This is a genomic window from Marinococcus halophilus (assembly GCF_002265875.1).
In the GTDB taxonomy this organism is placed as follows: domain Bacteria; phylum Bacillota; class Bacilli; order Bacillales; family Marinococcaceae; genus Marinococcus; species Marinococcus halophilus.
In genome coordinates this window covers 57,346-110,733 of sequence record NZ_NPFA01000007.1, presented here as the reverse complement: position 1 = coordinate 110,733, position 53,388 = coordinate 57,346, and the positions used below count along the sequence as shown (strand labels likewise).

Sequence of the window (53,388 nt, the reverse complement as noted above, 5' to 3'; positions counted from 1 at the left end):
CCTGCCTTCGTCTGTCATAAACAGCTGCACCGCCCGCTGGTCTTGGGTGCCCGCGGCGCGGCGCACGAACTGCTTTTTCTCGAGCTGGGAAGCCATCCGGGCCACATTCGTTTTGTCCTTCTGCAGCTTCCGGGCGATGTCGTTCTGCGTACGCCCGTCCTCCTCCCAGAGGAGCATCATAATGAGATTCTGCTCGGGGGTGAGGTTAAACACCCGCAGCTCTTCTTTTATAAAGCTGGTTAATTTCAAATCGGTCTGGTGAATCATAATACTGATAAAATCTTCGGTATGCATATGAACTTCCTCCGTTGCGCTGATGGATTGAATCGTGTTTACTTATTTTTCAGCAATAGCTTCTATTTCTTCGTGACGCTGCGCCATGTATACCGTCCACTTTACGGGTGAACGCCGGCCGGAAACCTGCATGTTTTTGAATAAATCGGTAAAGGCCTTCTGCCGGATTTACTTGCGAAGCGGAAGCACTGTAGAAGCTTTCACTTCCCGAAGAACAATGCTTGTCTGCAGCTGGGCCACTCCGAGCTGGTTTAACTCCCGGATAAACGCCTCCAGCTCCTTACGGTCACGGTGGATGGTTTTGAGCATATAATCAAACGCCCCGGTCATGCAGTAGCACTCCATGACCTCCGGCATCGCCGATAAGTGGCGCTCGAGCTCGTTTATCTGCTGCGTCTGGTGAATGCTTGTGCTCATGAATATCGTGCACAGCAGGTCGTACCCCAGCTTTTCCTGGTTTAGGATCGCCGTATAGGAATCAATGTAGCCGTCCTGCTCAAGCCGTTTCACCCGTGCATGAGTAGCGGGGGCGGAAAGGCTTACCCGCTGGGACAGCTCCAGGTTGCTGAGCCTTGTTTCCGTCTGCAGTAAATCGAGAATATGTACATCCACTTCATCAAGCATGCATTTTCCTCCCGAAGAATATTCGTTTTCAGCATTTTTCTAACCACACAAACAAAAACAAATTCTGTTTTCCCATAAATAAATTAATATCATTTTGAATATATTCATTTATAGAGAATAATATTTCTTCCATTCATTTTACATGATACATTTATTCCATACAACACTACAGGGAGGAATAACGCATGAAATACGCCGGATTGCTGCTGCTTGCGAGCCTCTGCTGGGGAAGCAATTTTATCGTCGGCGAAGGCCTTACCGCTTACGCGTCACCTGTGACGCTCACCATTTTGCGCTACGGGATTGCCGCATTATGCCTCCTGCCTGTCCTCCTGGTTACAGAAAAACGCCTGCTGCCCCGCAAAAAAGCGCTTCTGCCGCTGTTTCTGATGGGTATCACAGGCGTTGCCCTGTTTAACATTCTGCAGTTCACTGCACTTGCTTCGTCGAGCGCCACCAACATAAGCATTATCTCGACGATGAATACACTGTCGATTGCCCTGTTTTCAGCGATACTGCTACACGAACGGCTGCGCGGCGCGCAAATTGCCGCCATGCTTATTTCCACTGCCGGCGTATTGCTTGTCGTGACAGAAGGACGCCTTGAAAGCTTTTCTTTTGCCTCCGGCGATGCATGGATGCTTTTGGCGGTGCTCGTCTTCGGGCTTTACTCCATCTGCAGCCGCTGGGCGACCACCTTCGTTTCGCCAATGATGTCCGTCTGCTACTCCGGGCTGTTCGGTGTTCTGCTGCTGCTTCCCATTAATGGCTTTCAGGTGCCCATCCACCGGGTGGATGCCGTGTTTATCAGCTCGATGCTGTTTCTAAGCATCATCGCTACGATTGTCTGCATGGTGCTGTGGGGGATCGGCGTACAGCATTTGGGAGCGACAACGTCCGGGCTGTTTTTAAACTTTAACCCGCTGTTTACCGCCCTGCTTGCCTTTGTGCTTTTTGGGGAGCATCTGACCTGGCCGCAGGCAGCCGGCAGTGCAATTGTCATCGGCGGATGTGCGGCGTTTTCCCTCTTCACGAAAAAGCGCGGGAGGCTGCGATCAGCTCCCGCGCTTCAAAAGCGTACGGCTTAAGGTGTGGTGGTAATTAAGAATCGCTAGGCAGCGTCCGCACAAGATGCTCGAGCGCGTCATGCATCGGCGTGGCCGGACGGCCAAGCAGCTTCTCAAAATCATCGCTTTCGACATCGAGCGAACCGCTGCGGATGCCCTGCTGAATGCTTACGAGCATCGGTACAACCGTTTCCGGCATACCGGCTTCCTTCATAATTTCCGCATATTCATCGTCGTCCACGTGCTGCACCGGAATCTCTTTTCCAAGCACGTTTTCAAGCACGCCAACGAGTTCATCCTGGGTATGCGGCCGTCCGGAAAGCTCATATACCGACTGCTGTTCCCCTTCTCCGGCGAGAGCGGCCGCCGCCGCTTCCGCGTAGTCGAGCTGCAGCGCCCATCCTACCCGACCGTTTCCGGCAGCCGTAACCCACGGCGCATCGTTCATGGCTCCCTGAATGCCTGGCACTTCGTTTTCAAGGTACCAGTTGTTTCGCAAAAACGCGTATGGAATGCCGGTTTCAATAATTGCATTTTCAGTGGCTCGATGCGGTGGAGCCAAAAACATCGTGCTGCTTTCCGCATGGCCAATGCTTGTATAGGCAATAAAGGAGACGCCGGCCCGGGCGGCTGCCTCCACCGCGTTTGTGTGCTGGCGGATTCTTGTGTCGTTGTCCCCGTCGGTTGAAATAATGAGCAGGCGGTCCACACCGGCAAACGCTTCGTCCAGGCTTTCCGGGTCGTCAAAATCGCCGCGGCGCACGTCCACGCCCGCTTCCTTCAAATTGTTTGCCTTGTCCGGGTTCCGGACGCTGACGGCCAGCTGGTCGGCCGGCATCTTCCGCAGCAGCGCCTGCATGACTTTGGAGCCTAATTTGCCTGTTGCTCCGGTTACTAGTGCTTTCATATGTCATTCCTCCATTTCTACTGTTAATTATAACCAAAACAGTTACATTCGGTACACTGAAACGCTTGGACCGCGGCTACCCAAGCGTCAACACAGCGAGCGCTGTGAGAAACAACGTATAGCTGCTGTAAATGGAAATTTTCCGCACCCGGCGGTTAGGAATGAAATTGACCACCGTCAGTACACCGGCGAAGCCCAGCACCATAAGCATGATAAGCATTGTTTTCCTCCTTCGGTCGCTGTAATCGCAGCCGTTTTTCTTCTATTTAAATAAGGCGCCTGTACCGGAGCGATATGTAATCTTCATCCTCCGTATTGGCATATCCGGTACGCTCTCCTTCGTACGTAAAGCCTTTTGCATCATAAAACGGAATCGCGAGTTGGTTGCCTTTCTGGACCGACACCCATTGTTCCTCGGCCCCGAGGAGCTTCTGCTGCCGGGTTACGGCTTCAAGCAGCATGGTGCCGATCCCTTCATTGCGGCGGTCCGGATCCAGATATAACACATACAGTTCGGATTCCTTTTCCCCTGTCATACCACCACCCGCAGCACCAATCACCATTTCGTTCTCCACCGCCGAAAAATAGCCGCCCCAGTCGAGGCTTGTATGCTTCACTTCATCGAACACTCTGGAAACATTATAAAACTCCCGGCACACCCGCTCGAGATAATCATCATTGCAGAGCCCCCGGTACGTGGCCCACGTAGCTTTCGTACACACAGAAATGATGCCGGAAACGTGCGAAGGCCCGGCCTGTTCGATATGTATCATCTTTTTTCCTCCGGCGTAACAATTATAATTATAAACAAAATTAATTTCTTACTTTACCTCTTTCATATTATAAGTGTTTTAACTGCTTTTTAATATCAACCATCATTGGAATGTAGAAATAAAAAAATCCCCTCCAGCTTTGGAGAGGATTTTTGCCTGATCCTATTATTAGTCGACTACTGTTACTTCAACGTCCTGACGGCCGAAGGAATAAGCTTCGGATTTGGTTGGCACATGGACATCCATGCGGTCGCCATTAATTGCACCGCCTGTGTCAGCTGCTGTATACGTACCCATGCCTTCGATTTTCACTGTGGAACCGAGTGGGATTACGTCCGGGTCAACAGCGACTACGTTCGCATTAGGATCTTCGTTTAAGTTTTTGCCAGTGGCAGTAATACCGCTGCAGCCTGCACAATCAGCTGTATACGCCGTAGCTTCCATCGTCATGGTTTCGCCTTCACTGCTGCTGTCGGAGGACTCAGAGGTCGATTCGCCTGCTACTTCCTCGCTGGAATCACTGGAAGAATCAGAAGATCCGCCAAGTGCTGCCTGTGTTTCCGGGCCAGCTACGCCGAAGTAGTCGCCCGCAGAAGAAGAGATACCGTTGTCTGCCTGAAAGTCTTTAACCGCGCTTTCCGTTCTTGGTCCGAACGTAGAGCCTGTGTTTCCGTTAAAGTAGCCTTTTTCTTTTAACTTGTCCTGCAGTTCTGCAACAGAGGAATTAACGTCTCCTCTTTCCATTTGGCCGTGGTCGCTGATGGAGGCATCCGCTGCCTGTGGTGCTCCAAGGATCACGCCTGCTGTAACTGCTGTACCGAATAATGTTTTTTTCATCATATTGATTCAACCTCCGAGGTAAAGATATTTTTCGTCTTAAAGACGATGCCAGTGAACAATGGACTGTTTGCCTATATGATTACTTACCTTTACGTCAATACTGCATGGATAGGTTGATTGTTTAATGTAGTTGATTGCCGAAATACTTATGTGCTTTCTCTTAAACACAACGCTACCGATTATGACGCTGGGGCTTGAAAATATCAATAGCATTAATTTAGATGTAATCTCCTCTTAATAAACTTTCTTTTTATGTAAAAAAAGCAGGCCCAATGGCCTGCTTTAAAACTTCATAAGCATATATTTGACGCCTTATACACCAAAATTTGTCACAAAATATTACAATCAGATTACCGCCTTCGAAATGAAGGTGGGTATTTCCTCTTGAAATAAATCATTTAACGCGGTAATACGAGGGCATTCAACGTATTTAAACACGGAAATGAAATTTTACATTATGATTGTAATATTTCTATTGAATATCGATTTGTTTTTTCTTGATGGAGCGTTTTTCTTCTTTCGGCAGCTGCAGCTTCAGTACCCCGTTATCAAAAGAAGCCTGTATTTCGTCGTCTTTGACGTTGTCGAGAGTCACCCGCCGCTGGAATTCTCCGTAGCTTCGCTCCCTGTGGACATAATCATCATGGCTGACATCCTGCTTTTCCTCTCGTTTGGCGCTGATGGACAGCACCGGTGCTTCGTATTCCACCCGGATGTCTTCCTTGTGAAAGCCCGGAAGCTCCGCTTCCACCACGTACTCTTTGTCCTCATCCCGGACATCGAGTTTAAACTTATTCATGTCCTGAAAAGGTTCAAAGAAACGGTCGTTCAGCAAATCTCCAAATCCAAAACCACGAGAAAGATCCGGGAAAAACCCACGATTACGGCGATTAGGTGTTAAATCTGCCATCATGCATTCCTCCTTGTCCGAAAGTAATGGTATTTTCATTATTAATTATATACGCTTATTACACATTTGAAACTATCTTTTGCTCAAAAATTTCATAAAAAAACCTCCCGGATCCGGGAGGAAATATCGTTACTTCTTCAGCTTTTTCGGCAGCTTGCCTTTTGCTTTTTTCTTCAGGCGCTTTTTCTTTTTAGCCAGTTTTTTCGGCGTACTTTTTTTGTTTAAAATGTAACGCGGTTTTTTAGACTTTTTCTTCTTGTCTTTCTTCTTGCCTTTCTCATCACCTGGGATCAGGCCTTTTTTAATTTTTCTGGTGATCAGTGGAAGAGACCCGCCGATCAGGCTGCCCGTGGCTATCCAGCCGTACCCTTTGTTATCCTTACTGTTATTTTCTTGCTTCCTATTCTTGTTTTCCTCTGCCATGTCATCATCTCCTTTGATGGTTCAATCACCGATAGACGCCTGTATACTGATGTAAGACCTCTGCTTAATAATTATTTACTTATACATATATCTTTTCCGAACTATTAATATTTCAAACAAAAATTCATTAATAATAGTTTTACATTTCTATTTCATACATAAATATGGATAATTATCTTTAATTATTAAAAGCAAAGGTGGCAATAGTTCAACTGTTTTCCAAAGGCGCATTTGCTAAAATAGGCATTAATAGAAATTTAAAGGAGGTGTATTTCTATATGGAATTGTTGAACCAACATCCGGAAAAAGCCCGTGTTTCACGGCCGAAGTTCTGTGTTTGGCTCGACGCTGCGGGGATTATACTATTTTTTGCGGGGGCAGTCTTTTTTGCTTTTATGTATAGTACATTTCCAGAAGAAGTGCCTGTACATTTCAGCATGAACGGAGAAGTAAATGCGTATGGAAACAAAGCGGCTATATGGCTTTTGCTGGCTCTCACTTCTGTATTATGGATTTTCATGTCCTTATTGGAACGAGTGCCACATATACATAACTACCCCAGGAAAATTCATGAAGGCAATGTCCGTGCCCAATACCGCAACAGCATTCTTCTGCTGAATACGGTAAAAAATTATATGCTGGTGATGTTTGCCGGTTTAAATGCAGCGTTTGTCACAAGTATTAACGGCTCTGGGCCGCCCCACTTGTTAATAATAAGTCTGCTGGCTGGAATATTTGTCGTAATGCTGCCGTTTTTGATACGGGCCTTTCGTTTATCATAGCAGGCCGGGCGCTACAAATACGGCCGAAACAGATAGTAGCCGCCGAGTCCGACAATCATACAAACCGTGATCGTAGTAAATGTATAAACTACTTCTCCTGCTTCAAATGCTCCGCCCCTCCAGCTGGCAACAGCCGCACTTACAAGAGAAACTGCCCCCGTAATAAGTATGTACCCAATGGTTAACAACGCATGCATTTTCCAGCTCTTTGGCTCAAGCACTGCATACAAAGCAAAGGAGACAAGCGCCAGCGGGAGGCATAACAATAGCAGAATTGTGATTCCTTCTGTAAATGCAGTCATGAATTTTCATCCTCATTTGTGTTTTGTATTATAGAAAGGAGCTGCTGTATGATAACGGCAATCCTCATTTGTATTATTCTCCTGCTTGCTTTTGTCATCGACAAAGGAATACGGTACAAAACGCAGGTCCCTTATCGAAGAAATAACTACCGAAGGCAGGAAGAGAAGTTTTTGCGGGCAAAAATCTACGCCACAATTTTTGCGCTTTTTCTTCTTATTCTTTTCATCGGAACCGAAAAAACGCCGTGGGTTTTCCCGGTACTGGGGTTCCACTTTGCCCTTCAGGCCCTGCTTGACGCTGTCGAAGAAAAACGTAATATCCCTCAGGAACGAAAGCACTGGCATTCTTTTTTGATCAGCGTTGTTTCTGCACTAATCGGCATAGTGGCTTTGACGCACCTGATGCTTTTTTGAATACCATTTATATTTAAAATAGAAGTTCCAGCGCAAAATAAGAAACGATAAAAAACAAAGTAATAATCGTTGATACTATATATTCTTTCGCCTCGTAGGCAAAATACCATTCGAGCCATGCTTGAGCAGCTCCAAATAGCATCAATACAGAAAGCATAAACAGCGGGATATAGCCTTGCGAATATGTATCTACTGTAAAAGTTGGAATCATTATCAGAACTAAAGCGACAATAAGAATGCCAAATGACCAGTATTGCCCCCGGGTTTCTTTAATCGTCACCGCTCCCTTTGGTACAATCCATATTTCTAGAGGGAAGCGAAGCAGTATGCTGGCAAGCACTGCAATAGAAAAATATTCTGGCAATTTATCACCTTTCTTCGAATTAATTAAGTACCTCCGCAAGCACGAAGCTTATTGTACCCATAAGCAGCAGCGCCGCCAGTATTCTAAACCATACCGCTTCAGCTTTGTTTATGCTTTCTTTTGCCCCGCAGTTATAATTCCATATAAGAAATAGATTAACTGTTAATAGTAAAGGAAAAGACATAGCGGTGTTTCCCAGATAACTCTGTCCCGTGAAAGCCATAATGTTTACAATAAAAATCCAAATAAAAATCAGCCCGTTCAACAGAAATATCAGCATCGTACGTATTCGATTGCGGACCGCTTCCATGTTCTCCTCTCCCTTAAACTCCTAAAATATTACAAATGCAGTGTAGCAGAAATTTTCTATTATGTCCTCCGCTCCTGCATAAAAAAACCCGCCGGCAGTTTCCTGCCGAACGGGTTGATCGATTTGTTTCGTTATACCTTTTGGTAGGCAACGCGGGAAGCGGCTTCCGCAACTTCCTTCAGGCCGGCTTCGATGATTTCCTCTGCCTGGTCCGGATTGGCGTTATGGCCTTCGATTACCACTTCATCTACAATATCCATGCCGTACAGACCGCCAAAAATGTTCTGCATGTACGTAAGCGCCATGTCCATGCCAGCCATTTCCGGAGCGGAATATACCCCGCCGCGGGCGTTCAGAAAGATCACTTTTTTCTCCGGCATGAGCGGCACAAGCGCACCCTCCGGGCTGTATTTAAACGTGTAGCCGGCTTCAGCGATATAGTCAATAAAGGTCTGCAGCTTAGCCGGAATCGTCAGGTTCCACAGCGGGAAGGCAAACACGACCAGATCAGCAGCGCTGAACGCATCCTTTGCTTTCTGCTTGGCGGCAAGCACCCGGCGGTCCATCTCGGTTGGCTCGCCGTCTGTCGCAAGGCGGCCTAAGGCGTCAAAGAAGTCCTGGCCGAAGTACGGTGTATCCTCTTCAAATACGTCGTAGGTCTGGACGTTTAATGCGCCTGCGTCCTGGACGTTTTCCAGAAACGTTTCGTACATTTTCGTGGAAATGCCATCCGGGCGGTTATTTGCTTTTACTAGTAATACGTTCACAGCTATCCCTCTTTTTCTTAAATGTTTAATTTTTCTCTGCCCCTATTATTTTAGCCGCTCCGCCCGTGAAAACAAGTACGCACTTAAAAGTGGTATAGTTCCCTTGAGGGTACCAATGGCGGCTTTCGGCGGGCAGAAGCAGAACAGTTCGTTTTTCAAATAAAACGTGGTAGTATGTACATACTGAATTGCATGCAAGCAAATGACTACATACCTGCTTTATAAAATCATACTAAGGAGTGGCATTAATGAAAAAAGAAGTCGAATTCTGTCAGTTTCAGGAGGCGCTCGGCATCCTTGTCGGCAAATGGAAGCCTGTCATCCTTGTTCATCTGTTAAATGACGGCACGCAGCGCTTCAGCGTATTAAAACGAAAAATGCCGGGTATCACCCAGCGTATGCTCACCAAGCAGCTGCGCGAGCTTGAAGATGAGGATATCATTCAGCGCGTCATTTATCCGGAGATTCCGCCGAAGGTGGAGTATTCCATTACTGAATATGGCCGGAGCCTGGAGCCGATACTCGAAGCGATGCACGAGTGGGGAAGCTCCCACGTTGCACGAAAGCAGGCAGAGGAGCCCGAGGCACAGGAAGAAAAGCTGTCCTAAAAATTAAGCACCCATCTCCCGTTAATCCGGGAAATGGGTGCTTTTCTTCTGTCTTCATTAATTGGCGTTTAAGCCGCCAGTCGCGCTGTATACATGACCGGTTACGTAGCTTGCCTGGTCGGAGGCAAGAAATACGTAGACTCCGGAAAGCTCGACCGGCTGGCCGGCACGCCCAAGCGGTGTCTCCGGCGTTTCTTCCCCGAATTTCGGGATGTTTTCGCCCGGCTGACCACCGGAAATCTGCAGCGGAGACCAGAATGGCCCCGGTGCTACCGAATTTACCCGGATACCCTGGGAGGCTACCTGCTTGGCAAGTGCCTTCGTAAATCCGATGATAGTGCTTTTGGTTGCGGCATAGTCCAGAAGCATCGGCGATGGATCATAGCCTTCAACGGACGTCGTTGTTATGATCGATCCGCCCTCCGGCATATGCGGCAGTGCTTCCTGGGTCATCCAGTACATGGAAAACACGTTCGTTTCAAACGTGGAAACAATCTGTTCGGTCGTAAGGTCAGCAATATCCTTAACGGCCTGCTGTTTACCGGCGACAAGTGCCAGAATGTCCAGACCGCCGAGCTCGTCCACGGCCGACTGCACGAGTTCACGGGAGAACGTTTCGCTTCTCAGATCTCCCGGCAGAAGCACTGCTTTACGCCCGGCCTGTTCAATCATTTCTTTTACGTCCTGGGCGTCCGGCTCCTCGTCCGGAAGATAGTTGATCGCCACATCCGCGCCTTCACGGGCGTACGCAATAGCCGCGGCCCGGCCGATACCGGAATCGCCGCCGGTAACGAGTGCTTTTCGTCCCTTTAATTGGCCGGTGCCTTCATAGCTGCTTTCGCCGCAGTCCGGCTGAGGATTCATATATTTTTGCACACCAGGCGGATCCTGGTACTGCTTTGGATAATCGTCATGATAATACTGGTTGCGTGGATCCTGGGTCATGCTGAAAATCTCCTTTGTTTACATAATTTAATTACGTGCTTCTATATTGCCATTTCATAAAAAAATGAAACATCCAATAGTATTTTCACATAAAAAATCTTGTAAATCGGCCGCAGTACATGCCTCCCATAAATGAGATTTTATGGTACGCTTAATTCATGAATCGTCGCAACGGAGGTGGCAATGGTGGAGATACATGCATGGAGAAGGGAATTGTCGGTAAAGGGCAAAAACGGCATTGCTTTTTTAATGGCCGCAGTGCTGATCTGGGTGCTGATAACGGGAGTTTTTCTGCTTTCCCTGGATTTGTATACCCAAAACATACTCATGCTCTGTTCTTCGGGGCTGATGCTGCCACTGGCAATCCTTTTTTCCCGGCTGCTGCGGGCGGAATGGAAATTTGACGACAATCCGCTCAGCAGCCTCGGCCTCAGCCTGAACCTTGCGCAGCTGGCTTATTTTCCGCTCCTCCTCTGGGCCATCGCTGCGAGTCCCGTGGATGCCGTGCTGTTTTTTGCCGTCATTACCGGCGCTCACTTTTTCCCGTACGGTTGGTTTTACAGCAGCCTTCCCTATTATGTAATGGCTCCCGTTATCGCTGTCAGCGTAACCGTTCTGGCTGCAGTACAGAAGGGCAGCAGCCAATGGCTCGTGCCCGCCGCCATGGTAGTTCTGCTAATCGTGTTGATTTTGTGGTTGGAATGGGATTACCGGCAAAAAACTGCAGCACGGACATAACGCAGCATCCCGCTTCTACAAGCCAGAGCCCTCGTTCTTTGGGTTCAGGCGTTATTTTCACCGTAATGTTTTAGGAGGCTTATTAATGAAGAAAAATACCTGCGCCCTTATCGCCGGCTTCTCTGTATTGACGCTCGTAAGTGCCTGTGGAAGCAGCGGTACCGAATCCGAGGAGGAGACGTCCAGCAGCACCAATTCCAGCGAAACCGAAAGTGCTGACAGTTCCTCGAATGAGAAGCTGAGCGAAGAAGCGTTCAAGAAGGAAGCTGTGGCCTACAAAAAAAGCCTGGCTCCGGACACTATCGTAAAAGTTGAAGGCACCGTCTCGCAGGTGCTTCCCGAAGACCAGCCGGGAAATCCCTTCGGCCGGCAGGCTTACTCACTCACCTACTATTCCCCTGAGCAGCGGGATTTGTTTACTACTATTAGTGATCAGGACAATATTAAACGAAACGACCAGGTGACCGTGTTCGGCCGGTTCACCGGCACCACCGATACAGGAACGCCGAAAATCACCGGCTATTACTCTGAAACGACAGAGCCCGACGCCGGCACGGCAGGCAAAGAAGTTTCCCGGGATTCACTCACATTTCTTGGAGATTATGTTTATTCCGGCGAAGAGGCCTACCATTACTACGAGGCGTTTTTGAATAACAGCGATGAATATATTACTCCAGACTCGCCTTCTGCCACATGGTATGATGCGGGCGGCAGCGAAGCTGCTTCGACAGGAGGAGGCGAGGTGCAGGTGTACCCAGAGATCATCCCGCCCGGCGAAACCGGCTACGTCTCCTCCAAAATAACCAGCACGGCTGCTCCAGTGGAGGTTGAAGCAGCTTTATCCCCGGTAGTATCCGAAAACCGGCCCGCCCAGCTGAACGTTGAAAATGAACAGCTGAACCGATCCACCGGGGATGAGCCGCTGCATGTAAACACAGCAATTGAAAATGAAAACCAGGAGGCCTACAGCGACATTCAGCTGTACACCCTGTTTTATAATGCCAAAGGCGACTTTATCGGGCTTGAAGCAGAGGTACCCGAACAATCGATTCGTCCGCTTGGTACCCTTAACTACCGGCTCGATGTCACCACCTTTCCATACGACGAAAGCAGCGGAGTAGCAGGAGCGGTTACTCATGCCTACGTGAAGACGGAGGAGCTGGACTAACAGAAATAATTTATGATTACTGCGTTTCCTCCTGGATGTCGAAGCTTGAGATCGCCTCTTCATATAGCTCTTTAATCTCCTGGCGATTTTCTATTTTTTTCGGAAGAAAGTACCGGCCGAACAGAACGTGGTTCTCTGTCTCGGCAACAAACAGATACCGTTCATAATTTTTGTAGGACGTCCGGACGCCAGTCGTAAAATCCCCAAGGTCTGCCTGATTATTATTATGCAGGTACTCCACCTCCTCAGCCTGCTCCCCCCTATTGTTTTCAAATTCATCCTTCGGACGGCTTCGCAGCTCGTCTTCACGAAAGTAGCCCATGTCCTTTTCAAGAGCGAAAAAATGCAGGGCCGTTTCAGAACGTTGGAGGCTCCCCGGCTTTTCCAGCTCCGGGTAATTCTTTGATACGGTATATCCCAGCGCATCAGCATTGCGCAGCTGAAACCCTTGGGGAAGCGCCGGCACGGTAAAGGAGTAGGATTTCTCCGGGATCACCGTGCTGCTTTTTTCGTAGGGCACGTATTGGATCGTCTGTGCCTTTTGCGTCTGATCCACTGGCTCCTCCCACTCCTCAGGATTTTTAAAAGTCATCGTGCGGACTGCTTCAAGCGTCCGGTCGAAGATAGCTTCCTGCTCTCCGGTCTCCTCCGGCACGGTCAGCGTCGCTGTAATCAGGCGTTTCTTCTGTACGCCGTAAAACAAGTATTGTTCATATCCTTCTCTCGTGGATCGAAGAACAAACGAAAAGGGGCCCAGGTCCTTATCGTCCCCGGTGTAAACTGAATACGGTCTCCCCTCCTCCCTGTAGGAGGAAACCCGGGTCTCCCTGATCCGTTCGAGCGACTCGTCTGCATCCTGTTTATTCTCCACTGTCTTATTTCCCACCACACTGAACGTGCTGATATTTTCTTTCCGGCTCTCGCTCGTGGACGACTGATAAACATAGTCCATGTCCTCCGGACTGTATTCGAATTCGAAGCTTTTGTTTGAAATATAGTAGCGTTCGTTAATATAAAACCCTTCCGGCGCTTCTATCCGGAAAAACGGCTCCCCGTCTTCATCGTAAATAAAGGGACCTGAACCTCCTGCTCCAGCCTCCGCCGATCCCTCTATCCCCCGGTTCGCCTTCTGTGCCGCAAGTGTTTGTTCCAGCTCCGTCAAATCACTCTGCCGGCACCCGCCTAAAACCAATATCCCAGTCATAATACCGAGCAACGCCGCTCGCTTTTTCATTATGTATCACCTGCATCTATTTTCGTCTTTTGTCCGCGAATTGGTCTGTTTTCTGACTGATCCTGAGGATAAAATCATCGTAACATACGCTGAAGAAATATTTGGAAAACAGCATCTAATTAATTAGGAGGCCTATTATAATGGTAAAAAGGATTTTCCCTCTCTAGAGTAGAAATCAGTAATATGCTTATATTGCCCACTTGAAGAAGCTATTTAATTAAGCTGTAGAGGGGTGTGTGTATTATGGCTGGTGTCGAAATCGATATGGTAGTGACCGACAGTTTAAAAGCCCTGGAGCTGTATAAAAAAATATTTGAGATCGAGACAGTAGAGGCTTCAGACTTCCCCCGGGGCGAAAACGAAGCTATTTTCACGCTCTACGATGTCCCGTTCCATCTGCTGGATGAAAACCCGGCCTTCCATTTGACCGCCCCCCACCCCGGACGACCCGAAAACACTCTGGTTCAACATCACGGTTCCTGACATCGTGGAGACCTATGCCAAAGCCATCGACGCAGGCTGCCATGAAATACAGCCAGTTACGGACCTTCCTGATCACGGCGTGTCGAACGCTATTTTTATGGATCCCTTTGGCTACATCTGGATGCTGCATCAGGTGTACCTGGAAGTGAGCTTTGAGGAGCGCAAGCGGCTCTGGGAGGAAAAACGGGCGAATTAACATTGAAGCAGCCATTCTCTGTATAGCACAGAAAATAGCTGCTTTTTGTTTTTGCCCTCTTAAGCTGCAGGGGTCATCCTGTAAAGATATCGCCCTGCGGGTAGCGCACGTGCGTTTTTTTCGGCTTGGCCAGGGAAAAGGCGAGCGTTACTGAGCCCACCCGGCCGACAAACATAATGCCGATGATCACGACTTTTCCGATCGTGCTTAAGGCTTCAGTGAGTCCCATCGTGAGGCCGACCGTTCCGAATGCTGAAAATACCTCGAACACAATTTGCTCAAACGGGGCCTGCTCGGTCAGCGATAAAATAAATATTCCCGAGAAAACGACGGCAAACCCGAGCACCGTAATCGCAAGCGCCCGTTCAATAATGGCCGGGGCGATCCGGCGGCGAAAGGCTGTTAAATCTTCTTCGCGTTTAATGTATTTCACCGCTGCCAGCACGATCACCAGAAACGTTGTCAGTTTAATCCCGCTTGCCGTCGAAGCACTGCCGGCGCCAATGAACATGAGCATCATAATAAATACGATCGTCTGAATCTGCATATCGGCAATGTTGACGGTATTAAAACCGGCCGTCCTCGGCGACACCGCCTGAAAATAGGAGGTCCACAGCTGCTCCCCAAGCGAAAGCGAGGTCGTAGTCTGCGGATTAATATATTCAAACAAAAATACGATAGTCACAGCTGCAGCATTCAGCACGAGTGTGCCGACGATCATCAATTTCGAATGCAGCGTCAGCGTGCGGAATTTCCGTTTTTCCCACACGTCGTACAATACTGTGAAGCCGATGCCGCCAATAATGAACGAAGAGGAGATCGCAATATTCACCGCTGGATTGCCGGCATACTGCATCAGGTTGCTGTCCCAGAGTGCAAACCCGGCATTATTAAAGGCAGACACCGCGTGAAACACGCTGTAGAACAGACCCTCGCTCCAGCCGTACTCCGGCACCCACTGGGTGGCAAGTGCGGCTGCGGCTGCCGATTCCACCGTGAGGGAAAAAATTACCAGAATCTTTACCAGCTTCACGACGCCGCCCATCGCCGGCTGGTTCAGCGACTCCTGCACGAGAAGCCGGCTGCGGAGGCCGATGCGTTTACCGAGCAGAAGTACAATAAATACCGTAACCGCCATAAACCCGAGTCCGCCGAGCTGTATCATAACCATAATCACGGTCTGACCGAACACCGTGAAGCCGTTTCCCGGGCTGACCGTCACCAGACCGGTCACAGTCGTGGCGGATGCTGCTGTAAACAGCGCATCAATGAAACTGATCGAACCCGTTACGGAAACAGGGAGCATCAGAAGAGCCGTGCCGATGGCTATAACGATGATGAAACCGGAAGCAAGAATCTGCGGAGGCGTCATGCTCCGCATCAACCATGATAGAAAAGTCATTACACATCGCTCGATTCTGCAAAGGTTAGTACTGCGGATGAGGCATCATTTCTGGCTTGAAAAATATTCCTTCTGTTTTTTCTATCATACAAAAAACCTAAGCATTACACTATCTATTTTTTAAATCAACCAAAATGGAAAATACAAAAATTCAGGCTGAACGTCATAAAAAAGACTCCGGGGTCATACCGAAGCCATTCATTCAGGTTGTTTAAACGTCGAATACTCGCTATTCCAAAAAGTTCGGATCTGGGCTTTCTATCCTTAAGTGAAACGCTTTTTTCCCTTACTTCTATTATAATGCCACTCTATTGAAAAAACTGCTTTTATATTGCGACTTTCTATCCGGCTTCAGTCCTCCCAGAACAAATCATCAAGCGTTTTGGACAGGGCCTTGCAGATCGCGAGACACAGCTGCAGGGTCGGGTTATACTTGCCGAGTTCAATCAGGCCAATCGTCTGACGGGAAACGCCAATCTGTTCAGCAAGCTCCTGCTGGGATAAATTTTTCTCGGCCCGCGCTGCTTTTAATTTTAAATTTTTCATCTACGCTCCTGTCCTTTTTATTCGACATGCCTTGATTTAGTAATTGCTTCCACCAAAAATGCCAGCCCGATCAAAAGCGGGAGGTAAATCATGAGGCTTACAGCCGCCACTAGAAAAAAGTAACTGATGCTCTGCGCTGACCCTTCCGCATATAAAATAGCGCTCCGCGTTCCGAAATATAGGGAAATGGCCACCCCACCGGCTCCGGCATAAATAAAATTTTTCGCCGTCATCGGGATGCGGCTTCTGCGGTCATGCATTTCCCGCTCGGCACTGAAAATATCCAGCTGCCAGCCACGGACCATATAATAAAGCGATGGGATGAGCAATATCACTATTTCGGCTAGTATATTGCTGTAGGCCGCTACATCCACAAACTGTTTAATGATAATTGAAAGAAAACACAGTCCCACCACTACTATGTACAGTTCCCGATAGATTTGGTTTTTCGCCTGCTCCACCCGCTCGTCCTTCGGATTGGATTGGAACCACTTCATTCACACCGCCTCCTTTTTCTTTTATTGTATATTATAATTTTCAAAATGCAATATATATATTGCATTTATAACAGAACTTATCCTTTTAGTTATCTAAAAAACCGGTTGTTCGTGTTGAACATAAAAAAACCTGAACCGTGAACACTTGTTTCTGTGTCCAGGATTCAGGTTTTCATCATCCAAAAGCAGGTTTTCATTACCTTTCCACAGCCGAGGCGGTAACCACCAATCTTTCCCTGTGAGTACCGGCGTCGTTGTCAAACTCTCCGGTACATGTGATCAACTGCAGCGAACGCTCGCTGGAGGCGCCGAAAATCTGCTGAATCGGAGCATCATCATACGGATAAGATGCTGCAGATTCCATTTCAAAGGTGATCGTTTTCCCGGATTCACCGATTACTTCAATCAAATCTCCCTTTTTAAGTTTATCCAGGTGGTAAAATACCGCAGGACCGGAGCGGTCATTCACATGGCCTGCGATGACCGCATTCCCCTGCTGTCCCGGCTTAAATCCCGGCGAAAACCAGCCGGTGTCCTCCCCGTTATCCGGTACCTCCATTCCCCCGTTATCCGTATATCCCATATCGTCCACTTCCGCTTCCACACCAATCGAGCTCATCCTGATTGCTGCCGGTGAAATAGACTCAGGCGATGAAGCTGTTGGTGTCTCTGGCCGCTCCTCTATATCCGGAGCGTCCGCCCCTTCTATTGACGGTTCCGAATAAGCCGTTTCCGCTTCCGTGAATTCTTCGGAGCTTCCGGTTAAAAAAAGAATCAGGATAGCGAAAAGAATACTATGAAGTAGCGTCCGCGCGGCGGCGTACATAGTATCCAGCCCCAAGACCGGCTGCTAACAGGCCAGCCAATACATACATCATTGTATTATCTGTTCCGGCTGCTCCAGTCTGCGGCATCTCCGATGGCATACTGTCACTCGAAGGGGCTGCCAGTACAATAGCGTCGAGTGCAGGGTCACCTTCGGCAAAACCAACTGCAAGTACAGAATAATTCATGCCTTCCTCAAGCTCCGTACCGGCCAGATCAAGTACTACGTCCTCGGTGCCAGTCGGCCGCACCTCCAGGTCATAGGATCCGGCTTCCACTTCCATATAGTCCGTTACTCCGGTGAACGGAGCATCTTCAAACAAAATATCTCCGTCTGTTACCGCGACATCAACATTTGGAGCGTCAGGAGAGAAGTGGGCTACTCTGACATTCGCCATTCCTTCTGCTGCTTCCTGATTGTCCTCCAGCACGCTCAGCTCAATGTCGTCGAGCGTGTTTATGGCTGCAGCTGTATACGCTTCGCCCTCTTCCACATCAAGTGTTCCTGAAAGCACAGGCTCTCCTTCGCCTTCTTCACCTGCGGCAAATATTTCTACCTCACGTTCCCCTTCCGGTACTTCCATATAATCAGTTGCATCCTTGAAGGCCGCCCCTTCGACTACAGCCTCTCCATCAACGTACACATCAACCTCGGGTGCATCAGGAGAGGCGTGTACAATCCTTACCATCCCGCTGTCTTCCGATGCACCGTCCTCCGTATCGTGACTGTCGGCCAACGCTGTGCCTCCCCCAGCGAAACTAAACACCAGCGCACCAGTTAACATGGATCCAGCAAGCTTCTTCATTTCTCCGCCTTCTTTCTAAAAAGGATGTGTTTCTCCGGGGCGGGTAATGAATGAACAACCAACTATATAATCATAGTTAATAATATTATACCTTAAATTATAAAAAATAAACGTTAATTTCATAATTTTCTAAAAATATTTGTACACTAAATAATAATTGAGCTTAGAAACAAACACAGCGAGCAGCTTTAAACTAAAAGCTGTACCCCGAAAAACCAAAAAGCCCGGCTGTTCATCCAGCCGGACAAATAAGTATTCTTTATCGTTTCACATCGTTGTCCTGATTTTCAACAAACTGAAGCACATACGCTTCGTCAAACTGGTTGCTGTCGCCGTAAACCATGTGCTTCAGGACGCTCGACCCGGTCGCAAAGTCGACGATCTGCTGCGGCTCCCAGTTTTCCTGCAGGACCCCGTGCAGGATGCCGGAGGCAAAGCTGTCGCCGCCGCCGACCCGCTCCAGCAGATCAAACGACACGGTACTGCTCGCATGGAGCCGGCTGCCGTCATAGTAGTAGCCGGTCAGACTGTTCGAGCTGGCCGAGGCCGCTGTCCGGTGCGTGCTCGCCATCGTAGAGATCTGGTACTTCCGGGCCGCCTGGTCATACAACCGTTCCAGCTGCTCCGGGGAAAACACTTCGTCCCCGTCCATCCCGAGCAGGTAGACAAAATCCTTGTGGCTGATAAAACACGTATCCACATACGGCAGAATGGCTTCGAAGGACGCTTTGGCTTCCTCCGGCGACCACAGCTTCGCCCGGTAGTTGCAGTCAAAGCTCACCTGCACCCCGCGGCTGGCCGCCTCCTTCAGCGCCGTCATCGTCAGATTATGCATGGCCGGGCCGAGGGCAGGCGTAATGCCGCTTACGTGAAACACGTCCACGCCGGCAAGCAGCTACTCCCAGTCGAGAGCGGTGTCCACAAGCTCCCCTACCGAGGCATCCGCCCGGTCGTAGATGACCTCCGCCGGCTTAACGGAATAGCCTTCTTCCACATAATACAGGCCGAGCCGGCGGCCCTGGTCCACGATCGTATTCGTATGGACGCCAGCCGCCCGCAGCCGGCGCTTGGCAGCTTCGCCCATCGCATTTGCCGGCAGCGCTGTTAAAAACGAAGCGTCGTGCCCGAACTGGCTCATATTCATAGCCACGTTGGCCTCCGCTCCGCCAAAATAAGCGTGAAAATCGTTCGTCTGCACCAGCCGCTGGTGGGACGGCGGGGTAAGCCGCATCATGATTTCGCCCATCGTCAGGATGTGCGCCATCGCCTACACCTCCTCGGCGAGCCGCTGGAATTCGCCCGCCAGCCGGGTAACTTCCTCATAATCACCGGCTTTGGCCGGGCCGGTGATCGACCCGCCGGCGCCAATCATGATGGCCCCGGCCTGCAGCCATTCCTGCACGTTATCCAGGTCCACACCGCCAGTTGGCATCAGCTGAAGGTGCGGCAGCGGGCCGCGCAGCGTTTTAATAAAGGAAGGGGCGTACATCTCCCCGGGGAACAGCTTGACCACCTGGGCGCCGTAGGCGAGCGCTTCGGTCGCTTCCCGGACGGTCATGATCCCCGGAAGATACGGCACCGCATAGCGGTTGCAGAGCTTCGCAACATCTTTATCGAAGGACGGGCTCACAATAAAGGATGCGCCCCGGATAATCGCCAGCCGGGCCGTTTCGCTGTCGAGCACGGTACCGGCCCCGACCACGGCATCGGGATACTTTTGTACCAGCGTGCGCAGCACATCGTCGGCATCCGGCACAGTAAAAGTGACTTCGAGTGTTTTAGAGCCGCCCTTCACGCAGGCATCGGCGGTCTTCACCGCCTGCTCCGGGGTCTCCCCGCGAATGACCACGGCCACCTTGTTTTCGATCATGTGATTCAGAATATGAAATACTCTCATCGTTTTCTCCTTTACACTCCAGAATAGGCGGAAAATCCGCCGTCAATCGGTACGACAATGCCGTTCACAAAGCCTGAGGATTTTTCATCCACGAGCCACAGCAGCGTTCCCACCAGCTCCTCCGGCTCCCCGAAGCGCTCCTGCGGGGTCTGGGAAAGTATTTTTTCCGCTCTCGCACTAAGCACGCCCTCCTCCGAAAACATCAGCTCCCGGTTCTGATCCGTGAGGAAAAAGCCCGGCGCCATCGCATTTACCCTTACCCCGGATTTGGAGAAGTAAACGGCCAGCCACTGGGTGAAGTTGCTGACAGCCGCCTTGGCCCCGCTGTAGGCAGGGATTTTCGTCAGTGGCCGGTACGCATTCATTGAGGAAATATTAATGATCGAGCCCGGCCGGTCGTACACCATGTCGCGGGTGAATACCTGCGACGGAATCAGCGCACCGAGAAAGTTCAGGGAGAACAGCTGATCCACCGCGGCAGGGTCCAGGTCAAAAAAGGTGCCACCGCTGTCGGGTGCTTCCGGATCGAAGTATTCCTCCCCGGTCGTGGCCTTCGGATTGTTGCCGCCCGCGCCGTTGACGAGAATATCGCACGGCCCGAACCGGCTTTTCACATCCTCATAGATTGCTTCCATGGCCTGCTTGTCCGTGACATCGCCGCTGTAGCCGGCGGCTTCTCCCCCGCTTTCGCTGATCCGCCTGGCCACCTGATCGACCTTTTCCTTGCTGCGGGCAACGATCGCCACCTTGGCCCCGTTGGCGGCGAGCGCCTCGGCCATCACCGAACCGAGCACGCCGCTTCCGCCAGTGATAACGACGACTTTATCCTCCAGTGGAATTTGAAATGGTGTCTGCATTGTCTACCTCCTTTCCCGCTCAGCATCGATAATGCCGTTAAGATATACCGCGCCGAGTGCGCGGTCGTACAAGCCGTAGCCCGGCCGGCCTTCTTCGCCCCAGATCATCCGACCGTGGTCCGGGCGGATCGGGCCTTCGTAGCCCACCTCGATCAGCTTCTGGATAATGCCGACCATATCGAGGGAGCCCTCGTGCACAGAATGCGACGTTTCCTGAAATGATTTTTCGCTTGTCCATCGCACGTTTCTTGCGTGCACAAAGTGAATGCGGTCCTGCATATGTTCGATCATGCCGATTAAATCATTATCCTGGTCCGCCCCGTAGGAGCCGGTGCAGAAGGTAATCCCGTTGTGCCTGCTGTTGACCCGCTTCAGCATCGTCATAACGTTGGCTTCATTTGTGATAATGCGCGGCAGGCCGAAAATGTCCCATGGCGGATCGTCGGGATGGATGGCCATCAGCACGTCCTCTTCCTCGGCAACCGGAATAATCCGCTCCAGAAAGTAAATCAGGTTCTCCATCAGATCTTCTTTCGATATTTCTTTATACTCCTCCATGATAACCCGCAGGTCATCCTTCTGATAGGACAGGTCCCATCCGGGAAGCGTCAGGCTTCCGTCAAGCGGGTCAATCTGCTGAATCAAATCCTCGTCATACATAAGGGAATGCGAGCCGTCCGGAAGCGGGGCATCGAGCTTGGAGCGGGTCCAGTCAAACACGGGCATGAAGTTGTAGCAGATGGTTTTAATGCCCTCCCGGGAAAGGTTGCGGATTGTTTCCTGATACTTTGCAATCCAGCTGTCCCTCGTTCCTTTGCCCATTTTAATGTCTTCGTGTACCGGTACGCTTTCCACTACGTTCCACACAAGACCTCGCTGCTCGATTTCAGCCTTCATGCTCCTGATCGTCTCCCGCGGCCACGTTTCGCCCGGCGGCAGCTCATAGATAGCAGATACAATTCCCTTCATCGCAGGAATCTGTTTAATTTGTTCAAGCTTGACGGGGTCTTCAGTCCCGTACCAGCGAAAGCTCATCTCCATCGACTAGTCCTCCTTTAAATTGAAAAATATTTTTTCGCGTTGTAATAGCAGATATTTTCGACGTACGTACTTAACAGCTTCAAGTCGTTTGGCGCTTTTCCTTCCTCCACCCATGTGCCAATCAGGTTGCAGAGGATGCGCCGGAAATATTCATGCCGTGAAAATGATAAAAAGCTTCTCGAATCAGTCAGCATCCCGATGAAATTGCTGATCAGGCCAATACTGGCCAGAGATTTCATCTGGCTTTCCATTCCGTCAATGTGGTCATTGAACCACCAGGCGGTGCCTACCTGTACCTTACCGGGAATTTCGCTGCTTTGGAAGCTTCCGGCAATAGCCGCGAGCGTATTGTTGTTGTTGGGATTTACGCTGTACAGCACCGTTTTTGGGAGCGCACCATGTTGTTCAAGCTGATCGAGAAACGCAGCAAGCGGACGGGCGGGCAGCTGGTCGTGGATCGCATCAAATCCCGAGTCTCCGCCAAGCCTCTGAAACATCGCGGTATTTGTGTTGCGGAGCGGATGCAGGTGCAGCTGCATCACCCAGTTCTTTGCTGCGTACCTTTCGGCCAGGTGCAGCAGTGTATACGTTTTGTATTTGGCTGCTTCCTCCGCCGTAACCGTTTCTCCGCTCATTCGTTTTTGGAAAACGGCCGCAGCTTCCGCTTCACTGGCTGGTTCATACACCATGTCTGTCATGCCATGATCGGAGCTGCGGGTGCCGAGCGCATCAAACGCCTCGATTCGTTCATCCAATGCCGCTAAAAGCTCCCCATAGGAGGAAATGCTCCGTCCTGTCAGCTCTGCCAGCTGCCTGACCCAGCCGGAGAAGCTGTCCTTTTCCAGATGCAGCGCCTGGTCCGGCCGGTAGGAGGGTGACACGTCAAACGGCAGATTGCTTTGCCCCAGCTGCTCGTGGGTTGTTAACGCGTCTGCCGGGTCATCGGTCGTTCCCAGAAACACGACGCTGTCTTTCTTGAGCAGCGACTGGGTGGAAAACTCCGGGGACTGCAGCTTTTCCCGGGTTTCCTTCCAGATGGCTTCTGCCGTGTCTCTGTTTAACAGCGTATCGATGCCAAAGTACGACGACAGCTCCAGGTGCGTCCAGTGATAGAGCGGATTCCCGATGGTGTTCGGCACCGTTTCCGCCCATGCCAGAAACTTTTCGTAGTCGCTTTGGTTTCCCGTAATGTATTCTTCTGCGATTCCGTTTGCCCGCATGGCTCTCCACTTGTAGTGATCGCCGCTCAGCCAGATCTGGGCCAGGTTATCAAAGTTTTTGTCGTTTAAAATTTCGCTTGGCGGCAGGTGATTGTGATAGTCGATGAGCGGCAGATGCTTCGCATAATCATGATACAGCGTGCGCGCTACTTGCGACTGAAGCAGAAAATCCTCGTGAATAAACGCAGTCATGTTGTCATCTCCTAATTAATTTGTTTACTATGCAAACTATTAAATTTATACTTTTAACACAGCAGCATTCATATTACTAACATACGCAATACAGGTAGAAAGAGGGATCCTCCTTGCATAAAGGTGACTGGAACTATATACGAAACTTAAACCGTCGGGTGATTCTCGAGGAAATTGTGAAAAACGCTTCCCTTTCCCGGAGCGAGCTGGCGAGAATTACCGGCTTAAATAAAGCGACCATTTCCACGCAGGTGAATGACCTGCTTGAGCAGGGACTCGTAATTGAAACGAGGACCGAGGCGCTCGATACTCCGGGTAGGAAGCCAATTATTATTGAAATGAATGAAAACGCCGGCTTTACGGTCGGCATTGATATTGATGAACTCAGCACAAATATTATTTTTTGTGACCTGAAGGGCCGCCGCCTTCATCAAAAGCAGTTGCATCTGGATACGTACCATTTTGAAAGCATGCTTGACGAGTTAATTCAACAGCTGCAGACAGAAATCGGCGTCTTCCAGAACGGCTCCTCCATCCCGCCTCTAGCCGGCATCGGGGTCGGTATTCATGGGATCGTAAACAACGACAGCCAGATCGTGTATACCCCGAAACAACAATGGGTCGACCTGGATGTAAAGACCCGTCTCGAACAAGCGTTTGATGCTCCCGTGCATGTGGATAACAGCGCCAACCTGTCAGTGTATGCCGAACACGTTTACGCAAAGCATGGCTCCGACCTGTTCTGCCTGACTCTATACTCGGGCATTGGGCTCGGCATGGTGAAGGATTCGGTCATTTACCGCGGCTATCAGGGATTTGCCGGTGAAATCGGCCATATGATCATTGAGCCGGACGGCAAGCCCTGTCCGTGCGGCAACCACGGCTGCTGGGAGCTCTATGCCTCCAATAAAGCATTTTTTAAGCTGCTTCACGAAAGCGGCGACGAGTTCCATACTCAGGAGCAGGTAAGTAAACACCTTGAAACGACAGATGCTGAGCAGGAGATTGCCGAATACATTTTCTACCTGTCGATTGGGGTGAATAATGTGATTAACATTTTTAATCCAGAGCGCATCATCATTAACAGTCCGCTGTTTGCCTCCATGCCGGAGCTTTTGGACCGGGTCGAGGCGTCGCTGCAGTCCAAGTTTAACAACTACGATGAGCTGAAAATCTCGGGCCTGAACGAAGACGCCTGCGCCCTCGGAGCCGCGGCACTTGCATTCAAAAAGTTTCTCGGCGTTCATCATGTGGACCACTCCGCCTCCTTCCCCTCCTCGCAGTAATCCGCAGCTACATCAGATCAAACAGCTGTGGAAGGAACAGGCTGAGCTGAGGAATAAAGGTAATGGCAAGCACCATGACAATTAAAACAATGAAATACGGCACCAGCGTTTTGATCACGCTTTCGAGTCTTGCATTGGCTACACTTGTACCGACAAACAGCACGCTTCCGACCGGAGGTGTGATATTTCCGATACAAAGGTTGAAGGCAATAATAATGCCAAAGTGAACAGGATCGATGCCAAGCTCGGTCACCACCGGGAAAAAGATCGGCGTGAAAATGAGCACGGCCGGCGTAATGTCCATAAAGGTCCCCATTACAAGCAGGATCAGGTTGATAAGCAGCAGAATCACGATCGTGTTCGCGCTGATCGAAAGAAGCGCATTGCTGATACCTGCCGGAATTTCGGTATAGCTCATCACGAGGGAAAACAGCGAGGATGCTGTAATCAAAAGCAGAATCATGCCCGTGATTTCGATGGTTTCCTTGAAAATGTTTTTAAATTCCTCTTTTTTCAGCTGTCTGTAGATCAGTGACAGCAAAAGCGCATAAATGACGGCAACCGCTGCGCCTTCCGTAGCGGTAAAAATGCCGGCGACGATCCCGCCGATAACGATAATGATTAAAAGCAGACTAGGAATCGCATCAAATACGATAAACAGTTTATCCTTCCAGCTGACCTTCTCGGACACCGGATATTTATGCTTTCTGGCATACACGTAAGCAACGGCCATCACGGAAAGGCCCCACAAAATCCCCGGAATGTATCCCGCCATAAACAGCGCTGCAATCGAGGTGCCGCCGCTGACAAGGGAATACACAATCAGCATGGAGCTTGGCGGAATTAGAAGTCCTGCCGGCGCCGACGCGATATTGGTAGCGGCCGAGTAGCTGAGAGAGTATTTCTGTCTCATTTCCATCGGAGTCATGATTTTGCCCATCGCAGCAGCCGCTGCAACACTCGACCCCGAAATGGAGCCGAACAGCATGTTGCCGACGACGTTTGTATGTGCAAGAGAACCCGGCAGTCTGCCGACAATAATTTTTGCCAGGTTAATAAGCCGGAAGGCAATACCGCCGTTGTTCATAATAATACCTGCAAGCACAAACAGCGGAATCGCCAGAATCGTGAAATTGTCCACGCCAGTCGCAAGCCGCTGCGCGGTAATAATGATGCTTACATCAAACGGAATCACAAGTGAAATGGTAACCATCGCACTCAGCAGTATGGCGAGTGCAATCGGCACCCCGAACACGAGCAGTATGCCAAGCAATGCGAATAATAAAATTCCTGCTGTAACTGTCATCCTTTTTCCCCCTCACCGGCAGTGCCGATCCGGCTGCTGCCCCGAACCATATCAATTACGGCATACAGCACGATACATACACCTGAGGCCGGCACAGCGCTGTAGACAAACAGCATGGACATGCCCGTTGCCGGGGCCGTTTCCGAGTATGTATACGACAGCAGAATGATGCCGCCGATAATCATTGGTACTATTCCTAAAAACACCCATAAAATGTTAATGGCAAGCCCGATGAAGCGCTGCGAGCGTTCCCGGAACTTTTCAATCAGAAACACAATGGCGATATGCTTTTTCTGTCCGAAGACGTAGGCGGCTGTAAGCAGCGTGAACCAGATGAGCATAAAGCGGATAATTTCTTCACTTGTGGTACTCGGCGCATCCAGAACGTACCGGGTAAACACCTGCCAGATCGAAAGCAGGGCCATGCAGGTAATTAATACGGAATTAACAATTAATAGCGCACGGTCGAGAATCATTTTGACCTTTTGCATCCTACTCGGCCTCCTTTATTTTGTTGTAAATATCAGAGGTGTCCGGGTCGTTTTGGAACTCTTCATGCAGCGGCTGCACTGCATCAATAAACGACTGCTTGTCCACTTCATAAAATTCCACGTTCATTTCCTCTTTGGCTGTCGCCTTGGCTTCGTTCACCGTCTCGTTCCACAGATCCTCGTGATAGCTGGTCGATTCTTCGGCAGCTTCTTCGATGATTTGCCGTTCACTGTCGGACAGGCTTTCCATGATATTTTCATTGGCGATCAGCATGTCGGGAACAATGGCATGCTCGGTGTAGAAATAGTTTTTCGCCACTTCCCCGTGGTTACTGTTCGTAAGCGCCGTGGCGTTGTTTTCGGCGGCGTCGATAACGCCCGACTGCAGCGCAGTATACACTTCACCATAGCTCATCGGCGTCGGTGTGCCCCCCATCGCTTCGATCATCTGCACGCTCGTCTGGCTCGGCTGTACTCTCGTTTTTAAGCCGCTCATGTCTTCACTTGTTTCGATCATTCTGCTTTTCGTGTAAACATTGCGGACCCCAGCGTCGTAATACGTCAGGCCGCGGAATCCTTTATCTGCGGATTCCATATAGATGTCGTCCGTCACGTCCTCGTTATTCATGACACGCTTAAAGCTTTCCTGGCTTTCAAACAAATACGGCAGGCTGAAAACAGAATAGGCCGGCTCAAAGCTTTCCAGGGCACTCCCGCTCACCTTACTGAAATCAACGGCGCCGGTCTGGGTTCCTTCAATCACTTCGCGCTCGCTTCCAAGCTCGCCGTTCGGGTAAATCTTAATGCACATGGCTCCATCTGATTTTTCCTCCACGAGCTCAGCAAATCGTTCAAGCGACTGGTGCACCGGGTGATCCGTCGGCTGGTTGTGTGCGAGCGTAAAGGTCTTTTCTTCTTCGCCGCTTGCACTCTGGCAGCCCGTTAAAGCAATCAGAGCTATAATCGTGACAAGGCTGATCCATTTTTTCACTGTGGTTCCCTCCTTTAATTAGCTTTCAGTACACTCACTTCCACGAAAACCACGCACCTGCCTCTCCGTTGATAAAGACCTGTCTGCTTTCATCCTTCGGCAACTGGAGCTGCATCGATGTAAGACCGTTGTCGTACGCACCCTCCTGATGGACTTCAATATAGATGCCGCTTTCATCGGCTGTCATCGCACACGTAATAGAAAGCACTTCAGAATCGTGCTGCCTGTCGTTGTCGTCGTAATACGTAAACGATGTCCGTGCACCGTTTTGACCCGGGTACGCGTACATGTCGATCCGGCCTTCGGATTTGTTTTCCACCGGCAGCAGACTGCCGCCCTTTACCATGACCGGCGTATACTCAAGCGGAGCAGGAACTGTCACCTTACGTCCCCCCTCGTACCACTGTTCGGTATACATGTCGTACCAGCCGTGCGGATGTTCAGGCAGGTACACGGTGCGCTCACGCTCACCCGGACGCACGATCGTGCAGACGAGCAGCTCTTCGCCGAGCATGAATTCGTCGTTTTCAGCGTGCGTCGCTGCGTCCTCGCCAAAGTCGAAGAAGGTCGGCTTGATCACGGGCTCGTAGTCAGCTGACGACTTGTGCAGCAGTGAGAAAATATAGCCGGACAGCTGCTGGTGCCAGTGAATCGTCTCCGATACCTTACCTACAATTTCCGGGTACATCCACGGTTCGTTGACTGTCTGATCGTCGTTCCAGGAATGAATCGTAAACCGCGGGTAGTAGATGTTGCTCTGAATCCAGCGCAGAAACAGCTCCGGCTCCGGTGCGTTGCCGGAAAAGCCGCCCGTGTCATGCCCGAAATTGTAGATGCCGGAAAGGCTTAAGCCGATCGCCATTTTAATGTTGTACTGGAGCGTTTCCCAGTTGGAGTAGTTGTCCCCGGTCCACGTCTGGGCGTACCTGCTGAGTCCCGCGCTCCCTGCCCGGCTGATCAAATACGGCCGTTTTTCTTCATTGAATTCAAGCTGTGCTTCCAGGGAACTCTTGGTCATCAGCATCGGAAAAATCGCCCGGTAATCCTGGAATTTGCCGCCGCGGCCGAACAAATGAACGTCCGCCTCCGGATCCCAGATTTCGAATTCATTGTTGTCATTCCAGGTGGCGTCGATGCCGTTTGCAAGCAGCTCCGTTTTCACGTTTTTCTTCCACCAGTCAATTGTCTCTTCGTTGGTGAAATCCAGGTACACGCCCATGTCATCCCAGAACTGCTGCAGGAGCGGCCGGCCGTTTTTATCCAGAAGAATAAGATCGTTATCCAGTACCTCCTCATGCTTCGGGTGATCTATCAGCAGGCTCGGCTTAATGTTGGCGATAATTTTAATACCGCTTGCATGAAAATCCCCAGTAAACTTTACCGGATCCGGGAACTTATCGTAGTTCCAGTTAAAGACGTAGCGTTTATGGTTGATCGAGGTATACCCGGAGGACAAATGAAAGGACTCGCACGGGATATCATACTTTTCGGTATCTGCCACAAAGTTCATCAGCCGCTCCTGCGATTTTTCTTCATCCGTGTAGGTCATCGTCGACCCGGAGTAGCCGATGCTCCATTTTGGCATCAGCGCCGGGCGCCCGGTCATCCACGAAAACCGGCGGGTAACCTCGGCAACCGTCGGGCCAAGAATAAAATAAAAGTCCAAAAACGGCGAATTACTTTGAAAGTACCGGTATTTCCCGTGGTAGTTGTCCTTTTCCCGCCCCATGTCGAAAGCGCATTCATTATAGTCATCGTAATACAGTCCGTAAGCCGCATTGGTTTCCGGGGAGTACGTAATATAGTACGGAATATGCTTGTAGAGTGGATCGGTTTTTTCCGCGTCATAGCCCATCGCATCAATATTGAGCATCCGGAAGCGGTCGCCGTGTTTGTTAACCTTGCCCGTTTTTTCCCCGAAGCCGTAAAAACGGTCCGTGTCGTTTCGCTTTAAATAGTGGGCCGTTGGCGCGTTTTCTGCAATCTGGAACGCGTAGGCCTGGGTGCTGCGGTCTTCAGCAATTAACACGTCCGCGCCGCCTGTTTTGTCATACCAGCTGCAGTGGAGCTTGGCCATGTTGATGTTCAGCTTGAGCGATGCGGTTTCCACCATGACATCCTCCGGCGTTTCTGATGCTTCATAAGCCGGCAGCGAAAAAAGATCGGTCAGATGATTCCGGTTCAGTCCTTCAAACGGCACTTCCGTGTCCCCGGGGGCTACCGCCCACGTATGTATATCCATTTCCGGGCGTTCCTTCGTCAGCGTGATGCGGAATAATTTTTCTTCGAGTACATAAACACAAAAGTACATTTCCTGCATACCCGATTCAAAAACCAGCACGTTATTCTTCTGAGCTGATAAATAAAACTGGTCTTTTTTCGTCAACATATGTTCACCCTCTTTGGATTAATCACTTGCCCAAATAATTAATTTGTAGTGTAAACAAATTAATTATTGGTTTTTATGATAAGGCTTTCCTAAGTATTTAGCAACCCCGGTTTTACTTAATAGTTTATTTATTCTCGCACACCTCCTCCCCTGGCCGTTTCCCTGATATATCAAAAAAATGGCCCCCTGCCTCCTTCGGGGGGACCACCGCTTGGCCATGCTTCGCTGCTATTCTTCCGTCCGCTTCCGGTGATAAAAGAAATTACATATAAAAAGCATTGCCACGACCGCGCTCATAAATAGAATACCTTCTATCCTATAGGTTGCGTCGTAGTGGCTCTGGTCCAATAAGAGCACCAGATTCCATGTAATAAATAAAAATATTCCATACAAATAAAGAACGGACTTTGTACTTTTCATCCAACCCCTCCATCGGTTAGTTTTGCTGACCTTTTCCTGTTCCCTTCCCCATTTCGGGTAAATCGTTAGAAATGAACTTTATTCAAATGATTTTAATCCGTCATAAATGTTGTTGACGTTTCTTTTGTACCAGTGTACTATTTAATTAATACACTAATACAAAGGAGCTGTACTTTATGACAAGCTGGTTACAATTATGGAAAAAAGAGTTTGCGCTGACGCGGTCCGTTTTTTATTGGTGCCTCGCGCTGATATTCTTTGTCGTTATTTTCGCCGTGGTCATGAACAGCGGAAATTTTCTCTCCGTCAATGCGAACAATCCCGCCCAGAGGGTGGGAAGCGTGGTGCTCGGTTCTCTCAGCGCTGGTATTTTTGCACATTTTGTTTATCTTCCGATCTACATGATTGTCAGCCTGGAGCTCGAACGCCGCCAGATGCACCTATGGCTGTATCAGCCGCAGCCGCTGGCTAAAATGCTCAGCGCCAAATATGCAAGCGGGCTCACCTGCGCTTCGATTTCGCTTTTTATTAACGGCCTTCTGCTGCTTCTTGCCTCCTGGATGACACCGGGGCTCCCTCCCTTTTTCGGACTGCTCGAGGAGGGGGTAACATGGATGCAGCTGCTCGCTTTATGCTTGCTCTGTGCTGTTTTTGTGCTTCTCGTTTCTCTTTATTTCAGTGTCTATCTGCTGTTTATTTACGCGTTTGACTTTGCATATCGGCACACCCTGGGCAAAGGGCTTCAAATCGTGCTGGCGATTGCCGCTGTTGTTCTTCTGAGCATTCTTGCCAATTTAGGGCTTGGTGATGTGTATCAGGCGATTACCAGCTGGGGCCAGTTTTCGCTCACCGGACTGGTAAATGTAGAATTTTTTAACCTCAATCTATATGCCGGCGTCATTGTTTTTCATGCCGTAATTGGTACTATTCTCTTTATCCTGTCTGCTCAGTTGATTGATAAGAAAGCGGAGGTATAAGCTCATGGCTTACACATTTGATAACTCCAGGCCCATTTATCAGCAAATCATTGATACGATTCATGGCAATATCATTCGGGGCGAATGGCCGCCGGGGACGAAGCTTCCTTCCGTCCGGGCACTGGCTGTCGATTTTGGCGTCAATCCGAATACCGTCTCCCGGACATACAGTGAATTAGAACGGACAGGAGTGTTGGAAATGAAACGAGGACAGGGAACCTTTGTGACCGAAAACGAAGCAACCATTCAGCAGCTAAAACAGCAGCTGATGCATCAGCGGATTAAGGAATTTATGAACGAAATGGAAAGCCTCGGCATGAGCAAAGCAGAAATCCGCCAGGGCATTGATACCTACCGAAAGGATGATGACCATGATAACCTTTGACGGGGTAACGAAGAAATTTTTAAACCATACCGCTCTCGAAAACGTGACGATCGAAATCCCTGCCAAAGGAGTGACAGGGGTCGTCGGCGAAAACGGCAGCGGCAAGTCCACCCTTCTTAAGCTTGCCGGCGGGCTGCTGCGACCGGATAAAGGGGAGGTCACCTACAAAGGAGCGCCGGTCTCCCGGAAGGACAGCTCCCGAATCGCCTATCTATCAGAAAACGACCACATATATGCTTTTTTCCGCATCGACGAATTGATTAATTATCAGGCCTCCCAGTTTCCTGATTTCAACAAACAGCGCGCCTATGACATGCTGGACTTCATGAATCTGGATCCTGCCCAAAGGATCAAAACGCTCTCCAAAGGCAACCGCGGCCGGGTAAAAATTGTTGTCACGCTGGCCCGGGAAGCCGAGCTGCTTCTGCTCGACGAACCGTTATCCGGACTGGACCCCATCGTACGGCGTTCCATCATTCAGAGTCTCGTCTCGTTTGTGGATGTCGAAGCCCAGGGTGTTTTGATCAGTACGCATGAAGTCAGTGAAATGGACCCTCTGCTCGACCGGGTGCTCGTCCTCCGGCAGCAGCACGTTCTGGATATGGAGGACAGCGAAGCGATCCGCGAACAATTCGGAGTTGATACAGCAGGCTGGATGGAGCACATCTATGCCAGGGAAAGGAATGTTTACTGATGACACAGCATGCGGTCCTGGAGCTTGAAGGCCTCACAAAGTCCATCCGGAAAACCACCATCGTCCATCCTCTTCATTTACAGGTTCATGCCGGAGAAGTATTCGGTTTTATCGGCCCGAATGGCGCTGGTAAAACGACCACCATCCGCATGATTCTCGGGCTCGTAAAAGCCACCGGCGGAAATGTTTATATCGCCGGCGAGAATGTACAAACCAACTTTTTAACCGCTATTTCTCGCGTCGGAGGCATTATCGAAAATCCTGAAATGTATGATTACTTAACCGGCGAACAGAACCTGAAGCATTACGCCCGGCTTGCCGGGAGCGTTTCAGAAAACAGCATCTGGGATGCAGCCGAACGAACGGGCATTTCCCACGCCCTGAAACAAAAATTGAAGACCTATTCCCTAGGCATGAAGCAGCGCCTGGGACTTGCGCAGGCCCTGCTCCACCAGCCAAAGCTGTTAATACTGGATGAACCGACCAACGGCCTGGACCCTGCAGGCATCCGGGAGCTCCGGCATTACCTGCGCCAGCTCGCAGAACAGGAGCAAATGGCGGTGTTCATCTCCAGCCATCAGCTCTCAGATATGGAGCAGATGTGCGACCGTATCGGTATCATTCATCAGGGACGTCTGGTGGATGTGCAGTCGGTCCAGTCCTTTGTGCAGGGAGACCGTCAAAAGCAGGCTGTCACCATTGTCACCGACCAGCCCCTCGAGGCTTCCACGGCGTTAAAACCATTTACACAGGAGCAGACGGCAGTGATGGACGCTTCCTCTGTCCGGGTGTCTCTTTCGCCTGACGATGTGCCCCAATGCATCGCTACACTGGTCGAGCATGGCATCCGTATATACGAAGTCTCCGCTCACCACCATTCGCTCGAAGACCAGTTTTTAAAAGTAACCAACGGGGGTGCTTGAGTATGCTTACGGCTATCTGGAAAAATGAAAATATGAAATGGATGCATAAAACGAGCACCTGGCTCATCGCCGGTCTAGTAACGGCAATGATCGTTGGAGCTGCGCTGCTTGGGAAATGGAACGGAGTGGAAGAAGAATCGCAGTGGCGTGCCGATTATGAACAGGCGCTTGCCCAGTATGAGGAAGGCGGAGAGCAGACAGCCGCCTCTTTAACACCGGAGCTTGCCGCTGAATATGAATACCGGCTGCAGGAAAATATCCCTCCTATTGCTGCCTACGGCCAGTGGAACTATATGGACGAAATGACGTTAATGATTTCGTTTATTACCCTGTTTTCCATTATCGTCACATCAACGCTGGTCGCCGGCGAATTCCAGTCGGGCTCGGTAAAGCTGTTGTTTATCCGGCCGGTCGCGAGATGGAAGCTGCTCTTGGGCAAATACCTTTCCGGGATGACGTTTGCAGCGCTTCTCACTATGTTCACTCTCGCTCTCGTATACATTACAGGAGGCCTGGTGTTTGGATTTTCTCCGCTCGACGCCCCTTATCTTTACAGCAGCGAAGATTTGCTGGAACGAAGCATAGCGGTTCATATGCTCAGCATGTTTGGCCTTGGTTTTGTTCAAACAGCCGTTATGACGCTTTTTGCTGTGATGATTGCCTCCCTGTTTCGCAGCAACGCCATGGCTATCGGCCTCAGCGTGTTCAGCATGTTTTTCGGCACCACCGCCACCGCTTTGCTGGCGCAGCTCAATGAACCTCTCGCGTCCTACAGCCTGTTTGCCAACAATGACCTCACAGTATTTATCAGCGATAACGTCCGACAGCTCATTGATGTCGGCCCGTGGTTTTCAATTACGGTCTTAAGCTGCTACACCCTGTTATTTGCAGTAACAGCTTTTATCAGCTTTACCCAGAGAGACGTTGCAATCTAATACAGGGCCCTGGTCTGGCCGCACGAAAAGAGCCGGCGTTTTATGAATAAACGCCGGCTCTTTTTCCAGTATGCCTATTATTTTATTTTCAACACGTTCCTAGGCTTCTCTGCGGCGCTTCATGAGTACAATACCTGCCATCACAAGCGCCATGCTTCCGGCAGCGATGCCCCATGGACTAACATTCTGTGCTGTGCCGCCCATGCCGGTTTTCGGCATTTCTTCGGGCATCATGTCACCTTCAAACTGCTCTGGATACTGGGCCACAATAGCTCCCGAAACGCCTTCCCCTACACCAAACATATGACCATAGGCTTCGCGTACATCTTCATAGGCCATGTCATACTCTTCCATGGTATAGCTGTCAAAGGCACCAATCAATTGGTTCACATGCATTTGCAGACCTTCTGCCAGGGCATCGGATTGCAGCTCCCCGCCGGTCGCTTCTTCCATAAATTTGGAGAATTCCATCCGATAGCTATCGAGGTTATCCAATGCTTCCTGCTGGGCTGCTTCATCTTCTGCACCGGTCGCTTCCACGTAATCCACGAAATAGCCGATGTGTTCGCTCCACATGTCTTCAAACTGCTGCCCGGCTTCGTCGCCGTACACAGACTCAATTTCGTCCGAAAGCTCCTGGGTATTCTGGTTCAGGATGCCCGCTGCAGCTCCGAAATCCTCCGCGCCTGCACCGCCTTTTTGCATCGCGGTTACCGCAAGGGCCGCGTGCTCAGAGAACAGGAAGTTCATATCAGAGCGCAGATCGACAGCCGGGGTATCCGGATTGGTGTTGTTATATTTTTCTGGAAACTGATCCGCAATCGCGACTGACAGGTTTTCACTTACCCCGTACATATGCTCCATCGCGTCACTGGCCAGCGAATAAGCTTCTTCATAGTCTCCGGCCACGTAGCTGTCAAACGAGCCAATCAGCTGATTGACGTGCATTTCCAGCCCTTCGGAGGCAGCTTCAGCATCCACACCGCCATTTGTCGCATCATCCAGGAACTGCGAAAATTCCTCGCGGTAATCCTTCAGGTTGTCGAGTGCTTCCTGCTTGGCAGCTTCGTCCCCAGCATCTGTTGCTTCCACATAGTCGACAAAATAGCTGATGTGCTCGCTCCACATATCCTCAAACTGCTGCCCGGCTTCGTCGCCGTAAACCGACGCAATCGTATTGGAAAGGTCTTTTGTATTAGCCTCCAGCGCGGCGGCAGATTCTTCAAAATCCTCTGCGCCATCTGCGCCTTTTTGCATCGTGGTCACGGCAAGGTAGGCATGCTCAGATAAATAATGATCCAGCTGGGCCCGAAGATCGCCCGCCGGCGTCGATACCGAGGCCATCATATCTTCGGACATTTCCGTATTACTTTCGCCTTCATGACTGTCGGCGGATGCAACTCCCGGTGCTGTCGGGATCACGACAGCTGCAGATAATGGCAGTGCCAGCGCCGTACGTTTCCAGTTGATATTCATATTCATGTGATAGTCCCCCTTCATGGTTTGTTACACCCAGTTAACGAAATCGATCAGCAAATGGATCACCGTTTGTTACAATTTATTGAATTTATTGATTATTATTCCATATATAAATTTTTGTCATAAACAGAGGCCTGACAGGGTTAATCCTGCGTAAGACTTGTTTCTCCAAAAACGTATTGAAGCACTCGTTCTTTCATCCCTGCAGGAGGCGTACAGCAGATTTGTTTTTCCTCAGAAGGTAAAAAGCTATCGCTGTGCGTTCCAGAGCCGTCAGCGTATTTTTTGTTTTCTGCCTGTTTATTTACTTCCGTCCCCCACTTTCTTACATTTATGGCCATCGCCTCCCCCTGTTCATGCCTTTATCCCTACGATGGAACAACAAAGACGATGCCGCATTATACGTTCATCGTCCTGTCGTTGATCTATAGTTCTTTCTCTGTCTCTACTCTTCCACAGATACGTCTTCCGAAGGCTTCGATTCCACTCCTTCGGTGTCAACAGCCGTCACATGGTACGTGAAGGCTCCTTCCTCTGTTTCCGTGTAGCTTTTGCGCTCATGGGCATCCACGCTCGCCACCCGGGTGAAATCATCCCCGCCCTCTTCCTGGCGGTATACCCGGTAACCGGCAATGTCCTCATCCCGCACCGCATGCCATTTCACAAGCGATCCCTGGAGAGAGACATTGTCAGGGGACGGCGGCGGTTCCGATGCTTCGTCGCCATCGTTCATCAGGGCTTCTTCGCTCTCCTCGGTGAGCTCGGTATAAACGACCAGCCGTTCATCGTGCGTGCCCTGCTCCTGATTAAAGGTGCCGGTGCACGTAATCAGCTGCAGGTGCCGGCCGTCGCTGGCACCAAAAATATTCTCAATCGGTGCATCCTGCCGTGGATAGCTCACCACTTTTGTCACCGTAAAAGTCAGCTCCTGGCCGTCCTCATTCGTGACATTCACATCGTCTCCGGCTTTCATGTCCTCCAGATCGAAAAACACTGCCGGGCCGCTTTTACTGTCCACATGGCCGGCCATCACTGCATTGCCTTGTTCTCCCGGGGTGACGCCCGGTTCAAACCAGCCGACACCCTCCGCCGAATCCGGTACGCCCATCTGGCCGTTATCCAGTACGCCCACGCCTTCCAGGTCGGCTTCCACATCAATCGATGGAATCGAAAGCGTCGAAGGAGCGGCCAGCTCCATTTCGTCTGCTTCTTCTGTTTTTTCATTCGCTTCGGTGTTATCTGTCACTTGAACAAACTCTTCCACCTTCTGCGAGGACGAGCTTTCCCCCGGTTCTTCGTTTTCTTCCGGATCCGACACGCCCTCTCCCTCGGATAATACCGTGGTTTTCGCCGGAGAGGAGAACAGGGCCTGCTGCGCGTATTGAACCCCCAGGCCAATGGCCACAAACATCATCGCAGCAAGTATCAGGAATTTGATTCGTCGTTTGGTCACCGTTCCCCTCTCCTTTCTATTTACGTGGGATTATTTGGCCAGGTTTTTACGGAACATGAATGCTCCTGCAAGAGCCGTCATCGCGACAGACGCGAATACCCAGGCCCATGGACTATTGCCATTCGCCGTACCGCCCATGCCGGTTTGCGGCATTTCCGCCGGCATCATTTCGCCGTCTTCCATCATCATGTCCGTTCCGAACTGCTCCGGCATTTGCGTGGAGATGGCGCCTCCGAGGTTCTTGCCGATGCCAAACATAAAGGCATAGCCTTCCCGGAAGGAATCGTAGGTGGCTTCATAGTCTTCGTTCATATAGTTATCGTACGTGTCGAGCACCTGGCTTTCATGCATCCATACGGCATCCTGCGCAGCTTCAGTCGGAAGGTTTTCCTCCGTCGCCCCGCCTAAGAAGGCACCAAAGTCTTCCGAGAACATTTTTAATTCATCTTCAGCGGCCTGACGCGCTTCATCGTCTTCTTCCAGTGTAGCAGCTACGATATCGCTCTGGGCATCAATATGCTCGCCCTGCCAGATATCCATGAACTGCACGCCGGCTTCCTCGCCGTAGATGGAGGTGATCGCCGCCCGGAAGTCTTCCGTGTTACCGTCCTCGGCCCACGTAACAAAGTCATAATCGTCCTGCTGGTTCACGCCCTTCTGCATTTCCAGGACGGCCAGACTGAAATGTTCGCCAGCCAGCATGTTCAGGTTCGAACGAAGATCATCTGCGGCGGTATCGGTCGTGTTCTGGTCAAACTGATCCGGCATGCCTTTTACGACCGCGTCCGAGACCGTTTCGCCGATGTCAAACATGCGGGCATAGCCTTCCCGGTAATCCGTATAAGCGGCTTCATAATCCTCAGCCACGTAGTTGTCAAAGGCGCTCTGGACGTCATCTTCGTGAGCGATCAGGGCTTCCTCGGCTGCTTCCTGCGGCAGCTCCCCACCGGTCGCGTCGGACAACAGGGTGCTTAAGTCATCAGCGAAGGTTTGAATTTCGGCTTCGGCTTCTTCCAGACCGGCTTCGTCATCATTTTTGGTAGCTTCCACAATATCCGTAGTGTATTCGTTATGCTCCCGGAACAGGTCGCCGAACTGCTGGCCGGCTTCTTCACCATAAAGAGATGTAATCGCCATCTGCATGTCATCGGCATTCTTGTTCAGGTTCATTTGAACTTCCTCGGCATCCGGAGCATCGTCATACTGCTTCTGCATCGACAGCACGGCTAAAACGAAGTGCTCCGATAACAGTTGGTCAAACGACGCCCGGACGTCTCCGGCGGACATGTCCTTCATCTCCTGCATATCGGCCATCGGCATCTGCTCGCTGGAGCCATTGTCTGCTGCCATTGCGGTTGTCGGCACCATCAGGGTAGCCGCTGTTGCACCTAAAATAAATTTTTTACCAATCATGGAAAAACCCTCCTCGTTTTGTGTTCATACAGGCTAACGAGAAGAAAATCGCTTTGGATCACAATTAATCGAAATTTTATAAAAGCTCTTTAAATTCTCCCTCTTTCATTTTTCGATTTTAACGCTCTTCATACCGAACTATTTGATGTACTGAAAATGCTTATTTACATAATTTTAAAAAAATTCTATCAATTGGTGATCCGTTTTCTTTTCGCCTTCGTAGTCTTATTAATTGAGTGCCTGTATTTAATCTGCACTCATTAAAGGGGGCGCGACTGGTACCTGATCGACCGTTCCATTTCATTAATAATTAAGGGGGAAATGAATATGAAAAAACGCGTCATTGTACCACTGGCATCCGTATTTGCAGTAACCAGCTTTGCCGGCACCGCTTCAGCCGACCACGAGGGACTGGAATTCATGGTGGACTTAACGCCTGAGGCCGAAACCAAAGACGTCGACAGCGACGCTATGGGCGAAGCTCACTTTGAAGTAAGCGAAGACGGGGAGTCCATCATGTATGCTGTCCACGCCGAGGACCTGGATAACGCCGTTGCCGGACACCTGCACAGCGGGGCCGAAAGTGAAGACGGTCCTGTCGAGTTATTTTTATTCGAAAACGATGAACCAATGGATTACGACGGCGAAGTCGCAACCGGCACGCTCACCGAGGATGACCTGGTCGGTGACATGACCTGGGAAGAATTCTCCATGAGCCTTGTCGCAGGTGATGTTTATGCGAATCTTCATACAGAGGAATATCCGGATGGCGAGATCCGCGGCCAGCTGGATGAAGAAGCCCAGGAGGCAGCCATGATGCCGGAGGAAATGCCGCAAACCGGCATGGGCGGTACCAGTGACAACGGCATGACTGGTCTTTGGGCTGGTATTGCTGCTTTAGCAGTTGGCGGCGCAGCATTATTCATGCGCCGGAGAAGCGAAGCTTAAAATGTCAGCAGACTAAATATGTTGAAGCCATTTTCTCCTGCTGTATGGAGAGAATGGCTTTTTTACTTCCAGGCTTTATTTTTCGATACTTCCCGGCCGCTCTGCTGTTTATGTATTTTTGCTTGAAAGAACTCTCGCCAGCAGCCATCCAGCAATAGCAACCTGGACAACTGCTATTACAGCAGCAATCCACAAATTAGCATACATACTCATAGAGAGCATCACATTTGCTGCCGACAGCAAAACCATGGCAACGATAAGAAAGAGGTCTGGGAAAGACAAGATTTGCAACGATTTTCCTCCCTTATTCATTCATTTTATTACGACTCGCCTTTAAAGTGAGTGTTCTAGCAGGTAAAATGATAACAATTTCTTAGGATAAAAAGAAGGTTTTTTTCCTCTATAATAAAAAAGAATCAAGCATACACAAAAACAAAAATGAAAAGGAGGCTTTCGTTGCTGCCGCGAATTGTTACTATTACATGCTGGCTGCTGCTTTTGGGCGGGTTTTCATCTTTTATATTTATATTACTTGAAGAATATGGCATTATAATGACTCTTCTTATCACGCTTTTATGCGGAGCATTTGAGATAGGCCTGGCTCTGTCATTGAAAAGCAGGCACTTAATAATTCTCGGGATTTTGTTGCTCGGCAGCCCTTATATTCTTTTGTTTATTTTGAACAGTATTTAAGCAATGAATCTTTATTGTAACCATTCGCAATGCCTGGAGCTTCCTCCTTTTTTACTGATAAAAAACATCAGCGCTCCACCATTGTCAGCTGAACATAAATAGCAAGCACAATATAGCCGATGGCCATTGTAAACGCCCCGATTGTGATCAATTCTTCCGACGCCTCCACCCAGCGTATGCTCATATAAAACATCAGAGTCCCAACAGCAAAGGCGTATATACCAACGATTCGCGCCAGCTTGCCTTTATCAACCACTTTTTCCTGCCGAAAACCGCTGAGCAAATGCACTTTTTTTCGCACACCGATTACGTAGGAAATAAGCCAATTGATCACCGCCAGCATTAAAAATACCGGTTGAATCATGATCTCTGCTTCCTCCCATCCTTTCTGCAGTATAAATTTGCCTTGCTTTTTTTGTTGCTTATAATACTTAAAGCAGGGTGACTCCACAGGTGGCGAAGGCGGGGCTGGCTGGGCTTCGGCTATTAGGCAGCATTCTCTTTCTTCATTATTCCTGCCTGTTAAGCTCTCGGGAATGTTCGCCCCAATTACCACCAGCCTGCTTTGTCGCCGGAGAATCGCTTAACCTTAACATCATCTGCACTCTCTGGCGGCTAGCGAACTATGTCACTGCTTATGATAAATATTCAACCGCTGAATACCGCTGATAAAAAACGCCGTAAGCACCCCAACGTAAAACAGAACAAGAAAACTTATAAATATGGGAGTGAACGAAAATTCTGGATGAAGGCTTTCTACCAAACGTCCAGCAGCGACCCCTGAAAGAATAAGAACCGTGCCGAACACCATCCAGCTGCACCAATGCTTGGCTTTCCGAATCGATTGAACGGAGGAAGAAACGTCTTCTCCAAACAGCGCCACGTGTTGCGCCAGCTGCCGTATAAGCGGGTTCATCACTGCCAAAGCAGCAGCCCCAGCCACCGGCGTTAACAGACGCATCCTGCTCCCATATGCTTCTTCTCCACCAGGCAGCATGTTGACGGCCACCTCGTCCGGCAACTCACTCCACGCGCACGCTGTAGACAGAATCAGCAGGATGACAACCGCTGCCGAGAGAATATCATGCACCAAATGCCACCTCGAATCTATCACGTTAATAGTTTTATTTTTCCATAAAATCCAAATTTATAAAAGAGCATTCCGCTATTTATTTAAATTCACTGTGCCATCAATAGCGTATTAGATTTATGGTAAAATAAGGAATATAGAAATTTGTATGTTTTCCGGAGGTGTTATGAAAATGGCATCTACAATTATTAATTCTCTCCCCACCGTAATGGCCGTTTTTATTATCATAAGCACAGCCACGGACGTTATTTATCTTCTTTTTTGGCCGTTAACTATTGATCTAAGTATACTGCTTACAGCTGCAATTGCTTTCTATTATTTTGCTTACAGGAGAAAAACCGCAAATGCTTACTGACATTCAATCTTTTTTCTGCAACCTCAGCCCTTTAGCTATCGCCCTTGCTTCACCATTTTTTATTTTGGGAATAAGCGGCACAGGAACCCCGTCGCTATCGTATATCATTATTGGGGGTGCACTTTTATCGCGTTTAACAACAGGAACGATAATCGAAAAGAAAAATGAAAGGCCAAGACATCGCCAATCTTTAGCAATATTTTATAAGTATTGGAGGGGGCGCATTGAGAATTTTCAGGCTTTTGCATCAAATTTTTGGTGCATTGGTGCTTGTTTTAATGATCATGCAGTTAATGCAGCTTTTTGTTATGCCAACATGGCTGTTTCTCATCTTAATAGCTCTTTTAATTGGATCCACCATGTTCGTTTACCTGGATGAACAGAAAAAGCGAAAAGAAGAACCGTATTTTTAGCCAAACATTCCGGCCTAAGCGTTCGTGCTTAGGCTTTTCACTTGTTATGAGTGGTTTCTATCAAAAAAGCCCCTGCTTTTGGGAAGCAGCGGGCCGATTATAGTTATGTTTCAATATGTTTTGAGTTATCCAGGTACCGATACGCAGCTATAGTTAGGATTGGTGCAAGATTAGCATAAAATATTGGCTATATTATGGAAAGAACTAATCCGTTAATTTTCTCGATTTTCTCTTTTCAATTCTATGCTTTTCTTCTCAGCAGTTCTCCTATCAACAGAAAAACCACTCCAGCTACTCCCAGCCAATAAACGGGAAAAGTGATGGTTGGACCGAATGCAGGCAACCAGTAATACATTGCAAAAAATACAGTGCCCGGCACGATACCGAATATAAAACCTGTTACCAGAAATTCCTTTATTTTCGAAACCTCCCGGAAACAAGACCACTTTATATAACGAAACACACTGTATCCCACGACCGATAACATGAAGCTCCCGAGGATAATAATTATTGCTGTCGTGCCCAGGCTGTACGATTTCATTGGCTCCAACTGCTGAAAACCATACGAAAGAATTGTTTGTATCAATCCAGTAGACAGCATATATACACTTAAAAAATAACAAATGCCCATTATAAACAACTTTATCATTTCTTTGGGCACTGTCTGAGGCAGCTCGCCGACAATATCCTTTGCATACTTCCTGGGGTCGGAGCCAAACAGCTCCAAACTGTCTCTCCCCTCTGCCTGCAGAACAAGAAGATGATCTAACAGTTCCAATAGCACCTCTTCGGTCTCCTGTTCACTTTTATTAAATGAAAGGCGGATATAAACCATCATATCTTCATATATCTTTTTATTTTCTTTATTTAATTGATTTCGCTTTTCGTTGTTTTCCTCCACCAACGTACTCACCTACGACTCCTCCTCGTCCAGTAATTGATCAACAGGCTGCTTCAGGGCCTTCCAGTTCTCCCGGAACGCCTTCAGCGAAGCCTCTCCCGCCGGGGTCAGCTTATAGTATTTCCGGTTCGGTCCGCTGCCTGAAGCCTTCATTTCCCCGTGAATCAGCTTTTCCTTCTGCAGCCGCAGGAGCAGAGGATAAATGGACCCTTCCTTAACGTCGATCCCCTGCTGCTGCAGCTTGACAGCTAATTCATAACCATAAACGGTTTCCCGTGAGATTACAGCTAAAATACATCCTTCAAGAATGCCCTTTAAGAGCTGGCTTCGCTCATTCATCTGGCCACCTGCCTTGCAATGCATGCTAGTTATTTAATTAAAAATCCGCCGTGCGTATTACCGCCAGAACGGGTTAAACTAAGTAACACTTCACTACCTTGTATAGCAATATAGCTTTACTTTAATATATCTTCAGTCAAAAAACAACAACGGCTTTGATCATTAAAAGCCTTGTATTTTCGATTCTTATGTTCAAAAATGGAAATAATTACTACCGTCGCATTTAGGAGGGAAATTATGCGTACTGCTGTACATATACTGTATTTTGTTCTGCTCTTTTTCGTATGCGGGTTAGTTGGGTTTGGTTTATTTGGAACTGGCTTTACAGCTACCCTTCATCCTTCAACGTTCCTTTTCTTCTTTTCCTTCAGCGCCATATGGACGCTCAGCTATGTAGTCCATCTACACCTCGGACGCTGGAATCTGCGTCTGGCCTTATGGGTATGCACAGCCCTTGGGATAAACCTGCTGTTCGCTTCAGGGTCAAAAATATTGGAGGTTATTCAATGAAAAAATGGAATCTTTTCATGCTGCTGCTATCCGGCATGCTTTTGGTGTACGGCCTGGGATTGGTATCCCTGTTTACTCTTGGCCTTTTCAGCAGCAATCAATTTTTTATTACCATTGGCATGGCGGTCATTCCTCTAGTCCCATTTTTCGTGTGGCTGTATTTGCTGTACCGGTTTCATGCCAAAAAAGAACTTCAAAACTTTTACATTAGTGTTGGAAGTCTTGCACTTCTGATATTCGCTTTAATATACGATGTGCAGATGCTTCAGCGTTATATTGGCTGATAAGATTTGAATATTTGCCAATAAGGAGGAATTAGACATGAATACCGCATGGAAAACAGGGATATTAGCAGGCTCTCTAACAATTATTATTTTGTTTTTCTTGGACGTTCTGCTTCCCGATCTGCCGGCATTACTCCAGGTATCCAGCAATGCAGTTGTTTCCTTTCTTGCGATGGCAACCGCTTATGCCGTCTTCAGCAAAAAGAATTCGTAAAAATTAACTATAAGGAGCAGTCACGATGAAAATGCTCAAAGTGTTAAAGTATATATAAAAATATATAGGAATTTTCGTTCCTTTTATAATAATTGTTTATATTATACTAGTGCCTATCACCATAGGGCTGTTATTTGGCGTTAACAATAATCCTTAAAAAACGGCGCTCGAAAGTCGTTTTCATATCACCATCACTATCATTTGTCGTTATCGTTAAACAATCCAAAGCGCCATACACAGAGCAGAAGCCATGGCTAAAAGAAACGATCCTGCGACAATAAGCTGCTGAAAATTTTTCCTGCTTTTTCGTTCAATATAATCGCAGCCATTTACGACTAAAAATAACGCTACAGCAGGCAAAGCAAGGTTGTCTGCCGTAAGGGGTTTTCCCATTGCCAGCATGGTGGCGACAAAAAGCATGCCGTAGATAAGAGCTGCTTCGGCCCCGGGGCTTGCTGGCTTCAGCACTCTACTTTTCTCCCCTTTGTCCTTCGCGGCCACCATGCATACCCCTCTTTCTTCGTAAATATTCGCCCAACCTAAAAATAAGAGTTCAAACCTAATTCGGAGCTTTCATTTTAACAAATATATCCAGTCATGACATCCAAATTACCAAATAAAAGGTTGCTCCTTTAATATATGTATATTAATGTTTTAAATGTAACTAAATTACAAAAACCGCAGGAGGACTTCGCATGTTTACATCCATCCTTCAGCTTCCTTTTCAGCCCCGGAAGCAATTCGCCCAAATAAGCAACCGCTATTCACTGGTATTGGTGGCCGTGCTCCTTCTAGCCACCAGTATTGCCCACACATTTATTACGAATTATATCTCTCTTGGCACCAATCAATCGCCGGTCATTCCTGACAACCTCTGGTTTTTGCTGCTTTTGGTTTTGCTCGGAGGCGCGGTGTTTTTTATTCTGCCCCTGATACTGAAAGGCGCGACACGTATTTATGATCACTCCCTTTCATATCAAAAAGCTCTTTGGGTCAACATTCTAGCCATTACTCCAACTTTATTTTTGCTGCCCTTTGCGCTCATTGGTTTGTTTTTATTTCTTACCCTTGGACATATTCCATCGATTTTCTCAAATGCCTATAACGTGCTCGATCTGCTTTCAATCATCTGGACATTTGTGATTACTGTTGGCATGGTCCAGGTGGCTGTTAATACGAGCAGGCCAAGGTCTTTAACCATTTCTTTTACATATTTGTGTTTCACCATATTGGCTATTGTGGCTGCGACTCTCTTCCTGGGCGCTTTTATCGCAGCATTCTAGCACTTGTCCCGTACTGCACCCTGCTGTTGAATATTCTGCAGGCACTCCTTGAAATCTTTCGATTAAAACATGCCTGGTTTGATCATTCCCTCCCCCGGGTAAACCTTTAAGCAGTAAAAAATTTATTAAAAAAGAATTGGAATAAAACTATATTCGGCAGCAATGGACGGTAATCACAGCCAGCCCATAAGCCAGAAAAAGATGAAATTTCTTTTTCTGGTTTTTTATGGGAAAATTGAATTTGAGCATGAGCCCCGCATATTCAAATAGCTGCCATTCTTTCAAGAAACCGTTCACCTACTATCATTAAAAAGGAGCTTTTAATGTCTAAAGCCATGCTGATTATCAACCCTTCGTCCGGGAAGGCCGACGCTCTTTCCCATGAAGCTCCTGCTATTAAAGTATTGCAGGAGCTATATGACAACGTTACAATCCGATACACAGAAAAAGCGGGCGACGCTAAAGACTTGGCACAGCAGGCGTGCGAACAGCGATTTGACGCCCTGGTGACGCTTGGCGGCGACGGCACCGTTAACGAAAGTGTCAATGGCCTGGCAGAGCAGCCCCACCAGCCGGCTTTTGGTTTTCTTCCGCTCGGCACCGTTAATGACTTCGCCAGGGCGCTGCAGCTACCTCTTGACCCTTCTGAAGCTATAGAAGTGATCCGCCAGCAGCATACGATTCCTGTCGACATTGGGAAGGTCGACCGTACGTATTTCATGAATGTCTTAGCCATTGGAGCAATTGCCGAGGCTGTGTACGACGTAAGTCCAGAGCAAAAGTCTGCATTTGGCCCTCTTGCCTACGTCCTCGAAGGAACTAAAGCCTTCCGGCACCACACCCCGTTTGCGTTAACGCTCGAACACGACCAGGGCGTGTGGGAAGGCGACGCTTATCTCGCGCTGGTGGCTTTAACGAATTCGGTCGGCGGCATCGAGTCACTCGCACCCCAGGCGAAGGTGCACGATGGGTGTTTCCATGTGTTTATTGTTAAACGATTAGGGCTTACAAACATCGCGCAAATGATACCGGAACTGCTGCAGGGCTCTCTTTCCCACCACGAGGACATTGAATATTTTGCGACCGCCACCCTGCGCGCAAGTACGGCCGAAAGGCACATTTTTAATATCGATGGAGACGAAGGCCGGCCGCTGCCTTTTGATGCCGCCGTTCTGCCGCATGAGCTTCGTATCTTTGTCCCGCCTGACCGCTAGCAGAAGCAGGTTCAATAGTCATTTAATATTCTATTCTAATTATATTTGCGTAATAACCTCTCTGAAATATGACAATAATCGCCGGGGTGTTTATCCAGTCTGTCCTGATGCTCCTCGGCGCTTTTAACGTAATTTGTCAGAGGCAGCACTTCCACCATTATAAAATCGTAATCCGTTCTCTCCTTAAGAAACGCCTCCGCTTCTGCCAAGTGTTCCGGTTTTTCACTGTACACCCCGGTTCTGTACTTCTCTCCAATATCTTCCCCCTGCTGATTCAAGCTGTACGGATCAATGATTTCAAATAAATATTCCATCAATTCCGTGACGGTGATGACTGCTGGGTCAAATTCCGTTTTCACGCATTCGGCGTAGCCATCGTAGCCACCGTCCCGTGTATGAGTGCTTCCATTCGCCCTGCCCGCTTCTGTAAACTCCACGCCAGGCAGCGTTTTGATAAACGCCTGCACACCCCATAGGCAGCCGCCGGCAAGATATATTGTCTCCATGTGGCCACTCCTTTTATATAAACACAGTAATCCAGTGCGCTTCCTTGTATAAATGAATAAATTAAGACTTATATTAACTGTTTTTACACAAATTTAAAAGATTCGCCAGGTTCAAGCAATGATAAAAGTAAATGAGAGCCCGTAGGAGTTTTTAATATAATTAAAGAAACTATCAATGGACTGTTAATAAAGAAGGCGTATTCTCGGGCCTGACACTAGGGACGTATACGGATGCCACCCTTTATTTGATATGTTTTCCTTGGGGATGTTCCATTTCATTACTGCAGGGCAAAATTGCACCTTTTTCTGTACCAGTGTTTTTATGAACTACGCCCGGTCCTCAACTCAAAATTATCAAAAAGAGAAACAAAAAGAAGAAAAAACCCGAGCCCGGAGTCTTTTCCAGGCTCGGTATAAATAATCATTCGGTTTTTGCTCGTTACTGAGGTTTTGCCTTTTTCGCATGTTCAGCTGCCTTGACCTCTTCAGATGTTATTCGATTTTCTTCTGCTGCCTTCTTCGTGGCTTCATCGCCACAAACCACGTGATCCAGTTTATTTTTTAAAGCGTCATATCCCTGCTGTGCTACTAGTTCTTTGTCATTTTTGTTTCTCTCATCGCCAAAGTAGGTATTATCCATGCCGGCATTGTGGTGAAAATCCGTATTTGTAGCACCAGGGAGCATAGCTGTTACATTGATCCCTGTGTCTCTTAACTCCTCTCTTAAGGATTCGGCAAACATAAATCCAAATGCCTTCGACGGACCATACACTGTTTCATAAGGTGTCGGCAATGTCGCCGACAGAGACGAAACGATAAGGATATCTCCCTTTTTATTCGGAACCATATCCTGAACGACGCGCTTCGCCATATGCACCGTTCCCGAAATGTTAATGTCTATTAACCGCAGCTCTTCCTGCAAATCGTTTTCTAAAAAGGAACCGCCAATGCTGACACCGACGTTTAACACAGCCGCATCCAGCTCTCTGTTTTTACTTTTCACAAACTCCCAAAATTCCTCCACTCCCTCATACGTCGAGGCGTCTGCCTGAAGAGGATACGCTTCCACACCGTAGCGTTCAATAGCCTCCGCCGCTTCAAAAATGCGCTCACTCGAGCCCGAAACCGCAATGTCGTATCCATCCTGGGCGAATAATTTTGCAAGCTCCAGCCCCAAGCCCGAGGAAGCTCCCGTTATCATGGTAAATGGACGTTCGTTGGACATTTTATTTACTCCTTATTTGTTTTTCTTATACACCCTCTGCTAAGCATTACACGTATTATCCTAAGCCTTAAGACGCTGTCGGACTAACGCTTGGAAGATGCGCCAACCCTATCGAAAAATATTATTTAAAGGAAGAGTACAGAAAATGTTTTATTGAGCCTCGTTCCTATCTATCATTTTTTAGGATTTTCCTGCTTCAACAGCTCCTGGATCTTCCGCAGCCGTTGTTGAAAATCGTCGTAGGACACCTTACCCTGGTTATAGTCTTCCTGCAGCGCCAATTTTTCTGTGAGTAAGTGTGCTTTATTCATGATGGACTATCTCCTCTCGTGACTGATAGTACCCCTTTACCTGATTTACGGAAGCAGGTAAACCTCTTCTTTCGTTACAAGAACCAGAAGCAGCTATAGCCACGGCACTTTTTCACGAACTTTTATTACTCGAGCGGTTTTATAAAAATAAAAAAAGCCGAAAAAGGTGCCATTCCCATGTTTTATTACTCCCTTTGCCGGGTAATTTATTTTAGAAATGACCATGATTCTTCTTTGGAAGTGCTAATCATTTCCTCATACGCGGCAGCAATGGATAGATATCAAAGCTAGACCATCAGCCAGAAAAAGAGAACTTTCTCTTTTTCTGGCTTTTTTTGGTTTTATGAAAACATTTTCATTATTGATTCCCTTCAACCGCTACCATCTATGAGTGATCGCGGATATAACATTTTTATTAGAAAGGAAGAAAAACTATGGAACAATTTCAGCGTATATTAGTCGGTGTCGAAACTCTTGAAGCCACTTCGCACGACCCTTTAGCTCATGCCGTACAATTAGCACAGGAGCACCAGGCTACGTTACTGATCGCCTTTATGATGGACACCAAAGGGTACTCCCCCTTCGAGCGCATGGACCCGAACGGCTTCCGCCGGCTTCAGGCCCAGGCTTCTTCCCAGCTTCAACGACTCAAAGAATGGGCTGTTGAACAAGGAGTCCCTCAAGTAGAAACCATCATGGAGCCCGGCCTTCCGAAACGGGACATTGGAAAAATTTGCGCCAGATACGAGACAGATCTAGTCGTGCTCGGGGAATCAGGAGCTTCCAAAATCGACAGGGCATTTCTTGGCAATACAGCCAAAAGCGTTCAAAAAAAGGTCGATTGTAACGTAAAAGTCATTTCGACGTAAGCAGAAGCGAAATCTGCTTATTGTCGAGCGGCCGGGGACAAGCAGTGCCGTGTAGATGATTCTATAGCTGACCCAGGAGCCTTTGCCTTCTCATCAAGATAGTTAAATACTTTCCCTACCTTCCTCTGCATGAATGCATTAGGATGAAATATCTTTGGAAGATCCTGTTTCATTGCAAAATCATTTTTGACTTTAGCAAAAGGAAGGAATTGCCTTTAAGTATATATTTACCGCATATATACTCCCCTTATGCGGTTTAACGCATAAAATTATGGCAGCCCCAAACAGTCAACCGTTTGGGGTTTTTTTCTTTATATGTGTGCTTGTAAACAATCAGGATATGTAATAAGAATTTCTATTAAAAGATGATGCAGAAAAGCTGGCCGCCCCGACGGACAGGCTTTCTGCGTCAATGATAAAATAGATACAGTGCCACCCCAATCAATCCGAGCGCGGCCAGCCGTGAGGCATCCATTGGGATTTCCGGCGTTCCAAATGCACCAAAATGGTCCAGAAGCATTCCGAGCAGCAACTGTCCGGCAATGCCGGCGGTAATCGCTGCAGAAGCCCCGATCCTCGGCACCGCCAGAATGATACAGACAATATAAAAAGCGCCCAGCGCCCCGACCGTCCATTTCCAGAACGAGAAGGATGGAAACGAAAACGAGAGGCCTCCCTGCACCAGCGTGCTTAAGAATAAGCAAACGGTCCCGACAAAATAAGCGATAAAGGCCGTTTCCACACTGCCTATTTTGCTGCCGATTTCTCCGTTCACGCCGGCCTGGAACGCGAGCGCCGCCCCTCCGGTAAAGCATAATATTATTAACAGCCAGGCCATGCACCTTCCCCCTTATATTTCTAAAATCTACTGCCCGTATGGTTCCTCTTTCTATCGTTTCTCGCTCTTAAGCTCGCTACGTTTCTGATACAACACATACCCCGTCCAGCTCAACGCTCCCGGCAGAACCCATAACACGGTTAAATATATCGTGCCTAAAATCGCAATCCCTGCGGCCCAGTATGCAGCCAGAGGCCTTCGGCCAATTGCCAAAGCTGCCAGGATAAAGGAACACACAGGTACCACGATTTGTCCTCCACCTACTGCCATCCCTACTTCTGTCCAACCCGGAAATTTCTGCGTGGCCTGCCACAGCCACGGCCAGCATATGCCGATCCCCACTCCCAGGAATCCAGCAAGAATCCAGCACGTTCGTTCCTCGTGATGCATATTCTTTCGCTCCCTCTTACTTATAGTAGCTTCTACGATACACCACCCGTACGATCATGAATAATGATAAAATAATATGGAAGCTATCATAAAAACAGATATCTGGAGGTGAACTATGAACATTCAGACCTTACAGCTGTTTCGAGCCCTAGCGCATGAGCAAAACATCTCCAGGGTGGCGAACAAATGGAACTATGTGCAATCGAACGTAACCGGGCATTTGCAGCGGCTGGAACATGAGCTCGGCGTCCCCCTTTTCCACCGGCATTCCAGAGGTCTCACGCTCACTCCGCAGGGAACCTATGTGCTTGCCTGCGTGGAAGACATGCTTAACTCATGGGAGCATTTGCAGGACACAATTTCAGATTCGTCACTGCCTTATGAGCCACTGGTGCTCGGTTCCATTAATTCCATGGCGGCAACCCACCTGCCGGCGTTAATGTCATCGCTCCATCAGGCTCTTCCGTCCATTGACGTGTCGCTTCGCTACGGCATTACAGAGGAATTGATCCAGCAGGTGCTGCAGCATGAATGCCAGGGGGCCTTTGTCACCGGCCCTGTGCGCCACCCTGCCCTCCATCAGCACATATTTTCCACAGAAACTCTTACTCTCGTTTCCAACCCGCTGGTGCTTCCGCTCGGGAGTCTTCAGGACGTACACCAGCAGACTGTTCTTGTGCTGGAACCCGGCTGCATGTTCCGGGAACGCCTGCTGCAAATGATTCATCAGGAAGGCGTCATTCCGAAGCAGGTGATCACCTTCTCGAACCTCGAATCACTATTGGGACACGTCCGGGCCGGAATGGGGATCGCCCTGCTGTCCGAGCGATACGTGCATTCATTTCAGGATGATTACATCGCATGCACGCCCGTGCCACCGGAACACGCCCGGGTGGATATTTCCTTTATCTATTCTCCGGCAAGCGAGCAGCACCGCTCGTTTCAGACTTTCCAGGATATCTTGCACGAATCCCTACGTTCTTCGTTTTGATGAAACTCACTTTAATAAGATTAAAAAAGAGAGAAGCCATTTTCACACAATGGTTTCTTTTTTTATCCATTTTCCATTCAGCATGCTGTGATTTTTACTCTTAAATGATCATGCTGAGCCAATTCTATTCCTTCATTACAAATAATTTTGAAGATATATTCATGATAGCTAGGTTCTAGCGCTATCGCTCCGGGGAATTTTTCATGCTTATCGATCTGGCCTGGATTGAATTAAAGACGGGAAAACCAATTTGACAGGCAATTTGGTTTATTTATTCTTTCCTTTGTGCTATAACAAAAGTACCATTTTAACAGGCAGGCGGTGCTTTGTATTGACTCCCATGACCGTGGATCTTCTTCTTTCCCAGACGTATTTACATCAGCTGTGGCAAAAACACTGGCCAGATAAAACGGGTTTTGTACATAATTCGGCGTCGGCCTTTCATCAATACGAGTCGTTGTTTCTATCGCTTTGCCGGGACGGCCGTATCTATCCTTTGGTAGCCAGGTTACAATCTATGGGACCCGAAACGTACCATCATTCATTGGATGTGTTTCTTCTCGGAAACGTGCTGGCGGATTATCTGCAGATGGAGATGGCAGAACTTGCAGCTGGTTTCCTGCTGCATGACGTGGGGAAAACATACATATCTTCATACATTCTTCAAAAATCGGGCACTTTGACACCGGAAGAATGGGAAACTGTTCAGGAGCACCCCATGCGGGGATATCATTTGCTCCGGGCGCATGGACTGGAGGATTCAATAGCTCACATGGCTTTATATCACCATGAACGTGGTAACCAGACGGGCTACCCCTTCGGACTACCGGCATGGGAATTACCCGCCCCGCTTCGACTGCTTAGTGTCGTGGATGTGTATTCGGCCCTGACGCTTCCCCGTTCCTACAGGAAAGCCCTGACGCCGGACCAGGCATTGTATCATCTTCGTAAGCATACCGAGGAGTTGGACGCTGTCTATATTCATGCCCTTCTTAATATTTTACACACCCATGAACCAGACCCCGGAAATCCTTCCTCTTAACATCCAGGAGGAACAGGAGCAGAAAGGAAGGAACTATATGCGATACAATTATCTTCACGGGATGGCGCTGGTCTACTTAAGTTTTGGCATCGTGGTAGGCGTCGCTTTTTCTCTAATCATGCCGCTCGTGATTCCAGTTCCCGCCGAACTTCAGCGTTTATTTACCATCGCCTCCATCAGTGCGGGCGTCCTTTTAGGCGTGTTAAACTTTTGTCTCTTTTTTGCCTTCGTCCGCCGTTGTATCACTCACTTTCAGTCCGTCTTAACCGCGGTTCGTGCCGGTGATTTAAGTGCGCGCGCTTCTTTTCGTTCTTCCGGGATGATCGGCCGGATGACCCGGGATTTGAACCGAACGATTGCCCACCTGGAGAAAACCCGCAATGACGTGCGCACGGACG

65 protein-coding genes and 2 pseudogenes (2 of these 67 cut by a window edge) are annotated in these 53,388 nt (G+C 48.8%); 24 read left to right on the top strand and 43 right to left on the bottom strand.

The annotated features are described in order from the left end of the window. Together CHL76_RS08970 and CHL76_RS08965 are read right to left on the bottom strand one after the other, a co-directional pair. Positions 1 to 294, bottom strand: the 5' portion of a protein-coding gene (locus tag CHL76_RS08970) for a MarR family winged helix-turn-helix transcriptional regulator (RefSeq protein WP_079476379.1). It extends 144 nt beyond the left edge of the window; the window shows 294 of its 438 coding nt (coding positions 1–294); it begins with the start codon at positions 292 to 294; its stop codon lies off the left edge, out of view. Positions 295 to 462: 168 nt separating this feature from the next. Next, complete coding sequence (locus CHL76_RS08965) at positions 463 to 918, bottom strand: Lrp/AsnC family transcriptional regulator (RefSeq protein ID WP_079476378.1); 456 nt, start codon at positions 916 to 918, stop codon at positions 463 to 465. A gap of 185 nt (positions 919 to 1,103) precedes the next feature. On the opposite strand from CHL76_RS08965, the gene CHL76_RS08960 reads away from it, so the two are divergent. Continuing rightward, positions 1,104 to 2,006 (top strand): DMT family transporter, encoded by a 903-nt coding sequence (locus CHL76_RS08960; protein WP_079476377.1) that lies wholly within the window; start codon positions 1,104 to 1,106, stop codon positions 2,004 to 2,006. Positions 2,007 to 2,019: 13 nt separating this feature from the next. On the opposite strand, the gene CHL76_RS08955 is transcribed toward CHL76_RS08960, so the two are convergent. The 6 genes from CHL76_RS08955 to CHL76_RS08935 all read right to left on the bottom strand — a co-directional run bounded on the left by CHL76_RS08955 (position 2,020) and on the right by CHL76_RS08935 (position 5,838). Further along, on the bottom strand, positions 2,020 to 2,892 hold the full coding sequence (locus CHL76_RS08955) for an SDR family oxidoreductase (protein ID WP_079476376.1): 873 nt from the start codon (positions 2,890 to 2,892) through the stop codon (positions 2,020 to 2,022). A 76-nt stretch (positions 2,893 to 2,968) separates the two neighbouring features. Then, entirely contained in the window at positions 2,969 to 3,112 is a 144-nt protein-coding gene (locus tag CHL76_RS17025) for a hypothetical protein (protein WP_158219130.1), read from the bottom strand. A gap of 46 nt (positions 3,113 to 3,158) precedes the next feature. Next, complete coding sequence (locus tag CHL76_RS08950) at positions 3,159 to 3,665, bottom strand: GNAT family N-acetyltransferase (protein WP_079476375.1); 507 nt, start codon at positions 3,663 to 3,665, stop codon at positions 3,159 to 3,161. A 168-nt stretch (positions 3,666 to 3,833) separates the two neighbouring features. Further along, positions 3,834 to 4,505 carry a 3D domain-containing protein gene (locus CHL76_RS08945; RefSeq protein ID WP_079476374.1) on the bottom strand — a complete coding sequence of 224 codons (672 nt, stop codon included), beginning with the start codon at positions 4,503 to 4,505 and terminating at the stop codon, positions 3,834 to 3,836. Positions 4,506 to 4,977: 472 nt separating this feature from the next. Further along, entirely contained in the window at positions 4,978 to 5,415 is a 438-nt protein-coding gene (locus CHL76_RS08940; RefSeq protein WP_158219129.1) for an Hsp20/alpha crystallin family protein, read from the bottom strand. Between the two features lie 129 nt (positions 5,416 to 5,544). After that, positions 5,545 to 5,838, bottom strand: a complete 294-nt coding sequence (locus tag CHL76_RS08935; RefSeq protein ID WP_079476372.1) for a hypothetical protein — start codon at positions 5,836 to 5,838, stop codon at positions 5,545 to 5,547. 278 nt (positions 5,839 to 6,116) lie between these two features. On the opposite strand from CHL76_RS08935, the gene CHL76_RS08930 reads away from it, so the two are divergent. Further along, complete coding sequence (locus tag CHL76_RS08930; protein WP_079476371.1) at positions 6,117 to 6,620, top strand: DUF1648 domain-containing protein; 504 nt, start codon at positions 6,117 to 6,119, stop codon at positions 6,618 to 6,620. Between the two features lie 11 nt (positions 6,621 to 6,631). Here CHL76_RS08930 and CHL76_RS08925 read toward each other — a convergent pair whose 3' ends face one another. Next, the gene (locus CHL76_RS08925) at positions 6,632 to 6,922 is read right to left on the bottom strand and encodes a hypothetical protein (RefSeq protein WP_079476370.1); all 291 of its coding nucleotides are present in this window, start codon (positions 6,920 to 6,922) and stop codon (positions 6,632 to 6,634) included. Positions 6,923 to 6,970: 48 nt separating this feature from the next. Here CHL76_RS08925 and CHL76_RS08920 point away from each other — a divergent pair, with 48 nt between their 5' ends. Further along, a complete protein-coding gene (locus CHL76_RS08920; protein ID WP_079476369.1) occupies positions 6,971 to 7,336 on the top strand; it encodes a hypothetical protein in 366 nt (121 codons plus the stop codon). Positions 7,337 to 7,349: 13 nt separating this feature from the next. Here CHL76_RS08920 and CHL76_RS08915 read toward each other — a convergent pair whose 3' ends face one another. After that, complete coding sequence (locus CHL76_RS08915) at positions 7,350 to 7,700, bottom strand: DUF4181 domain-containing protein (protein WP_079476368.1); 351 nt, start codon at positions 7,698 to 7,700, stop codon at positions 7,350 to 7,352. A gap of 441 nt (positions 7,701 to 8,141) precedes the next feature. Next, positions 8,142 to 8,777 (bottom strand): FMN-dependent NADH-azoreductase, encoded by a 636-nt coding sequence (locus CHL76_RS08905; RefSeq protein ID WP_094908375.1) that lies wholly within the window; start codon positions 8,775 to 8,777, stop codon positions 8,142 to 8,144. Between the two features lie 248 nt (positions 8,778 to 9,025). Between CHL76_RS08905 and CHL76_RS08900 the strand changes: the two genes are divergently transcribed. Continuing rightward, on the top strand, positions 9,026 to 9,385 hold the full coding sequence (locus CHL76_RS08900) for a winged helix-turn-helix transcriptional regulator (protein WP_094908374.1): 360 nt from the start codon (positions 9,026 to 9,028) through the stop codon (positions 9,383 to 9,385). Positions 9,386 to 9,442: 57 nt separating this feature from the next. On the opposite strand, the gene CHL76_RS08895 is transcribed toward CHL76_RS08900, so the two are convergent. Further along, positions 9,443 to 10,330, bottom strand: coding sequence for an SDR family oxidoreductase (locus CHL76_RS08895; RefSeq protein ID WP_094908373.1), 888 nt, complete (start codon positions 10,328 to 10,330; stop codon positions 9,443 to 9,445). 183 nt (positions 10,331 to 10,513) lie between these two features. On the opposite strand from CHL76_RS08895, the gene CHL76_RS08890 reads away from it, so the two are divergent. After that, positions 10,514 to 11,068 carry a DUF7010 family protein gene (locus CHL76_RS08890; protein WP_094908372.1) on the top strand — a complete coding sequence of 185 codons (555 nt, stop codon included), beginning with the start codon at positions 10,514 to 10,516 and terminating at the stop codon, positions 11,066 to 11,068. A gap of 85 nt (positions 11,069 to 11,153) precedes the next feature. After that, on the top strand, positions 11,154 to 12,236 hold the full coding sequence (locus tag CHL76_RS08885; RefSeq protein WP_094908371.1) for a hypothetical protein: 1,083 nt from the start codon (positions 11,154 to 11,156) through the stop codon (positions 12,234 to 12,236). A gap of 16 nt (positions 12,237 to 12,252) precedes the next feature. Here the strand turns inward: CHL76_RS08885 and CHL76_RS08880 are convergent, their stop codons facing one another. Further along, entirely contained in the window at positions 12,253 to 13,470 is a 1,218-nt protein-coding gene (locus CHL76_RS08880) for a hypothetical protein (protein WP_094908370.1), read from the bottom strand. Positions 13,471 to 13,713: 243 nt separating this feature from the next. Between CHL76_RS08880 and CHL76_RS08875 the strand changes: the two are divergent. After that, positions 13,714 to 14,149 (top strand): annotated as a pseudogene (locus CHL76_RS08875) (VOC family protein). A 73-nt stretch (positions 14,150 to 14,222) separates the two neighbouring features. Here the strand turns inward: CHL76_RS08875 and CHL76_RS08870 are convergent. The 10 genes and pseudogenes from CHL76_RS08870 to uxaC all read right to left on the bottom strand — a co-directional run bounded on the left by CHL76_RS08870 (position 14,223) and on the right by uxaC (position 23,432). Next, the gene (locus CHL76_RS08870) at positions 14,223 to 15,551 is read right to left on the bottom strand and encodes a TrkH family potassium uptake protein (protein ID WP_094908369.1); all 1,329 of its coding nucleotides are present in this window, start codon (positions 15,549 to 15,551) and stop codon (positions 14,223 to 14,225) included. A gap of 351 nt (positions 15,552 to 15,902) precedes the next feature. Then, positions 15,903 to 16,097 (bottom strand): helix-turn-helix transcriptional regulator, encoded by a 195-nt coding sequence (locus tag CHL76_RS08865; protein WP_094908368.1) that lies wholly within the window; start codon positions 16,095 to 16,097, stop codon positions 15,903 to 15,905. A gap of 17 nt (positions 16,098 to 16,114) precedes the next feature. Next, positions 16,115 to 16,594, bottom strand: a complete 480-nt coding sequence (locus CHL76_RS08860) for a DUF6773 family protein (RefSeq protein WP_094908367.1) — start codon at positions 16,592 to 16,594, stop codon at positions 16,115 to 16,117. Between the two features lie 196 nt (positions 16,595 to 16,790). After that, positions 16,791 to 17,420: a class F sortase gene (locus CHL76_RS08855; RefSeq protein WP_094908366.1), complete on the bottom strand. Its 630-nt coding sequence runs from the start codon at positions 17,418 to 17,420 to the stop codon at positions 16,791 to 16,793. Next, positions 17,389 to 18,225, bottom strand: coding sequence for a DUF4397 domain-containing protein (locus tag CHL76_RS08850; RefSeq protein WP_094908365.1), 837 nt, complete (start codon positions 18,223 to 18,225; stop codon positions 17,389 to 17,391). The genes CHL76_RS08855 and CHL76_RS08850 overlap by 32 nt, the downstream gene beginning before the upstream one ends. 259 nt (positions 18,226 to 18,484) lie before the next feature. Next, positions 18,485 to 19,489, bottom strand: a pseudogene (locus CHL76_RS17275) (PfkB family carbohydrate kinase). A 3-nt stretch (positions 19,490 to 19,492) separates the two neighbouring features. After that, a complete protein-coding gene (locus CHL76_RS08835; RefSeq protein WP_094908362.1) occupies positions 19,493 to 20,122 on the bottom strand; it encodes a bifunctional 2-keto-4-hydroxyglutarate aldolase/2-keto-3-deoxy-6-phosphogluconate aldolase in 630 nt (209 codons plus the stop codon). A gap of 11 nt (positions 20,123 to 20,133) precedes the next feature. Further along, positions 20,134 to 20,979, bottom strand: a complete 846-nt coding sequence (locus CHL76_RS08830; RefSeq protein WP_094908361.1) for an SDR family oxidoreductase — start codon at positions 20,977 to 20,979, stop codon at positions 20,134 to 20,136. A 3-nt stretch (positions 20,980 to 20,982) separates the two neighbouring features. Further along, positions 20,983 to 22,020 carry a mannonate dehydratase gene (gene uxuA / locus CHL76_RS08825; protein ID WP_094908360.1) on the bottom strand — a complete coding sequence of 346 codons (1,038 nt, stop codon included), beginning with the start codon at positions 22,018 to 22,020 and terminating at the stop codon, positions 20,983 to 20,985. Between the two features lie 14 nt (positions 22,021 to 22,034). Continuing rightward, positions 22,035 to 23,432: a glucuronate isomerase gene (uxaC, locus tag CHL76_RS08820; RefSeq protein WP_094908359.1), complete on the bottom strand. Its 1,398-nt coding sequence runs from the start codon at positions 23,430 to 23,432 to the stop codon at positions 22,035 to 22,037. Between the two features lie 113 nt (positions 23,433 to 23,545). Between uxaC and CHL76_RS08815 the strand changes: the two genes are divergently transcribed. Beyond that, a complete protein-coding gene (locus CHL76_RS08815) occupies positions 23,546 to 24,718 on the top strand; it encodes an ROK family transcriptional regulator (RefSeq protein WP_094908358.1) in 1,173 nt (390 codons plus the stop codon). Between the two features lie 7 nt (positions 24,719 to 24,725). On the opposite strand, the gene CHL76_RS08810 is transcribed toward CHL76_RS08815, so the two are convergent. The 5 genes from CHL76_RS08810 to CHL76_RS08790 form a co-directional block, all read right to left on the bottom strand. Continuing rightward, positions 24,726 to 26,024, bottom strand: coding sequence for a TRAP transporter large permease (locus CHL76_RS08810; protein ID WP_094908357.1), 1,299 nt, complete (start codon positions 26,022 to 26,024; stop codon positions 24,726 to 24,728). Next, positions 26,021 to 26,515: a TRAP transporter small permease gene (locus CHL76_RS08805; protein WP_094908356.1), complete on the bottom strand. Its 495-nt coding sequence runs from the start codon at positions 26,513 to 26,515 to the stop codon at positions 26,021 to 26,023. The genes CHL76_RS08810 and CHL76_RS08805 overlap by 4 nt, the downstream gene beginning before the upstream one ends. A 1-nt stretch (position 26,516) precedes the next feature. Then, the gene (locus CHL76_RS08800; protein ID WP_094908355.1) at positions 26,517 to 27,506 is read right to left on the bottom strand and encodes a TRAP transporter substrate-binding protein; all 990 of its coding nucleotides are present in this window, start codon (positions 27,504 to 27,506) and stop codon (positions 26,517 to 26,519) included. Positions 27,507 to 27,540: 34 nt separating this feature from the next. After that, positions 27,541 to 29,895 carry a glycoside hydrolase family 31 protein gene (locus tag CHL76_RS08795; RefSeq protein WP_094908354.1) on the bottom strand — a complete coding sequence of 785 codons (2,355 nt, stop codon included), beginning with the start codon at positions 29,893 to 29,895 and terminating at the stop codon, positions 27,541 to 27,543. A 228-nt stretch (positions 29,896 to 30,123) separates the two neighbouring features. Beyond that, positions 30,124 to 30,315: a hypothetical protein gene (locus CHL76_RS08790; protein ID WP_094908353.1), complete on the bottom strand. Its 192-nt coding sequence runs from the start codon at positions 30,313 to 30,315 to the stop codon at positions 30,124 to 30,126. A 176-nt stretch (positions 30,316 to 30,491) separates the two neighbouring features. Between CHL76_RS08790 and CHL76_RS08785 the strand changes: the two genes are divergently transcribed. From CHL76_RS08785 to CHL76_RS08765, 5 genes are read left to right on the top strand one after another with little or no spacing between them, the layout of a single operon-like run. Continuing rightward, positions 30,492 to 31,292 carry a hypothetical protein gene (locus CHL76_RS08785; protein ID WP_094908352.1) on the top strand — a complete coding sequence of 267 codons (801 nt, stop codon included), beginning with the start codon at positions 30,492 to 30,494 and terminating at the stop codon, positions 31,290 to 31,292. Between the two features lie 4 nt (positions 31,293 to 31,296). Continuing rightward, on the top strand, positions 31,297 to 31,677 hold the full coding sequence (locus CHL76_RS08780) for a GntR family transcriptional regulator (protein WP_094908351.1): 381 nt from the start codon (positions 31,297 to 31,299) through the stop codon (positions 31,675 to 31,677). Next, positions 31,658 to 32,371 (top strand): ATP-binding cassette domain-containing protein, encoded by a 714-nt coding sequence (locus CHL76_RS08775; protein ID WP_233133301.1) that lies wholly within the window; start codon positions 31,658 to 31,660, stop codon positions 32,369 to 32,371. Before CHL76_RS08780 ends, CHL76_RS08775 begins: the two co-directional genes overlap by 20 nt. Continuing rightward, positions 32,371 to 33,294, top strand: coding sequence for an ABC transporter ATP-binding protein (locus CHL76_RS08770; protein ID WP_094908349.1), 924 nt, complete (start codon positions 32,371 to 32,373; stop codon positions 33,292 to 33,294). Before CHL76_RS08775 ends, CHL76_RS08770 begins: the two co-directional genes overlap by 1 nt. Before the next feature lie 2 nt (positions 33,295 to 33,296). Next, positions 33,297 to 34,229, top strand: coding sequence for an ABC transporter permease (locus CHL76_RS08765; protein WP_158219127.1), 933 nt, complete (start codon positions 33,297 to 33,299; stop codon positions 34,227 to 34,229). A 99-nt stretch (positions 34,230 to 34,328) separates the two neighbouring features. Here the strand turns inward: CHL76_RS08765 and CHL76_RS08760 are convergent, their stop codons facing one another. The 4 genes from CHL76_RS08760 to CHL76_RS08745 form a co-directional block, all read right to left on the bottom strand. After that, on the bottom strand, positions 34,329 to 35,699 hold the full coding sequence (locus CHL76_RS08760) for an LPXTG cell wall anchor domain-containing protein (protein ID WP_094908427.1): 1,371 nt from the start codon (positions 35,697 to 35,699) through the stop codon (positions 34,329 to 34,331). A gap of 152 nt (positions 35,700 to 35,851) precedes the next feature. Next, on the bottom strand, positions 35,852 to 36,049 hold the full coding sequence (locus CHL76_RS08755; RefSeq protein ID WP_094908347.1) for a hypothetical protein: 198 nt from the start codon (positions 36,047 to 36,049) through the stop codon (positions 35,852 to 35,854). A gap of 104 nt (positions 36,050 to 36,153) precedes the next feature. Then, positions 36,154 to 37,161, bottom strand: a complete 1,008-nt coding sequence (locus CHL76_RS08750) for a class F sortase (protein ID WP_094908346.1) — start codon at positions 37,159 to 37,161, stop codon at positions 36,154 to 36,156. 30 nt (positions 37,162 to 37,191) lie between these two features. Then, entirely contained in the window at positions 37,192 to 38,574 is a 1,383-nt protein-coding gene (locus CHL76_RS08745; protein ID WP_094908345.1) for a copper amine oxidase, read from the bottom strand. A 327-nt stretch (positions 38,575 to 38,901) separates the two neighbouring features. Between CHL76_RS08745 and CHL76_RS08740 the strand changes: the two genes are divergently transcribed. After that, entirely contained in the window at positions 38,902 to 39,522 is a 621-nt protein-coding gene (locus tag CHL76_RS08740) for a CHRD domain-containing protein (RefSeq protein ID WP_094908344.1), read from the top strand. A gap of 108 nt (positions 39,523 to 39,630) precedes the next feature. On the opposite strand, the gene CHL76_RS08735 is transcribed toward CHL76_RS08740, so the two are convergent. From CHL76_RS08735 to CHL76_RS08720, 3 genes are all read right to left on the bottom strand, one after another. Next, a complete protein-coding gene (locus tag CHL76_RS08735) occupies positions 39,631 to 39,813 on the bottom strand; it encodes a hypothetical protein (RefSeq protein WP_079476347.1) in 183 nt (60 codons plus the stop codon). Positions 39,814 to 40,282: 469 nt separating this feature from the next. Then, positions 40,283 to 40,579: a DUF3784 domain-containing protein gene (locus tag CHL76_RS08725; protein WP_079476345.1), complete on the bottom strand. Its 297-nt coding sequence runs from the start codon at positions 40,577 to 40,579 to the stop codon at positions 40,283 to 40,285. Between the two features lie 264 nt (positions 40,580 to 40,843). Beyond that, positions 40,844 to 41,305 carry a hypothetical protein gene (locus CHL76_RS08720; protein WP_079476344.1) on the bottom strand — a complete coding sequence of 154 codons (462 nt, stop codon included), beginning with the start codon at positions 41,303 to 41,305 and terminating at the stop codon, positions 40,844 to 40,846. A gap of 344 nt (positions 41,306 to 41,649) precedes the next feature. Between CHL76_RS08720 and CHL76_RS16830 the strand changes: the two genes are divergently transcribed. After that, entirely contained in the window at positions 41,650 to 42,039 is a 390-nt protein-coding gene (locus tag CHL76_RS16830) for a hypothetical protein (RefSeq protein ID WP_143747453.1), read from the top strand. Between the two features lie 275 nt (positions 42,040 to 42,314). Here the strand turns inward: CHL76_RS16830 and CHL76_RS08705 are convergent, their stop codons facing one another. Both CHL76_RS08705 and CHL76_RS08700 read right to left on the bottom strand, forming a co-directional pair. Beyond that, positions 42,315 to 42,986, bottom strand: a complete 672-nt coding sequence (locus CHL76_RS08705) for a hypothetical protein (protein WP_079476340.1) — start codon at positions 42,984 to 42,986, stop codon at positions 42,315 to 42,317. Beyond that, positions 42,987 to 43,313, bottom strand: a complete 327-nt coding sequence (locus CHL76_RS08700; protein ID WP_079476339.1) for a PadR family transcriptional regulator — start codon at positions 43,311 to 43,313, stop codon at positions 42,987 to 42,989. Between the two features lie 237 nt (positions 43,314 to 43,550). Between CHL76_RS08700 and CHL76_RS08695 the strand changes: the two genes are divergently transcribed. The 3 genes from CHL76_RS08695 to CHL76_RS17020 are packed head-to-tail and all read left to right on the top strand — an operon-like array spanning position 43,551 to position 44,321. Then, positions 43,551 to 43,823, top strand: coding sequence for a hypothetical protein (locus tag CHL76_RS08695; RefSeq protein WP_079476338.1), 273 nt, complete (start codon positions 43,551 to 43,553; stop codon positions 43,821 to 43,823). Further along, positions 43,820 to 44,107: a hypothetical protein gene (locus CHL76_RS08690; protein WP_079476337.1), complete on the top strand. Its 288-nt coding sequence runs from the start codon at positions 43,820 to 43,822 to the stop codon at positions 44,105 to 44,107. Before CHL76_RS08695 ends, CHL76_RS08690 begins: the two co-directional genes overlap by 4 nt. Positions 44,108 to 44,144: 37 nt before the next feature. Beyond that, positions 44,145 to 44,321, top strand: a complete 177-nt coding sequence (locus CHL76_RS17020) for a hypothetical protein (RefSeq protein ID WP_158219126.1) — start codon at positions 44,145 to 44,147, stop codon at positions 44,319 to 44,321. A gap of 213 nt (positions 44,322 to 44,534) precedes the next feature. On the opposite strand, the gene CHL76_RS08685 is transcribed toward CHL76_RS17020, so the two are convergent. Continuing rightward, a complete protein-coding gene (locus CHL76_RS08685; protein ID WP_079476336.1) occupies positions 44,535 to 44,825 on the bottom strand; it encodes a hypothetical protein in 291 nt (96 codons plus the stop codon). A 191-nt stretch (positions 44,826 to 45,016) separates the two neighbouring features. On the opposite strand from CHL76_RS08685, the gene CHL76_RS08680 reads away from it, so the two are divergent. Next, positions 45,017 to 45,604: a YIP1 family protein gene (locus CHL76_RS08680; protein ID WP_079476335.1), complete on the top strand. Its 588-nt coding sequence runs from the start codon at positions 45,017 to 45,019 to the stop codon at positions 45,602 to 45,604. A gap of 323 nt (positions 45,605 to 45,927) precedes the next feature. Next, a complete protein-coding gene (locus CHL76_RS08675) occupies positions 45,928 to 46,818 on the top strand; it encodes a diacylglycerol/lipid kinase family protein (RefSeq protein WP_079476334.1) in 891 nt (296 codons plus the stop codon). A 35-nt stretch (positions 46,819 to 46,853) separates the two neighbouring features. On the opposite strand, the gene CHL76_RS08670 is transcribed toward CHL76_RS08675, so the two are convergent. From CHL76_RS08670 to CHL76_RS17015, 3 genes are all read right to left on the bottom strand, one after another. Beyond that, a complete protein-coding gene (locus CHL76_RS08670) occupies positions 46,854 to 47,324 on the bottom strand; it encodes a peptide-methionine (S)-S-oxide reductase (protein WP_079476333.1) in 471 nt (156 codons plus the stop codon). 439 nt (positions 47,325 to 47,763) lie between these two features. After that, positions 47,764 to 48,549 (bottom strand): SDR family NAD(P)-dependent oxidoreductase, encoded by a 786-nt coding sequence (locus CHL76_RS08665; protein ID WP_179124108.1) that lies wholly within the window; start codon positions 48,547 to 48,549, stop codon positions 47,764 to 47,766. A gap of 173 nt (positions 48,550 to 48,722) precedes the next feature. Further along, a complete protein-coding gene (locus tag CHL76_RS17015) occupies positions 48,723 to 48,860 on the bottom strand; it encodes a hypothetical protein (protein ID WP_158219125.1) in 138 nt (45 codons plus the stop codon). A gap of 434 nt (positions 48,861 to 49,294) precedes the next feature. Between CHL76_RS17015 and CHL76_RS08660 the strand changes: the two genes are divergently transcribed. Beyond that, a complete protein-coding gene (locus CHL76_RS08660; protein WP_079476332.1) occupies positions 49,295 to 49,729 on the top strand; it encodes a universal stress protein in 435 nt (144 codons plus the stop codon). 409 nt (positions 49,730 to 50,138) lie between these two features. On the opposite strand, the gene CHL76_RS08655 is transcribed toward CHL76_RS08660, so the two are convergent. Together CHL76_RS08655 and CHL76_RS08650 are read right to left on the bottom strand one after the other, a co-directional pair. Beyond that, positions 50,139 to 50,567 (bottom strand): DMT family transporter, encoded by a 429-nt coding sequence (locus CHL76_RS08655; protein WP_079476331.1) that lies wholly within the window; start codon positions 50,565 to 50,567, stop codon positions 50,139 to 50,141. Between the two features lie 51 nt (positions 50,568 to 50,618). Beyond that, positions 50,619 to 50,957 carry a hypothetical protein gene (locus tag CHL76_RS08650; RefSeq protein ID WP_079476330.1) on the bottom strand — a complete coding sequence of 113 codons (339 nt, stop codon included), beginning with the start codon at positions 50,955 to 50,957 and terminating at the stop codon, positions 50,619 to 50,621. Positions 50,958 to 51,072: 115 nt separating this feature from the next. Between CHL76_RS08650 and CHL76_RS08645 the strand changes: the two genes are divergently transcribed. From CHL76_RS08645 to CHL76_RS08635, 3 genes are all read left to right on the top strand, one after another. Beyond that, positions 51,073 to 51,948, top strand: coding sequence for a LysR family transcriptional regulator (locus CHL76_RS08645; protein WP_079476329.1), 876 nt, complete (start codon positions 51,073 to 51,075; stop codon positions 51,946 to 51,948). 340 nt (positions 51,949 to 52,288) lie between these two features. Continuing rightward, positions 52,289 to 52,990 carry an HD-GYP domain-containing protein gene (locus tag CHL76_RS08640; RefSeq protein WP_079476328.1) on the top strand — a complete coding sequence of 234 codons (702 nt, stop codon included), beginning with the start codon at positions 52,289 to 52,291 and terminating at the stop codon, positions 52,988 to 52,990. A 37-nt stretch (positions 52,991 to 53,027) separates the two neighbouring features. Further along, positions 53,028 to 53,388: the beginning of a GGDEF domain-containing protein gene (locus CHL76_RS08635; protein ID WP_158219124.1), read on the top strand. Its footprint extends 464 nt past the window's final position; the window shows 361 of its 825 coding nt (coding positions 1–361); its start codon is at positions 53,028 to 53,030; the stop codon falls past the right edge of the window.

What these genes read in the sequence shown, in the direction of transcription:
- CHL76_RS08660 (WP_079476332.1), top strand. Translation starts at nt 49,295, where the DNA reads ATGGAACAATTTCAGCGTATATTAGTCGGTGTCGAAACTCTTGAAGCC.
- CHL76_RS08685 (WP_079476336.1), bottom strand. Translation starts at nt 44,825, where the DNA reads ATGGTGGCCGCGAAGGACAAAGGGGAGAAAAGTAGAGTGCTGAAGCCA.
- CHL76_RS08770 (WP_094908349.1), top strand. Translation starts at nt 32,371, where the DNA reads ATGACACAGCATGCGGTCCTGGAGCTTGAAGGCCTCACAAAGTCCATC.
- CHL76_RS08920 (WP_079476369.1), top strand. Translation starts at nt 6,971, where the DNA reads ATGATAACGGCAATCCTCATTTGTATTATTCTCCTGCTTGCTTTTGTC.
- CHL76_RS16830 (WP_143747453.1), top strand. Translation starts at nt 41,650, where the DNA reads ATGCTTACTGACATTCAATCTTTTTTCTGCAACCTCAGCCCTTTAGCT.
- CHL76_RS08680 (WP_079476335.1), top strand. Translation starts at nt 45,017, where the DNA reads ATGTTTACATCCATCCTTCAGCTTCCTTTTCAGCCCCGGAAGCAATTC.
- CHL76_RS08670 (WP_079476333.1), bottom strand. Translation starts at nt 47,324, where the DNA reads ATGGAGACAATATATCTTGCCGGCGGCTGCCTATGGGGTGTGCAGGCG.
- CHL76_RS08755 (WP_094908347.1), bottom strand. Translation starts at nt 36,049, where the DNA reads ATGGCCATAAATGTAAGAAAGTGGGGGACGGAAGTAAATAAACAGGCA.
- CHL76_RS08965 (WP_079476378.1), bottom strand. Translation starts at nt 918, where the DNA reads ATGCTTGATGAAGTGGATGTACATATTCTCGATTTACTGCAGACGGAA.
- CHL76_RS08810 (WP_094908357.1), bottom strand. Translation starts at nt 26,024, where the DNA reads ATGACAGTTACAGCAGGAATTTTATTATTCGCATTGCTTGGCATACTG.
- CHL76_RS08725 (WP_079476345.1), bottom strand. Translation starts at nt 40,579, where the DNA reads ATGATTCAACCGGTATTTTTAATGCTGGCGGTGATCAATTGGCTTATT.
- CHL76_RS08745 (WP_094908345.1), bottom strand. Translation starts at nt 38,574, where the DNA reads ATGATTGGTAAAAAATTTATTTTAGGTGCAACAGCGGCTACCCTGATG.
- CHL76_RS08895 (WP_094908373.1), bottom strand. Translation starts at nt 10,330, where the DNA reads ATGACCCAGGATCCACGCAACCAGTATTATCATGACGATTATCCAAAG.
- CHL76_RS08785 (WP_094908352.1), top strand. Translation starts at nt 30,492, where the DNA reads ATGACAAGCTGGTTACAATTATGGAAAAAAGAGTTTGCGCTGACGCGG.
- CHL76_RS17015 (WP_158219125.1), bottom strand. Translation starts at nt 48,860, where the DNA reads ATGAATAAAGCACACTTACTCACAGAAAAATTGGCGCTGCAGGAAGAC.
- CHL76_RS08890 (WP_094908372.1), top strand. Translation starts at nt 10,514, where the DNA reads ATGGTGGAGATACATGCATGGAGAAGGGAATTGTCGGTAAAGGGCAAA.
- CHL76_RS08865 (WP_094908368.1), bottom strand. Translation starts at nt 16,097, where the DNA reads ATGAAAAATTTAAAATTAAAAGCAGCGCGGGCCGAGAAAAATTTATCC.
- CHL76_RS08790 (WP_094908353.1), bottom strand. Translation starts at nt 30,315, where the DNA reads ATGAAAAGTACAAAGTCCGTTCTTTATTTGTATGGAATATTTTTATTT.
- CHL76_RS17025 (WP_158219130.1), bottom strand. Translation starts at nt 3,112, where the DNA reads ATGCTTATCATGCTTATGGTGCTGGGCTTCGCCGGTGTACTGACGGTG.
- CHL76_RS08805 (WP_094908356.1), bottom strand. Translation starts at nt 26,515, where the DNA reads ATGCAAAAGGTCAAAATGATTCTCGACCGTGCGCTATTAATTGTTAAT.
- CHL76_RS08925 (WP_079476370.1), bottom strand. Translation starts at nt 6,922, where the DNA reads ATGACTGCATTTACAGAAGGAATCACAATTCTGCTATTGTTATGCCTC.
- CHL76_RS08880 (WP_094908370.1), bottom strand. Translation starts at nt 13,470, where the DNA reads ATGAAAAAGCGAGCGGCGTTGCTCGGTATTATGACTGGGATATTGGTT.
- CHL76_RS08960 (WP_079476377.1), top strand. Translation starts at nt 1,104, where the DNA reads ATGAAATACGCCGGATTGCTGCTGCTTGCGAGCCTCTGCTGGGGAAGC.
- CHL76_RS08835 (WP_094908362.1), bottom strand. Translation starts at nt 20,122, where the DNA reads ATGAGAGTATTTCATATTCTGAATCACATGATCGAAAACAAGGTGGCC.
- CHL76_RS08640 (WP_079476328.1), top strand. Translation starts at nt 52,289, where the DNA reads ATGACCGTGGATCTTCTTCTTTCCCAGACGTATTTACATCAGCTGTGG.
- CHL76_RS08675 (WP_079476334.1), top strand. Translation starts at nt 45,928, where the DNA reads ATGTCTAAAGCCATGCTGATTATCAACCCTTCGTCCGGGAAGGCCGAC.
- uxaC (WP_094908359.1), bottom strand. Translation starts at nt 23,432, where the DNA reads ATGACTGCGTTTATTCACGAGGATTTTCTGCTTCAGTCGCAAGTAGCG.
- CHL76_RS08765 (WP_158219127.1), top strand. Translation starts at nt 33,297, where the DNA reads ATGCTTACGGCTATCTGGAAAAATGAAAATATGAAATGGATGCATAAA.
- CHL76_RS08945 (WP_079476374.1), bottom strand. Translation starts at nt 4,505, where the DNA reads ATGATGAAAAAAACATTATTCGGTACAGCAGTTACAGCAGGCGTGATC.
- uxuA (WP_094908360.1), bottom strand. Translation starts at nt 22,020, where the DNA reads ATGGAGATGAGCTTTCGCTGGTACGGGACTGAAGACCCCGTCAAGCTT.
- CHL76_RS08885 (WP_094908371.1), top strand. Translation starts at nt 11,154, where the DNA reads ATGAAGAAAAATACCTGCGCCCTTATCGCCGGCTTCTCTGTATTGACG.
- CHL76_RS08780 (WP_094908351.1), top strand. Translation starts at nt 31,297, where the DNA reads ATGGCTTACACATTTGATAACTCCAGGCCCATTTATCAGCAAATCATT.
- CHL76_RS08655 (WP_079476331.1), bottom strand. Translation starts at nt 50,567, where the DNA reads ATGGCCTGGCTGTTAATAATATTATGCTTTACCGGAGGGGCGGCGCTC.
- CHL76_RS08855 (WP_094908366.1), bottom strand. Translation starts at nt 17,420, where the DNA reads ATGTACGCCGCCGCGCGGACGCTACTTCATAGTATTCTTTTCGCTATC.
- CHL76_RS08860 (WP_094908367.1), bottom strand. Translation starts at nt 16,594, where the DNA reads ATGAAGTGGTTCCAATCCAATCCGAAGGACGAGCGGGTGGAGCAGGCG.
- CHL76_RS08695 (WP_079476338.1), top strand. Translation starts at nt 43,551, where the DNA reads ATGCGTACTGCTGTACATATACTGTATTTTGTTCTGCTCTTTTTCGTA.
- CHL76_RS08870 (WP_094908369.1), bottom strand. Translation starts at nt 15,551, where the DNA reads ATGACTTTTCTATCATGGTTGATGCGGAGCATGACGCCTCCGCAGATT.
- CHL76_RS08935 (WP_079476372.1), bottom strand. Translation starts at nt 5,838, where the DNA reads ATGGCAGAGGAAAACAAGAATAGGAAGCAAGAAAATAACAGTAAGGAT.
- CHL76_RS08700 (WP_079476339.1), bottom strand. Translation starts at nt 43,313, where the DNA reads ATGAATGAGCGAAGCCAGCTCTTAAAGGGCATTCTTGAAGGATGTATT.
- CHL76_RS08930 (WP_079476371.1), top strand. Translation starts at nt 6,117, where the DNA reads ATGGAATTGTTGAACCAACATCCGGAAAAAGCCCGTGTTTCACGGCCG.
- CHL76_RS08900 (WP_094908374.1), top strand. Translation starts at nt 9,026, where the DNA reads ATGAAAAAAGAAGTCGAATTCTGTCAGTTTCAGGAGGCGCTCGGCATC.
- CHL76_RS08775 (WP_233133301.1), top strand. Translation starts at nt 31,658, where the DNA reads ATGACCATGATAACCTTTGACGGGGTAACGAAGAAATTTTTAAACCAT.
- CHL76_RS08645 (WP_079476329.1), top strand. Translation starts at nt 51,073, where the DNA reads ATGAACATTCAGACCTTACAGCTGTTTCGAGCCCTAGCGCATGAGCAA.
- CHL76_RS08950 (WP_079476375.1), bottom strand. Translation starts at nt 3,665, where the DNA reads ATGATACATATCGAACAGGCCGGGCCTTCGCACGTTTCCGGCATCATT.
- CHL76_RS08665 (WP_179124108.1), bottom strand. Translation starts at nt 48,549, where the DNA reads ATGTCCAACGAACGTCCATTTACCATGATAACGGGAGCTTCCTCGGGC.
- CHL76_RS08955 (WP_079476376.1), bottom strand. Translation starts at nt 2,892, where the DNA reads ATGAAAGCACTAGTAACCGGAGCAACAGGCAAATTAGGCTCCAAAGTC.
- CHL76_RS08650 (WP_079476330.1), bottom strand. Translation starts at nt 50,957, where the DNA reads ATGCATCACGAGGAACGAACGTGCTGGATTCTTGCTGGATTCCTGGGA.
- CHL76_RS08690 (WP_079476337.1), top strand. Translation starts at nt 43,820, where the DNA reads ATGAAAAAATGGAATCTTTTCATGCTGCTGCTATCCGGCATGCTTTTG.
- CHL76_RS08795 (WP_094908354.1), bottom strand. Translation starts at nt 29,895, where the DNA reads ATGTTGACGAAAAAAGACCAGTTTTATTTATCAGCTCAGAAGAATAAC.
- CHL76_RS17020 (WP_158219126.1), top strand. Translation starts at nt 44,145, where the DNA reads ATGAATACCGCATGGAAAACAGGGATATTAGCAGGCTCTCTAACAATT.
- CHL76_RS08850 (WP_094908365.1), bottom strand. Translation starts at nt 18,225, where the DNA reads ATGAAGAAGCTTGCTGGATCCATGTTAACTGGTGCGCTGGTGTTTAGT.
- CHL76_RS08940 (WP_158219129.1), bottom strand. Translation starts at nt 5,415, where the DNA reads ATGGCAGATTTAACACCTAATCGCCGTAATCGTGGGTTTTTCCCGGAT.
- CHL76_RS08830 (WP_094908361.1), bottom strand. Translation starts at nt 20,979, where the DNA reads ATGCAGACACCATTTCAAATTCCACTGGAGGATAAAGTCGTCGTTATC.
- CHL76_RS08740 (WP_094908344.1), top strand. Translation starts at nt 38,902, where the DNA reads ATGAAAAAACGCGTCATTGTACCACTGGCATCCGTATTTGCAGTAACC.